Raw genomic sequence first — 56,495 nt, forward strand, 5'->3', positions numbered from 1 at the left:
CCCTGTCGCGGCGCTCACGGTGTTTTGAACAATCATTTGTGTCATGTGCGCCTCTGTTAGTGCAGCGTGGTTTCAGGAGTGGTGTGAAGACAAGGCCGGAACAGCTCGTCCATCATGGATTCTCCGAGCGGTGTCAGGCGGGGTTTCGCTACCAGAATATCGGGCTGCACCATATCGCGGAGCATGGCGCAGGCGATGTCCATACCCAGCTTTGCGCCGTGCTGGCGGACGTAGTAACTTTCGACTTCCTTCGCGATGGTCATTTGCAGTTCATCAAGCGAGTAGCCGGTTTCAACGCCGTAGGCGGTACAGGCATCGAGATAAGCCTGTGCCAGGGCGCGCCGGTAGAGGGCGGTGAGCACTTCAACCGGCAGGCAGGATTGCTGAGTCGTATTCATTCGTAGACATCCTCCATTTGCGTTTTGATGGCGGTCTCGCAGGTGTCTACCACTTTGCCGAGCTGGTCAGTCAGCAGCGCAACAACGGAGGCCATGGAATTCAGCTGATCGCCGCTGGGTACATGCCCGAACGTGTCCTGAGTATCAAGCATGTCGAGGAACATCACGCCGACGTTGTGCGCGTGTTGCAGGCGCAGGAAATCAGCATGCGGGATAGGATAATGGGTGTTGGGGAAATAGAAGGACGCGAGCTTGTTCATGCGGCCTCCTGAGCGGGCAGGCGACCGGCAAAGCACAGCACATAGTTGCGGGCAAACAGGCGACGGGCAGAATGTTCACTGTCGGCGGTGGAGCGCAGCATGCAGACCGGCGCTTTAGGTTCAGCACGGCGAACGGCGGCGAACAGGAACGTAAATTTAGGGTGTGGCGTGGTGAGGGTTGTAGCCATGGTGGCAGCCTCCATTGAGTAATGGTTATTGCTACCACCGAAGTTTCCACGCTTATGGGTGGTAGCCCAGACGGGGGTGGAAATACCGGCCTCAATGAATACCGGCCAGCCCGAAGGCTGCCCCGCCTGAGCTACCATTGTTTGATAAGCACAGCGGTTAAGAAACCACTGTGCAAAAAACAGGTGCGCTGAGGCATCGACATAAAAAAACACGCCAGGCGCGTGTTGTGTCGCCATTGAGTTGCTCGGGTTTCCACGCCCGGCTGCCGATTTTGCGGCAGCACAAAAACTATAGAGCAGGGGCTCGCCAGAGAAAAGCCTTTTTTGAAGCATTAGCCGTTTCTCCTTAGCAATCGGTCAGGACTTGATCGGACTGCTGCGGATTTGATCGGAAGTGTGAATCATCCTCTGAACTAACGCCTTCGGCTGCTACAGATAACACGCCCAGGGTATTGCTGGTAAACGCAGGCAAAGGGTTCTTTCTGCCGCAGGCGGCAGCTATCAGGCCTTCAGCCAGATAGGCCGCCTCTTGTGTATTGAGCTGAATATTATGATGACCGACAGAAAGTGAAATCATTGCATGGTCTCCTGAGTGCGTGCGGCGATGCGGTCATTCATCCAGCCCTCAATCTCCGAGGCCAGCCAGGCCACGTTCTTGCCGCCGAGAGAAATCTGGGCGGGAAATTGCTGACGGCTGATTAAGTCGTAAAGGGTGGAGCGGGAAAGGCCAGTGGTGTGGATCACTTCCGGCAGTCGCATAAAGCGATCGCGCGGGTAAGCCGGTGGCATAACAAGGGCAGAAGAAGGGGGCGTATTTTGAGCGGTGGAGAGCATGGTGCTACCTCATATTTGTATCCGGCTGGACGCGACCAGTACCGGCTGTTTCGTTAAGGAGCCCCCTATTGTGAGAATATTTTTGCGTTTAGCAACAAGCGGTTGCCGCTAAAACTTTTAGAAGAGAGTGCTTGTTTTTTCCTGGTGACATCAGGTGACACCAGACGAAATGCCAACTAATGCCAATAGATGCCATTGTTGCCAGGTTGGTTGTTTAATGAACACAAATCAAGCTATTTTAACGATTGGTTATGTGCTTATTAATAGGAAAAAAGATTAATTTATTTTTGGCTAGCCAGAAAAAGGGCTTTTGTAGAAGTGAACACTAGTGAACAGTGGGTGAATACCTATATGTTAGGTGTTCACTGTTTAACTTAATGATTTTACTATTTTTTATTTTAGAGTGAACAGTAGTGAATAGTATTTATAGAAATATAAACTCTCTTTACTTTCCTGCTTCACCTTCCCGCCCGTTGTACCAGCCCTGAGCAAACGCCATCGAATAGAAATGTTGTGCCAGCCTCCCCACAATACCCTCACATTGACAACACATATCTGAGGTATGCCATGAAATCTGACTCAACCAAAACCGTCGCCACGGTTATCAACGACGTATTAGAAGTTAAAACCGGCCAGGGAGAAAAAGAAACATCAGGAAGCGTCGGTAGCAATATCATCCAGCTCTTCACTGAGAAAAAGTCTAAGTACGAGCAGAAGAAAATTGTTCTTGATGAGGTTGAAAGCTCAATCAGTCGCTGTTTGCAGGAAAAAGAAAATGCGACGAAAGAAATCAAGGAGAACGAGGAAAGCTGGCGATCACGTTTTCGTAAATCACGCGGGGCAATGACTGATGAGCTGAAGAACGCTCACAGCCAGCGGTTAATTCAGGAAGGGCTTGCCAGAGAGTTTGATGATCTGATTGAAGAACTGGAGCTTGAAAAGCAATCGGCAATGTTGGGCTGTGCCAGCGCGGGACAAGCGTTGATTAGCGCACACCGCATCGCCTTGAATACCTATGCTGACAATCAGTTGCAACTTGCGATGAAAAATCTCAGTCCCACCATCGTGCGGGCGGTGAAATTAAAGCTCCTGGCGTTATCCACCGTCAGCGTGCAGGAAATGCAATCGGCTTATTACAGCGAACCGGATAAAGTTGTCAGCGTAGAAATTGGCAATGCGCTTGTTGGTGCCGCGCACTCAGCTCAGTTCAATATGAAGATTGAACCCGTTCTTGAGGAAATCGGGATTTATCCTCCAAAGTTGAACGGCGTGGACATGGCACTGGTACAGAGCCCTGCCAGAAGACATGTTCTTGCACAGAAACTCAAAAAAATAACTGCTTCAAATAAGGAATAATGACAAATGATGCGCTGCCCGCTTTGCAGCTCTGTCTCTCATATTCGTACAAGCCGTTATATCACCGAGCAGACAAAGGAGTCCTATTATCAGTGCACCAGACTGGAATGTTCATGCGCATTTAAAACAAATGAAAGCGTCAGTAAAATCGTTAAAAGAGAAAATCTAAAACAGAAGATATAAATTTCAGAACGTTTCAATTCCACAAAAAATAATCTCAAGTGCCGCTTTCGAATAAGGCGGCATTTTTTATGAATGCGGTGCAAAACCATCCCTCCTGACAGCCTTTTCTCTGGCTAGCCTGTCCTTGTAAGCTCTGCATGCATAGGGCGCATGGTTTTGCATGCAATTGGGAGTGCTCAAAATGGCTCAAAACCCTTGCTACACTGGCTTTCAGGGGCATTTCTTAATGCATTAAAACCACTGAGCTAAGTCAGCAGCGGGCAGGCGGGGAGAATTGCGCGCGCGGGGCTTGATTCTGATTCATTGCAATTTATCCAGTGTACTGTTGTAAATCCAATGATTAATTTTTATTTTAAATAAGGAAAATCGTATAATATATTCCCAATCATAATTAATATTGCTGTTTTTAGTAATTAAATTATCAATGAGAGTATCATAAGCTTGAACAGATATTTGGTTAGAGTTGTGAAGGGTTTTATATAATCTCAATTGCTTCGCATTTCTCCAAAATGAATTACTTATCATTTCTTGATGTAACAATCCTATTCTTATTTTTTTTAAGTGGAAATTAATATGTTTTCTTACAATGCTGGTCAGTTTGTTGTTAGCAATGACGACGAAACTCATATCAACATTTGGAAATGGATTTTCTTTAAATATGATTACTATCGGTGGTTCATCTGGTAATAATGAGTCATAATTATCATAATAAGGGTTGATGATTCTTTTCCATTTTCCAAAAGATTTTTTAATGCCCTTGTCCTTATTGCAATCACCACAGCAAGGTATAAGGTTCGCAGGTAAAAAAGAGAATTGAGGTAATAGAGCTTTATTATAATAATGGTCTAATGTTCTACAGGGTGATACGCCGCAATAAGGACATAAGATTCCGTTATTAACATAACAATCTCTTATTTTTTTTATAAAATCTGTCTTTCTTCTAACGCTTGGGTTATTGTATATCCACTCGAGTTGTACTTTAAATTTAGAAAAGTCAACTCTTCCATTATGAGATAGCCGCTTGTTTTGTGACATTTCATTGTGGTAATTTATAATTTCGTCTAACCACTCTTGTTTTCTTGTACTAAGAGCTGATATCCCAATAGGTTCAATTAGTGAAGTTATTTCATCTATGGTTAATATTAAATCTATGCTTTGTTCAATTTCTTCTAATTCAGCTGGTTTAGTAAGAGTTCTCACTTTGATTTAACCTCCATTATTATTTTGTTGATTAACTCAGAAGGTAGGTGTGAATAATTATTTAGTATCTCATTAATACTCTTATTCTCTGCTATTTTAGAAATCTCTTCTCGGAAAATAGCATTTGAATGAAGGTCTCCAAAGATATCAATCATTATTTGATGAGTATCTGCTCCAAATGTTTCTATATTTGGTTTTTTAAATTTAGTAACATTTCCGTTTCTATTCAAAATTGTCACTTGCGTTGAAGGTATTTCTCTCAAAACTAGTGCCGAATGGGTAGAAATGATGGCGACAGAATTTGCATCTCTTAATATATTAATGATTGAATTTATGAAGTGAGTCAAGAGACTAGGGTGCAAGTAATTCTCTGGTTCTTCTATAATAACGAGGCTATTGGACTCAATAATTGAAATTAATGAAAACATACAAGACATAAATGCTATCTGGCCGGAACTTAATTCAAAAATATCATTATTTTTATAAAATACAATCTCTCCAAGAGGTAAAATATATTCTATTTCAGATCCAGTAATTAAGTCTAAATTACCATTCAGATTTACAAGTTTGTAACGATCAATTAAGTTTGAGAAACTTGATGATTTTATTTCCGCGAGGTTGGTTTTAATGCCTATTGAGAAGCCTGGGATAATTGTTTGAGTTACACGATCTAATAATTCACTTTGCTTAAAAAAACCTTCCTTTGTTAAGTCTCTATCTTTAATTATTTCCATAAGAGATTGTAAGGTTAACTTTTTCCCGCGAGAAAATAAGTTATTGAAGTATTTTTTAGAAGTAAGTGATACAAAATGATAGTTATTTGTTTTGGACTTATCCCTTGATATTTTCTGTGGGCGATAGCATTCATCATTTATCGTATTGGACAGTGTTATTATTCTGCTAAATACCTCATCTCTACTATATACTTCATGACCAAAAGTTAAGTAATCTTTTACTATTCTTCGTAATAAGTATGTTTTACCGCTGCCGTTTTTACCTATAAACACGTGGAGAGGTATTTTTATATCCTCTGGATTTGAAAAATTTAACTTATATTTTTTATTCTCAGAGTTTAATATTGTCAAATGTTCTGGAGATTGCATTTGAAATATTACCCCATCGTCGTGTTTTAATTGTTTATATCCGTGTTCAAATGCGTAATGGCTTGAGGTATTATGCATTAGTAGTTTAAAGAGGAGCTTGTCCGAATATTTTTTTATAACTCGAGTTGATTTTTTTAGATTATAAATAGTTCCCATGTCTTTTATTAATGATAAGAAAGTTAAGGACGTATCGCTACTCATGTTTGTATTTATATAGCGGTATGATTCTTCATCATTAATTTGACTTAAATGATCATAGTTCATTTTGGAACTTAAATCCCGCAAAGAGAAATTCCCTGAGCTAAGAATTTCTAATATTTTATACTCTGTATTGTCATCACCGATCAAAAGCATTGTGAGAATGTTTTTATTTTTCTCTTTTTGATAAGTCATATTTCTTTGTGCAATGAAGTTGAAACTCATAAATATCTTAAGGACGAAAATATTTTTTTTGTTGAAAGTGTTTTTTGCTTTGGTTACATCAAGCACTTCTAAGTATATTTTTCTATTGTTATTGACAAATGTAGGCTCTGACCCAAAAATGATATCTTCAAGTACAATCATTTAACTATCCTTTTATCTGAATAAACATACTCTCCCCACCAATCCATTAAATCAACTCTTTGTTTTAGATAGATTGAACGGTTGTAGGCTTTCCTAACTTCATTTTTATCACTATGAGCTAAAGCAGCTTCAATCACATCTGCATTAAAACCTGCCTCATTCATTGCTGTGCTGGCTATAGAACGCAGGCCATGAGCAACAAGCTTCCCACCATATCCAATACGCTTCAAAGCGGCATTTGCTGTTTGACTATTCATCGGCTTTCTTGGGTCATTTCGACTAGGGAAAACGTACTGACGATTACCACTAATTAGACGCATGATCTCTAATAATTCTAAAGCTTGCTCTGAGAGCGGGACGATATGATCACGCTTTGCCTTCATGCGTTCTGCCGGAATACACCATTGCTTATTCTCTATATCAATCTCTGACCAGGCTGTTGCCGATGCTTCTGCAGGGCGTATTAGCGTCAGTAACTGCCATTCAAGCAGGCAGCGGGTTGGTATTGATAAATTGCTCATAGAAATCGTGCGCATTAGCTTAGGCAGTTCTTCGGGGCGTATTGTGGGCATGTGTTGCTTCTTCGGGCGCTCGAAAGCATTACCAATACCTGAAGCTGGGTTTGCCTCAATCAGTCCAACATTCACCGCATAAATCATTATCTCGTTGATGCGCTGAACCAACCGCCTGACCGTCTCTAATGCTCCGCGTGCTTTGATTGGTTCCAACACTTGGATCAAAGTGCGTGCTTTCAGCTCCTGAACAGGAACATTTTCAATACTGGGCAGGATGTCTTTCTCAATGGAACGCCAGATATCTTTAGCGTGGTCTGCGCTAACGTGACTTTGCTTCAGCTCGAACCATTTACGGGCAACATTTACGAAAATGCTTTCCTGAGCGATTTGCAGCTTCTCAGCTTCTTCGCCAGCTCTTGCTTGTGGGTCTATTCCTTTGACTAACATCGCAAGCTTCTCTGCACGCACTTCTCTGGCATCAGCCAGTGAAAGTGCAGGATAAGCGCCAAAGCTGATCATTGTGCGTTTTGAAGTGTTAGGAACCTGGTAGCGAAAGCGCCAAATTTTTTTGCCGGTAGTTTTGACCAGGAGAAAGAGTCCGTCACCGTCATGCAAGGTGAGGTCTTTATCGGTGGCTTTGGCTTTTTGTACTTCGGTGTGGGTGAGGGGGCGTGTAGTCCGCGCCATGCAAGGATCTTCCCTAATTGGTATACGTTTATTGGTATATATCTTAGCGTATACCAATTCGTATACCAATAGACGCCGGTTTCAGGCGGATCTTCTCGGACTTCTACAGACACAAAAAAGCCCGCAAACCTAGAAGGGATGCGGGCTTTCAGGACTTCTCCGGACTTATCTGGTAATAACCGGATCATTATTTGGTGGAGCTGGGGGGATTTGAACCCCCGTCCGAAATTACTACACCGTCGGCACTACATGCTTAGTCCAATCTTTACATTCGCCGGTTAGCTGCGGATGGACACGCCACTAACAAACTATCCTGATTGGGTTTAACGCTTTCACCCCAGGCAAGGTGTCCACGCGATCTCTTTTGGGTTTGACCTCTCTTGATCCCCGTCCTAAGAGCGGAGGCTAGGGAGAGAGGGCTCTAAGCAGGGTATTAAGCTGCTAGGGCGTAGTTTTCGTCGTTTGCGACTATTTTTTTGCGGCTTTTTACGAGGCAAACCGCCCCTCGGCATGCTCCTTGGGCTTCGCAAATCCCGTCGAATCCAGAATCAGCCCCAAGTACTGTTACGCAGTATACCAGAAAAAGAACACGCTAAGCCAGAGACTTAGCGGTTTGAGTTCTTCATGATACGTGCTTTGTCTACTTTCCATTCACGATCTTTAATGTCATCGCGCTTGTCGTGCTCTTTCTTACCTTTAGCCAGGCCGATCTTCACTTTTGACCAGGCATTTTTCCAGTACAAAGACAGCGCCACGACGGTGTAACCATCACGACTGACTTTTCCGAAAAGCGTTTCTAACTCCCGCTTCTTCAGCAGTAATTTTCTTGTACGGGTTGGGTCGCAGACGATATGACTCGACGCCACGTTAAGAGGTTGAATGGTTGCGCCGAATAAAAAGGCTTCACCGTCGCGGAATGTGACATAGCTGTCAGAGATGTTTGCTTTACCAGCACGCATCGATTTGACTTCCCATCCCTGCAAAGCAAGCCCCGCCTCGATTTCATCTTCAATGAAATATTCATGGCGAGCGCGTTTGTTCATCGCGATAGTCGCGGAACCGGGTTTATGTGCTTTTTTCTTTGTCATAGTGATACTTATTATACTGTAAGCGATGCCGATTGAAATCCCCACGCTGTCAGAGTGGGGTGTTTTTCCTGTTTGTGGCGACCTGTGCTTCGTAGTTTTCATTACCGCGCGGATAAATGGTATTATCTGTACGTTTTATGACACCTGGAAAATGATATGCCACAGATAAGTCGTTCTGCGCTTGTACCCTTCAGCGTGGAGCAGATGTACACCCTGGTTAATGATGTCGATGCCTATCCGCAGTTTCTGCCCGGTTGTACCGGCAGCCGCATTTTAGAAAACAGCGATACGTCCATGACCGCCGCCGTTGATGTTTCGAAAGCGGGGATCAGTAAGACTTTTACAACCAAAAATACGTTAATCAGCAATAAGCGCATTGATATGCAGCTGGTTGATGGTCCTTTCCGCAAACTGACCGGAGGCTGGGATTTCATCGAACTCAGCCCGGAAGCTTGCAAAGTTCAGCTTAGCCTCGATTTCGAATTTACCAATAAACTGATTGAGTTAGCATTCGGGAAAATCTTTAAAGAACTGGCAGGGAGTATGGTTCAGGCGTTCACGCTGCGCGCAAAAGAGGTCTACAGTGTCTGAGATCTGCGTTGAAGTGGTTTATGCACTGCCGGAGCGTCAGTATCTGCGCACGGTAAAACTGCAAGAAGGGAGCAGCGTGGAGCAGGCAGTTAAGGCTTCCGGTTTGCTTGAGTTACGCAGTGATATCGATTTAAAACAGAATAAGTTGGGTATCTACAGCCGGCCGGTGAAACTTGCCGATACGGTGAATGACGGAGATCGTGTCGAGATTTACCGGCCATTAATTGCTGACCCGAAAGAGTTGCGGCGGATACGCGCCGAACGTTCTAAAAAATAAGGCGCCTCAGGCGCCTTATTTTTTTACCCTGAAAGATGATTTTTGGTGTTCACCAGAGACCATCACACCGGGGCGATTTACTTTTGATCGCTCAACTTCGGTTTGTTGTCGATATTTGTCAGTTCACCCGCCTGGTTGAAGGTCAGCGTCAATGTTTGCTGTGTTATACCTTCGTGGCCTGGCTCCTGACGGAACACGTAATACCAAACATCACTGCCAAACGGGTCGTGCAGCATCGGCGTGCCAAGAACATAAGCAACTTGTTGTTTAGTCATACCGGTATGAATTTTTTGAACATCCGCAGGAGATAAGTAATTCCCCTGGTTGATATCAGGCCGATAAACCACCTTTTCCAGAGTGGAACAGCCCGCAGTAAGCATTACAAGAGCTACAGCGGCGGCAGTTAGCGTTTTACAGCGCATAGTCATTACATTCCTTTAGGGCATAAGATGCCGATGATAATAGACCTTTCATCAGTTTGAAACCTTTGCGGGGCACCTGTATGACCGCTTAAATGTAAAAAAGTTGAGCTTTTTACGCAGCGAGCAGCTCTTTTGCATTGGCCAGCGTGTTTCGGGTGACTTCACTTCCGCCCAGCAGACGCGCCAGTTCCTGCAAACGCGCCTTTTTATCAAGCCGGTTCATTTGCGTTTCTGTCACTTCGCCGTCGGTTTCTTTGCTGACAAAATAATGCTGATGTCCGCAACCTGCAACCTGAGGTAGGTGAGTAACGCACATAACTTGCGTTGATTCACCCAACTGGCGCAGCAACCGGCCAACAATGGCTGCAGTTGGGCCGCTGATGCCGACGTCAACTTCATCGAAGATAAGCGCCGGAGTTTCCATTTTTTGCGCCGTAATCACCTGTATTGCCAGCGCAATTCGGGATAGCTCACCACCGGAGGCCACTTTGGCCAGTGCCTGAAGCGGTTGTCCCGGGTTGGTGGTGACCTGGAATTCAAGACGATCAGCCCCTTCCATGTTCAGATGTTCCGGTTCGAACTGCACCTGAATATTGAATTTACCGTGCGGCATGGAAAGTGCCTGCATGCTTTGGGTGATCAGGTGTGTGAGTTCATCGGCGAAGTACTGACGTTTTTCGTGCAGCTGTTCAGCAATAGTTACGGCTTGCTGATAATGACGCTGTACCGCTTCGCTCAGTTCTGCCTGATTGGTTTCCTGATCATCCAGTGCCTGTTGTTCTTCAAGCAGCTGGCGATGCAATTCTGGCAGCTCTTCTGCGCTGACATGATGCTTGCGCGCAAGATTCATCTGGCGGGACAGGCGCTGTTCCAGCTCGTATAAGCGGTTTGGATCCATATCCAGACGTTCACTGTAGTGGCGCAGTTCATCGCTGGCTTCGCTGACCTGAATGGAGGCATCGTCGAGCATGACGATCAGATCGTTCATTCTGCTGTCGAGCTCAGCAAGTTCAGTCAGCTGATTACGTGCGGTATAAAGCAAACTTACGATGTTTTGCTCTTCGCCATCGGCCAGAAGATACAGCGCGCTTTGGCTTAGTGAAAGCAGTTGCCCGCTGTTTGCCAGACGTTTGTATTCTTCATCGATTTGTTCGTACTCACCTGCCTGAGGAGCGAATTCGTTCAGTTCTTTCAACTGATACTGCAACAACTGGCGGCGCGACTCGCGCTCGCTGACTTGCTGCTGATATTGCGCCAGCTGCCGGCAGCTCTGATGCCAGTTTTGGTAAGCTTTACGCATTTCAGCCAACAGCAAGGGCTGATCAGAATAAGCATCGAGCAGATCTTTCTGATGCTCAGGTTTGAGCAGAAGCTGATGGGCGTGTTGTCCATGTATTTGGATCAGGTGCTGACCCAGTTCACGAAGCTGTGAAAGCGGAACGGGTGTACCGTTGATAAACCCGCGGGAACGGCCATCGCTGCTGATAGTGCGACGCAGGAGACAATCCAGCCCTTCGTCAAGCTGGTTTTCCGCCAGCCAGTGTTTTGCGGAAGGTGTATCAGCCAGCGTGAAACGCGCACAGATATCTGCACGACTGGCCCCCAGACGCACCATGCTGCCGTCTGCGCGACTGCCAAGGCAAAGCCCGAGCGCATCGATAGCGATGGACTTACCGGCACCGGTTTCACCGGTGATTGCCGTCATACCGGCATGAAAATCGATTTCTAATTCGCGGACAATGGCAAAGTTACTGATGGTTAATTGCGCCAGCATGATCACCTTCCTGTACATAACAACAGACCTGTAATTACATACAGTATAAACTGGTTTTATATACAGTAAAGGGGCTGGCGAATTATTTTTATCAGATTAGAACAGTTTTTTGGACCACCCGAGTTTTGTGCTTAATGTATTGAAATAACTGTAGTCTTTCGGATGGATCAGATTCAGATGGAAGTCGCTGCGGCGGATAACCACTTCTTCACCCGGCTGGATCGGCAGGGCAATCTGGCTGTCACAGCTGATTTCCAGGTCATTACTCATGTGTGAGAACCGCAAACAAATCGTACTGCTGCTGTTAATGACCAGCGGGCGCGCAGAAAGTGTGTGCGGGAACATCGGCACCAGCGCGATAGCTTCTAATGTCGGCGTCAGGATTGGACCGCCGCCAGATAACGAATACGCGGTTGAGCCGGTTGGTGTCGAAATAATCAGACCGTCGGAACGCTGGGAGAAAGCGAATTTGTCGTCAATATAGACTTCAAATTCAATCATGTGCGCGACTTTCCCCGGATGAAGGACGACTTCATTGATGGCGGTGCTTACACGACATTGCTGGTCTTTGCAGCGTACCATCGCCTCCAGCAGGAAACGTTGTTCGCTGATGTATTCGCCTTGCAGAACGTCATCGAGTTGCTGCAAAGCGTTATCAGGATCCAGATCGGTCAGAAAACCGAGGTTGCCACGGTTGATGCCGATGACTTTGATGTCATAGCGTGCCAGAACGCGTGCGGCGCCCAGCATGTTACCGTCGCCGCCGACAACAACGGCCAAATCAGCCAGTTTGCCGATTTCTGCCAGACTGCCTGTGGTGGCATCTTCCAGTGCTAAATCTTGCGCCACCTGTCGCTCAACAATAACCTGATAACCTTTTGAGATTAACCAGTGGTAAAGCATTTCATGGGTGGCAAGTGCCGAAGGATGGCGAGGGTGTCCGACAATCCCAATGCACTCAAATTTTTTATTCATCGCTGTGGTTATCCTCAGCAGGTTGTGATGACTCCTGCATTATGACCGGTTTCATTAAAAACCAAACCTTGAAACCCCGGTTTTGATCCCCATAATAAGCCAAGTAGCAAGATTAATGCTAAAACGCGGAGAGATTCATGAGTAGTAAAGAACATAAGACACCTGACGAGCAAGTCTCTGAAGAACTGAATCAGGAACAAGAGCTGCAAGCGGAAGCGGAAACCCAGGCGGCAGATGTCGTTGACCCGCGCGATGAACGTATTGCTGAATTGGAAGCACAGCTGAAAGAACTCCAGCAGCGTGAGCGTGACAGCCTGTTGCGTGCGAAAGCGGAAGTGGAAAACATCCGTCGTCGTACCGAACTGGATATCGAGAAAGCACATAAATTCGCTCTGGAGAAATTCTCCGGTGAGCTGCTGCCTGTTATCGATAATCTGGAACGTGCTTTGGATCTGGCTGATAAATCCAATTCAGAACTGGCAGGTTTGATTGAAGGCGTCGAGCTGACCCTGAAATCTCTGCTGGATGCCGTGCGTAAGTTCGGTATGGAAGTCGTGGGCGACATCCACGTGCCTTTCAATCCGGAACTGCACCAGGCGATGACGATGATGGAATCCGAAGAGCTGGAACCTAATCACGTGATGATGGTGATGCAGAAAGGTTATACGCTGAATGGCCGTCTGTTACGCCCGGCAATGGTTGCGGTTTCCAAAGCCAAAGCCTAATTCTGTTTTTAGCAGACTGATAAAACAAAAGAGGCACCTTCGCGGGTGCCTCTTTTTTATGCCTGTTCGGGTAATACAGGCACCCAGTCAATGGGTGCCAATCCCTGTTGTTCCAGTAAGGCATTCGCCTGCGAGAAGTGTTTACATCCGAGGAAACCGCGATGTGCTGAAAGCGGAGAAGGGTGCGGCGCTGTCAAAACATGATGGCGGTGGCGGTCGATAATATTACCTTTCTTTTGCGCGTGAGAGCCCCACAGCAAAAAGACAATCCCTTCACGATTTTCGTTCAGCGCGGCAATGACTTTGTCGGTAAAGGTTTCCCAGCCCAGTTTGGCATGTGAATGCGCCTGACCGCCTTCGACGGTCAAAACGGTATTCAGCAACAGCACGCCCTGATCAGCCCAGCTCTGCAAATAGCCGTGAGCAGGTCTTTCGAAGCCTGGAATATCAGTAGCCAGTTCTTTATACATGTTCACTAAAGATGGTGGGGCAGGGATCCCCGGGCGTACAGAAAAGGATAATCCGTGAGCCTGATTGGGGCCATGGTAAGGATCCTGCCCGAGGATCACCACTTTGACGTCTGCCAGCTCGGTGGAGCGGAAGGCATTAAACACATCATGCTGCGGAGGATAAATAGTTTTACCGGCCGCGCGTTCTGCCGCGACAAACTTCAATGTATCAACGAAGTAGGGTTGTTCTTTTTCCTGACCAATCACGTCATGCCAGGTGAGAGTAGTGGACATTGACGCTCTCCTTTTGAAGGTAATTTTAAACTGGCAGTAGCTTACCTGCTCATCCTGTTGAGTGAAACCCGCGTGAGCTTTTGCTGAGGCATATCTGCAACTTAACGTTCTATGCAAAATTTGTTGATAATTTACAAAAATAATTTAATCAGGTGCCTTGGAAAAATTGATATAAAACATAAATATGCCGTAGGTCAGAAATACCCACATGGAAAAGATTGATATTTATCAAAGAATGCAGGGTGCTCTGCTGTTATATCTGACAACAGGAAATCAGGTTGTAGTTCGACCTGACATCAATCGATTAACAGTATCGTAGCCAACTTGGAGGCAACATATGATCACCGGGATCCAAATTACTAAAACCGACAACGAAGCGCTGAAAAACTCTTTCTGGCTGCTCGACGATGAAAAAGCAGAAGCTCGCTGTGTGTGTGCAAAAGCGGGTTTTGCGGAAGACCAGATTGTAGCTGTAAGCGATCTTGGCAAGTTTGAATATCGTGAAGTGCCAATGGAAGTTCAGCCTACTGTGCGCGTGGAAGGTGGTCAGCACCTGAACGTTAACGTACTGCGTCGCGAAACGCTGGAAGATGCGGTTAAACATCCTGAAAAATACCCACAGCTGACTATTCGTGTGTCTGGCTATGCGGTACGTTTCAATTCACTGACTGCTGAACAGCAGCGTGATGTGATTACCCGTACTTTCACTGAAAGTCTGTAATCGCTGCCAGGCCTTTCAGGCTCCGCTGATTTACGGATATAAAAAAACCGCCTTTCGGGGCGGTTTTTCTTTGCATCAAATTAGCCAGTGGCTTCTTAAGAAGCGTCTTTTGCCGCGTCAGGTTTAACGCGGCGTTTGCCGACGTTTTTGCTGTCACGATGGCGAACTTTCACTTTCACCTTCGATTTTTCCTGCGCAGCTTTCTGCTTCTCTTTACGTTTCGCCAGTACTTTCTTCGATGGCTTACCGGTCACTTTCTCGCTTGGTGCTTTGGTTTTCGGACGGAATTCGTCCAGCACGCGCGGTTTCAGCGGTTCATTGAGATAACGACCAATTTTACCGAGCAGCAGATGGTCATGTGCTTCCACGAAGGAAATCGCGGTACCTTTGCGGCCAGCACGACCGGTACGGCCGATGCGGTGCAGATAGATATCAGCGGTCAGTGGCAGGTCAAAGTTGAAGACGTGGCTGATGTCGTTGATATCCAGACCGCGCGCGGCGATGTCGGTGGCAACCAGCACGTTAACGCGATCTTCGACCATACGTTTAACCGCTTCGGTACGCTTAACCTGCACCATTTCGCCTTCGAGATAGCAGGAATTAATTCCTGCCTCGCGCAACCAGGCTACCAGCTCATGTACACGCTCGCGCTTACGCACGAAGATCACCGATTTAGTGACGTCTTCCTGCTTCAGCAAATGGATCAGCATCTGGGTCTTATGCGCCAGGTCATCGGCACGGTAATACCATTGCAGGATTTTTTTGCGTTCGCGGCGTGATGGGTCGGCTTCGATTTCTACCGGCTCAGTCAGAATGCGCTCTGCAAATTCACGGATGGCTTCCCCTTCCAGCGTTGCGGAGAACAACAACGTCTGTTTGCGCCAGCGTGCTTCGGCAGAAATTGTTTCGATGTCCTGAGCAAAACCCATATCCAGCATGCGGTCGGCTTCGTCGAGGATCAACGTTTCGATTGCGCGGCAGTCGAAGTTTTCTTCTTTAATGTATTGCAGCAAACGACCCGTTGTCGCGACAACAATATCCTGGTTTTCGCTGAACACTTCGGCATGGTTCATATACGCCACACCGCCGGTGATAGTCGCGATATCCAGTTCGGTATGTTTGGCTAACTCACGCGCCTGTTCAGCAACCTGCATGGCAAGTTCACGGGTTGGCGTGAGGATCAGAATTCGTGGCGGACCAGATTTCTTACGCGGGAAATCCAGCAAATGCTGCAATGCAGGCAGCAGGAATGCCGCTGTTTTGCCGGTGCCGGTAGGAGCCGAACCCAACACATCGCGTCCGTCCATTGCTGGCGGAATGGCCTCTGCCTGAATGACAGTAGGACGGCTATAGCCTTTGTCGCCAAGGGCTTCAATCAGGCGTTCATCGAGTTCGAGTTCGGAAAAAGTGGTTACAGTCATGGTCTACCTCTACTTGGGGCGCCGATTATAGACGTGTTAGACGCGATCTTCACCTATTTAAGCGGATTACGTGGCTTTTACTCTGCTTCTCTTTGCCCTATGCTACGACAGTTTTCGTTCCCGGCCCTGCTGGCTGGCGTTATTACGGTGAAATGAGTGACAAAAGAAGTCAGTTCCGCACAGCCTTTACGGCGTAATGGATTTACCTTTAAACAGTTTTTTGTCGCGCACGACCGTTGCGCGATGAAAGTCGGCACTGACGGTGTTCTGTTGGGTGCGACTGCGCCGGTCAGTCAGGCACGGCGTGTCCTTGATATTGGCTGTGGCAGCGGTCTGATTGCGATGATGCTGGCACAGCGCAGCGAATCTCATACTTTTATCGATGCCGTAGAACTGGAACCAGCGGCTGCCGGACAGGCAGCTGAAAACTTCCGTGAATCTGTCTGGGCGCAAAGATTGTCAGTCCATGCGCAGGATATTAATGAGTACGCGCAAAAACATCCTGCTCAGTATGATCTGATTGTCAGCAATCCGCCTTATTTTGAATCGGCCGTTGCCTGCCGTGATGAAGCCCGTAATGCGGCCCGTTACACAGAAACTCTGACACATGAGGCATTACTGGAATGTGCGCAAAAGCTGATCGCGCCGGAAGGGCTGTTCAGCGTTGTTCTGCCTTATGACATCGGTCTGGCGTTTGAAGCTCTGGCTCACCAGAAAGGTTGGTTCAGTGCGTGGCGAATGGCGGTCCGCGATCGGCCGGGTAAACCGCTTAACCGTTTACTGCTGACATTATCAAGACAATCTGTTGAACGGACAGATGAGGAACTGGCGCTGCGAAAAGCGGAAGGCGTTTACAGTGAAGAATTTTGTGCGCTGATCACTGATTTTTATCTGAACTATTAATGAGGTGAAGCAAACGGAGTGAAGCATTCGAAAAGTGCGATCCTTCGCACTCTCCCGATGCTTTTGCTTCAAATACTCTTGCTACACATTCTATGGCTGCAAAATCGTGGGCTGCGGGTTTTCCTGTAAATCCGGATAATCGAGCGTGAAATGCAGGCCGCGACTTTCTTTGCGCTCCAGCGCGCTGCGAACGATAAGTTCCGCCACCAGTACCAGATTTCTCAATTCCAGCAGATTATTGGAAATACGGAAGTTGGCGTAGTACTCGTCAATTTCCTGTTGCAGCGTCATGATGCGGCGCAGCGCGCGCTCAAGACGTTTCGTTGTGCGCACAATCCCAACGTAGTCCCACATAAACAGGCGCAACTCATGCCAGTTATGCTGAATGACAACCTGCTCATCGGAATTGTCCACCCGGCTTTCATCCCACTGCGGAATGTTTTTCGCCAGTTTGGCATGAGGCAAACGCTTAATAATGTCTTCCGCTGCAGACCAGCCATACACCACGCATTCCAGCAGTGAGTTAGAAGCCAGACGGTTAGCGCCATGCAGACCGGTATAGCTGACTTCGCCTATGGCATACAAACCGTCGAGATCGGTGCGCCCATGCTGATCAACCATCACACCGCCGCAGGTGTAATGCGCAGCCGGCACAATCGGGATGGGTTGTGTGGTCAGATCGATGCCCAGCGATTGCAGCTTTTCATCAATCATCGGAAAATGATGCTTAATGAATTCCGGCGGCCGATGGCTGATATCGAGATACATGCAGTCCGCGCCGAGACGTTTCATTTCATGGTCAATAGCTCGCGCAACGACATCACGCGGAGCCAGTTCGCCTCGTTCATCGAAATCCGGCATAAAGCGGGTGCCATCGGGACGTTTGAGCAGGGCGCCTTCGCCACGCAAGGCTTCGGTCAGCAGGAAGTTACGCGCCTGAGGATGATAAAGGCAGGTCGGGTGGAACTGATTGAATTCCAGATTGGCAACACGACAACCGGCACGCCACGCCATGGCGACGCCATCGCCGGAAGAGATATCCGGGTTGGTGGTGTACTGATACACCTTAGCAGCACCGCCTGTGGCCAGAACCACGGCTTTGGCGCGCAGTGTTTCAACATGCTCTTTATCGCGGTTCCAGACATAGGCGCCAACGACGCGCTGCGTGCCCGGTAATCCGAGTTTGCTTGAGGTAATTAAATCAACGGCATTATAGCGTTCTTTCACGCAAATATTGGCGTGTGCCCTTGCTTTCCCCACCAGCGTAGTCTCTACTTCTTTACCTGTAGCATCAGCAGCATGCAGGATCCTACGGTGGCTGTGACCCCCTTCGCGTGTCAGATGATAACGCTCTTCTGAACTCGCGTTGGTTTCGGTATCAAACAGGACGCCCTGGTCGATCAACCACTGCACACAATGACGTGCGTTACTGGCGATAAATTCAACAGCTTCTTTATCGCATAAGCCTGCGCCGGCAATTAATGTGTCATCAACATGTGAGGCAATGCTGTCTGCTTCGTCGAAAACGGCGGCAATCCCGCCCTGGGCGTAAAATGTAGAGCCTTCGTTGAGAGGGCCTTTACTGAGAACAGTGACGTGACAGTGGTCTGCAAGTCGCAAAGCCAAAGAAAGGCCCGCAGCGCCACTTCCGATTATCAATACATCGCTAACAAATTCAGATGAAGGTTGCATAACGTATGATGTTTGCAGAAGAAGAGGGAAATTCATGTTAGCCTAAACCTCCGTGCAAAAGCCACGGGCTTAAGGCTTCAATAGAAAAAACAATGGCGATGTGGAACTTATGGTTCCATGTGAACTCCAAGCAGTACTTGCTCAGGAATATAATGATGAAAGCTGGCAGTACGATTCTAAGCGCGGAGAAGGTTTTGGGGAGATTTTACCTCGGATGAGCGAGCAGTTAGCCGATCAAGTTCTGGTTGAGCGGGTCCAGAAGGGTGATCAAAAATCGTTCAATTTACTGGTTATTCGTTACCAGCATAAGGTAGCGAGCCTTGTATCCCGCTACGTGCCACAAGGCGATGTGCCTGATGTGGTTCAGGAATCTTTTATCAAAGCGTATCGCGCGCTGGAATCTTTCCGCGGCGACAGTGCTTTTTATACCTGGCTGTATCGTATAGCAGTTAACACAGCCAAAAATTATCTGGTCGCTCAGGGGCGTCGTCCGCCATCCAGTGATGTCGATGCGAACGAAGCCGAGAATTTCGAAAGTGGCGGTGCCCTGAAAGAAATTTCGAACCCTGAGAACTTAATGTTGTCTGAAGAATTACGGCAGATAGTTTTCCGTACTATTGAAGCGCTTCCTGAAGATCTTCGCATGGCGATCACCTTAAGGGAGTTAGATGGATTGAGCTACGAAGAAATAGCCGCCATCATGGATTGTCCGGTGGGTACGGTAAGATCCCGTATATTCCGTGCCCGGGAAGCAATTGATAACAAGGTTCAACCGCTCATCCAGCGTTAGAGATGACGGACACAGGAAGGGTACTTAGGCATGCAGAAAGAAAAGCTTTCCGCTCTGATGGATGGTGAAGCCATTGATTCTGAACTGTTAAGTTCTTTATCAACAGATTCTAAGCTTCAGCAAGACTGGCAGAGTTATCATTTGATCCGCGATACCTTACGCGGTGATATTGGGAATGTGGTGCATCTGGATATCGCAGACCGTGTGGCCGCAGCGCTGGCAAACGAGCCGGTTAAACTGGTGCCGGGTTCTGCAACAGAATCGCAGCCTCAGCCTCATACCTGGCAAAAAATGCCTTTCTGGCAGAAGGTGCGCCCTTGGGCGAGCCAGCTGACTCAGGTTGGTGTGGCTGCTTGCGTATCGCTGGCCGTGATCGTCGGTGTGCAGCACTATAACCAACCTGACGCATCGGGCGCTTCTCCGGAAACGCCGGCATTTAATACCTTGCCAATGATGGGTAAAGCCTCTCCGGTCAGCTTCGGCGTGCCAAATGAAGGCAATACCACCAGCGGGCAACAAAATGTGCAGGAGCAACGTAAGCGTATCAATGCTATGTTGCAGGATTACGAACTGCAACGCCGCTTGCATTCTGAGCAGCTCCAGCTCGAACCTGTTACTCCACAGCAAGCCGCTGTTCAGGTCCCAGGAACTCAGTCTTTAGGAACGCAAACGCAGTAATGAAGCAATTTTGGTTTGCCGCTTGTTTAGTGACGGGCAGCCTGCTTACTCCAAGTATCGCCTCGGCAGATCCCACTTCCGAGGCGTTATTACAAGGGATGGGCAAAGCCAGTCAGTCGCTGAATTATGAAATGGGTTTTATCAACATCACGAAGCAAGGGATTGATTCCTTTCGCTATCGTCATGCTGTTTCTGATCAATCCTCGCTCGCTCAACTGGTACTGATGGATGGTCCGCGCCGTGAAATTGTCCAGCGCGGAAAAGACATCAGCTACTTCGAGACCGGGCTTCAGCCTTTTACTCTGGATGGCGATCATATTGTTGATTCGCTGCCTTCCATTGTATTCAGCGATTTCTCCCTGCTGTCAAAATACTATGATTTCATCGCCGTAGGTCGCGCGCGTGCTGCAGACCGTCTGAGCCAGGTGATCCGCGTGGTTTCGCGTGATGGCACAAGGTTCAGCTATGTTATCTGGGTTGATGAGCAGACGAAGTTACCGATGCGTGTCGACTTATTAGACCGGGACGGTGAAACGCTGGAACAGTTCCGGGTCATCAGTTTTTATGATGGTCAGCAGGTCGTCGACGTTCTTGCTGATCTCGAGAAAGCCAGTTTGCCTCCGGTACTTTCCTTGCCTGCTTCTGAGCAGGTAAAGTTTGGCTGGCAGGTGAAATGGCTTCCGGCGGGCGTAGCTGAAGTCGCGAGCAGTCGCAGAAACTTGCCAAATATGCCAGTCACGATAGAATCCCGGTTGTACACTGATGGATTGTTCAGCTTCTCTGTCAATATCAGTGCAACCACAAATGGTCCTTCTGAACAGTTGATCAGACAAGGGCGCAGAACCGTACAAACGGAAGTTCGTAACGGGAATGAGATTACTGTCGTCGGTGAATTGCCGCCTTCCACCGCAAAACGTATTGCTGACAGTATTGTTTTCTCTGCAAAATGAGTTTTGGCTAAAAAAATCCGGGTGATTTTATGATGAAAGAATGGGCCACTGTGGTGTCGTGGCAAAACGGTATTGCATCACTGCGCTGTGAAACGCAGTCGGGTTGCAGTAGCTGCCATTCACGTTCAGGTTGTGGTGCCCGGGTGCTGAATGAACTTGGACCACAGACTGGCCACAATCTTCAGGTCAGCTTTGCTGAGCCGCTGGAGCCGGGTCAAAAAGTTGAACTGGGAATACCTGAGGGCAGTTTGTTGCGTTCTGCATTTCTGGTCTATATGACACCGCTTTTTGGGGTGATTGCCGGAGGCGGAATACTGCAGGCTCTGTTTAAAGCAGACATGTACGCAGTGATCGGTGCCGTGCTGGGTGGCGGATTGGGCTTTATCATTGCCAAAGCACTGGCCGCAAAAGTCGACGGAAAATCCGGTTATCAGCCGGTGGTTTTGCAAGTGGGATTACCTCCCAATGCATTTCGTTATTCAGCTGATAACGAGCTTCCTTTGTAATATCTGCTTTCGTCACACATCAGATTGATGCAAAAGCGAATTGAATGCCACTGACTCAGCCGGGTCAGTGGCATTTTTAATTTCTGACCGGTATCCGGTTTTGAATCATATGCTCAATCAGGGCGATGAAAAGATCGGCACTTGAGAGTGAAGTATAGGCAACGGAGAACAAAATCCGGCCATGTTTATCGAGCAATCTGATTAATGGGCTGTTACTCCCCCCGCTGATAAACTGAATGTCTTCTACCGGTATTGTTTTCCCTTCATCGGTGGTCAGCATCAGGGCACTCAATCGGATCCTTTTCTCGTTCATTGTCAGAAGGTTAGAGCCGATAAACCGTTTCAGTCCGCAGTGCGAATTTACCATGCAGGTAAAAAGAATGTCTCCGCCCTGTGCCAGGGTATTTAATGCCCAGGGACCACGAAACATCAGTTGCTCATTTTTAATAACATCAATCAGGCGTTCTGAATTAGCAATGTTCGGCGTAATCCGGTGCCATGTTTTGCTATTCTCCTCACGGAACATCATCGTATTTAAAATACGACGAGTATATTTACCCGTTCTGAAACGGTATATATCCGAGATCCTGTCGAACGGAATAAACCGGTTCTTTTTATCGAGCTGGCTTATAACCAAAATACCATTTTCATGAAGCTGATAGACCTGGTTCGGTCGAATCAAACGCCTCAATAAAATAAGTACGACACCGAGCGCGATACTCAGCAGGGCAGATACCACCACACTGTGCAGCCCGTCAGCGGTATGGCCGAAGGCGAGGAAGAAAGCGATTTGCACGGCACCGCCGACCAGTAAAAGCACTGACAGGACCAGAGTGATCCAAGAGTTGGCTTTGGCAAAGCCATGCTGACTGAGCAGCCGCCCTTCATTGATCATATTGATAACCTTGTGACCGGATTGAATTAAAATAAAAAATGAATAAGGAAGAATGAGAATTAAAACTTTGTGGACTGAAATAATGTATTTTCTTTTATAACAATATATTAGGTTCTGGAGGGCAAATTTGTATATGGGGATTTTCCTAAAACCAGCCTGTACCAGAAAACAAAGAGAAAATGTCAGAAAAAGGGAAAGGCGAGGGGGAAAGATCAGTGCGGAAATGAAAACAAATGAAAATGTGGGGATTTACTTCAGAAAAAGCACGCATAATCTGGAGTTAGGATGTACCGAGACTAGGTTTTCACGGTGCTGGCATGTAGAATGCTGCGACTTAGGCGAAAGACAGCCAACCTACAAACCGTCGCTGTATGTTCATGGCGAATGATTCAGAAATACCAAGGTAGAAAAACTTTTATAATGAAGCATATACGAAATTTCTCCATTATTGCCCACATTGACCACGGTAAGTCGACGCTGTCAGACCGTATTATTCAAATTTGCGGCGGCTTGTCCGATCGTGAAATGGAAGCGCAGGTTCTCGATTCTATGGATCTTGAGCGTGAGCGCGGTATCACCATCAAAGCGCAGAGCGTGACGCTCGATTACAAAGCGAAAGATGGGCAGGTTTACCACCTGAACTTTATCGATACCCCCGGACATGTCGACTTCTCCTACGAAGTTTCCCGCTCACTGGCCGCCTGTGAAGGCGCATTGCTGGTTGTGGATGCGGGGCAGGGCGTAGAAGCGCAGACGCTGGCGAACTGCTACACCGCGATGGAAATGGATCTGGAAGTAGTTCCGGTTCTGAACAAAATCGATTTGCCTGCCGCTGATCCTGATCGCGCAGCACAAGAAATCGAAGACATCGTGGGCATTGATGCCACGGATGCTGTCCGTTGTTCAGCAAAAACCGGTGTGGGTGTGCCTGAAGTTCTGGAGCGTCTGGTGCGTGATGTTCCGCCACCGGAAGGTGATCCCGATGCGCCATTGCAGGCCTTGATCATCGACTCCTGGTTCGACAACTATCTTGGCGTGGTTTCTCTGGTTCGTATCAAAAACGGCACCATGAGAAAGGGCGACAAAATCAAAGTAATGAGTACCGGACAGGTGTATAACGCCGATCGTCTGGGTATCTTCACGCCTAAACGTGTTGATAAAGACATTTTAAACTGCGGCGAAGTAGGCTGGCTGGTATGTGCTATCAAAGACATCCTCGGCGCACCCGTGGGCGATACCCTGACACTGGCACGTCAGCCAGCAGAAAAGGCTTTGCCTGGTTTCAAAAAAGTGAAACCTCAGGTATATGCCGGTCTTTTCCCTGTCAGTTCCGATGACTATGAAAACTTCCGTGATGCGTTAGGCAAACTGAGCCTCAACGATGCTTCCTTGTTCTATGAACCGGAAAGCTCCACCGCGCTGGGCTTTGGTTTCCGCTGTGGCTTCCTCGGTCTGTTGCACATGGAAATCATTCAGGAACGTCTGGAGCGTGAATACGATCTGGATTTGATCACCACGGCACCGACCGTTGTGTACGAAGTTCTGACCACCGGCAACGAAACCATTTATGTCGACAGCCCGTCTAAACTTCCGGCGCTGAATAACATTCTGGAATTGCGCGAGCCAATCGCTGAGTGTCACATGCTGATGCCACAGGAATACCTGGGCAGCGTGATCACCCTGTGTATTGAGAAACGTGGTGTGCAGACCAATATGGTCTATCACGGCAATCAGGTTGCGCTGACGTATGAAATCCCGATGGCTGAAGTGGTGCTCGATTTCTTCGACCGTCTGAAGTCAACGTCGCGTGGCTATGCGTCCCTCGATTACAATTTCAAACGTTTTCAGGCTTCTGACATGGTACGTGTTGATGTTCTAATCAACGGCGACCGTGTGGATGCACTGGCGCTGATTACTCACCGTGGCAATTCACAGTTCCGTGGACGCCAGTTGGTTGAGAAGATGCAGGAACTGATCCCGCGTCAGCAGTTCGACATTGCTATTCAGGCGGCAATTGGTGCTCACATCATTGCCCGTTCCACCGTGAAGCAATTACGTAAAAACGTTCTCGCCAAATGTTATGGCGGTGACGTCAGCCGTAAGAAGAAACTTCTGCAGAAGCAGAAAGACGGTAAGAAACGCATGAAACAAGTGGGTAACGTTGAGTTACCACAGGAAGCGTTCCTGGCCATTCTTCACGTGGGTAAAGAAAGCAAATAAATCCTCATTGAGTTGTAGGGAGTATGCATGGCTAACATGTTTGCCCTGATCCTGGCGGTTGCAACGCTGGTTTCAGGGATTATCTGGTGCCTTGATCGTTTTAAGCTGGCACCTGCACGCCGGGCTAAAATTGCGAAAATTAAGGCTGAAACGGGCGGGGCGGTTGATGATACAACGCTGAGCAAAGTCGCGAAGCAGCCAGGCTGGGTGGAAACCTGTGCGTCTGTATTCCCGGTATTGTTAGTGGTGTTTGTGGTGCGTTCATTTATTTATGAACCGTTCCAGATCCCATCCGGCTCAATGATGCCAACGTTGCTTATTGGCGATTTCATTGTGGTTGAGAAATATGCCTATGGTCTGAAGGATCCTATTACCCAGACTAAGCTTATCCCGACCGGTGAACCAAAACGCGGCGATGTGGTGGTATTTAAATACCCGCTCAATCCAAGCGTGGACTATATCAAACGTCTGGTCGGTTTGCCGGGCGACCGCGTGACGTACGATCCGTTCAGCAAGCAGGTGACAGTTCAGCCAGCCTGCGAAAGCGGCAAAAATTGTAACACGGCTCTGGCGGTGACTTATGACACCGGCGTTGCCAGCGATTTTGTGCAGACATTTGGTCAGTCTTCTGGTGGCGAAGCCAGCAGTGGTTTCTTTGAGACGCCACCGACAGGTAATGTTCCGCAGGACGGTGTTCGTCTGGTTCAGCGCAACGAAACGCTCGGCAATGTGACGCATCGTATTCTGACTGTGCCGGGTGCGCGTGACCAACTGGGTGCGTATTATCAGCAACCGGGTCAGCCGCTGGGGACATGGGTCGTTCCTGCTGGTCATTATTTCATGATGGGCGATAACCGTGATAACAGCGCTGACAGCCGTTATTGGGGTTTTGTACCTGAAAAGAATTTAGTGGGTAAAGCGTCTGCAATTTGGATGAGCTTTAAAAAACAGGAAGGTGAATGGCCTACCGGTGTTCGTTTAAGCCGTATCGGTGGAATTCATTAATTAATGGTGCCCGTTAGCGCAGCATTATATTTCCACTCGTTGTAGAATATCCTTTCGGGCGATAAAAGTTGGCTCCCCTGATTTTACGTTTTTATTTAAAACGAACAGGAGGAGCCACTGCAAACGAAACAGCTTTGGATTGGCTTAGGGCGAAGCAGGCCTGTTCCGTATGCTGAAGTTTTTGACGCATTCTTGATCTATTGGTAACTCATGAATCCCATCGTAATAAACAGGCTTCAGCGGAAGCTGGGCTACACTTTTCAACAGCAGGAGCTTTTATTGCAGGCACTGACTCACCGCAGCGCAAGCAGTAAACACAATGAGCGTTTAGAGTTCCTGGGTGACTCAATTCTTAGTTATGTAATAGCTAACGCGCTGTACCATCGCTTTCCTCGTGTAGACGAGGGCGATATGAGTCGTATGCGTGCCACGCTGGTACGTGGAAATACGTTAGCTGAAATGGCACGTGAATTCGATCTCGGCGAATGCTTACGCTTAGGGCCGGGCGAATTGAAAAGTGGTGGTTTCCGCCGCGAGTCGATTCTTGCGGATACGGTGGAGGCACTCATTGGCGGCGTGTTCCTGGACAGTGATATCCAGACCGTCGAAAAGCTGATTCTCGATTGGTACCGTAGTCGTTTAGACGAAATCAGTCCCGGTGATAAGCAGAAAGACCCAAAAACCCGTTTACAGGAGTTTTTGCAAGGTCGTCATCTGCCGTTGCCTTCTTATCTGGTTGTGCAGGTTCGCGGTGAAGCGCACGATCAGGAGTTTACCATCCACTGCCAGGTCAGTGGCTTGAGCCAGCCGGTTGTAGGAACCGGTTCAAGCCGCCGTAAAGCCGAGCAGGCGGCAGCGGAACAAGCGCTGATACAGCTGGAGCTTGAATGAGCGAAGAAAAGAATTACTGTGGTTTTGTTGCAATCGTAGGCCGTCCTAACGTCGGTAAATCTACCTTGCTGAATGAATTATTGGGGCAGAAAATCTCCATTACTTCCCGCAAACCGCAAACCACGCGTCACCGCATCATGGGTATTCACACTGAAGGGCCATATCAGGCTATCTACGTGGACACCCCTGGGCTGCACATCGAAGAAAAGCGTGCCATTAACCGTCTGATGAACCGTGCTGCAAGCAGCTCGATTGGTGATGTGGAACTGGTGATCTTCGTGGTGGAAGGCACTCACTGGACACCCGATGACGAAATGGTGGTCAACAAACTGCGTGATTTGAAATCACCGGTTCTGCTGGCAATCAACAAGATTGATAACGTCACCGATAAGTCCAAATTGCTGCCACATTTGCAATTCCTGAGCGAGCAGATGAACTTCGTCGATATCGTACCTATCTCAGCTGAGAAGGGAATGAACGTAGATACCATCGCGGCTCTGGTGCGTAAACGTCTCCCGGAAGCGGTTCACCACTTCCCGGAAGATTACATTACTGACCGTTCACAGCGCTTTATGGCCTCTGAAATCATCCGTGAAAAACTGATGCGTTTCCTGGGCGAAGAGCTGCCGTATTCCGTGACCGTTGAAATAGAACGCTTCGTCAGCAATGAACGTGGTGGTTACGACATCAATGGCCTGATTCTGGTAGAACGTGAAGGCCAGAAGAAAATGGTTATCGGCAATAAAGGCTCTAAAATCAAGACGATTGGCATTGAAGCCCGCCAGGACATGGAAAACATGTTTGAAGCGAAAGTTCATCTTGAATTGTGGGTTAAGGTCAAATCCGGCTGGGCAGATGACGAACGTGCGCTGCGCAGTCTGGGTTATGTAGACGACTTATAAGGTCCGCGCCTATGGAAGGCTGGCAACGCGCATTTGTTTTGCATGGGCGACCTTACAGTGAAACCAGTCTCATGCTGGATTTATTCACTGAGGGACAAGGGCGGGTACGCATACTGGCTAAAGGTGCGCGTGGCCGCCGGTCCAATCTAAAAGGCTGCTTGCAGCCTTTTACGCCTCTGCTGGTTCGCTGGAGCGGGCGGGGAGAAGTCAAAACCCTGCGCAATGCCGAGCCGGTTTCACTGGCACTTCCCCTTTCCGGTCTGATGCTTTACAGCGGCCTGTACGTCAACGAGCTTGTTTCCCGCGTGCTTGAGCAGGAAGCGAATTACTCTTCGTTATTCTTCGACTATCTTAATTGTCTGCAAAATCTTGCCAGCGCCAGCGGTTCACCTGAGTACGCTTTGCGTCAGTTCGAACTCTCACTGTTACACCATCTGGGCTACGGCGTCGATTTCCTGCATTGCGCGGGCAGTGGGGAAGAAGTTAGCGACACCATGACCTACCGCTATCGTGAAGAAAAAGGCTTCATCGCCAGTCTGGTGATTGATAATTCCAGCTTCACCGGGCGTGATTTGAAAGCGCTGGCCAGCCGTGATTTCCCGGATGCTTCCACTCTGCGCGCTGCAAAACGTTTTACCCGCATGGCACTGAAACCCTATCTTGGCGGCAAGCCCCTGAAAAGTCGTGAGCTGTTCCGCCAGTTTCAGGTCAAAAAGCCTGTTTCACTTTCTGACAATTCTTCCAGCTAATTCGGATTCCGGGCTACACGTCGTCACTCTCAAGGGTGTAAACTGCAGAAATTAGCTTTTCTGATCCACTCATAAATCAATTCATTCTCAAATCTGGAGCTGTTATGGCTGAGTTGCTGTTGGGCGTTAACATTGATCACATCGCGACACTGCGTAATGCACGCGGTACGGCTTACCCTGATCCGGTTCAGGCGGCATTCATCGCTGAACAGGCTGGTGCTGATGGGATCACCGTCCACCTGCGCGAAGATCGCCGTCATATTACCGACCGCGACGTGCGCCTTCTGCGTCAGACAATCCAAACCCGCATGAATCTCGAAATGGCAGTCACCGATGAAATGGTCGGTATTGCCTGCGAAGTTCTGCCGCATTTCTGCTGCCTGGTGCCGGAAAAACGCGAGGAAGTCACTACCGAAGGCGGTCTGGATGTCGCCGGTCAGATAGATAAAATGACCGTAGCGGTTTCCCGTTTGAGCGAAGCCGGCATTTTGGTTTCCCTGTTCATCGACCCGGATCTGCGCCAGATTGACGCTGCGGTCGCGGTCGGGGCACCTTACATCGAAATTCATACCGGGGCGTATGCGGAAGCGAAAACTGATCTTGAACGTCTGGCTGAGCTGGAACGCATCAAGCAAGGGGCGGCTTACGCAGCAGGCAAAGGTTTGAAAGTGAACGCCGGTCACGGGCTGACTTACCATAATGTTCAGCCGATCGCTGCACTGCCGGAAATGCATGAGCTGAACATCGGCCACGCCATTATCGGTCAGGCGGTTATCGACGGCTTATCCGGTGCAGTGCGTGAAATGAAAAATCTGATGAGAGAAGCCCGCCGGTAATGAGCATTTTAGGTTTAGGTACGGACATTGTTGAGATTTCCCGTATCGAAGCAGTGATTGAACGTAGCGGCGACCGGCTGGCGAGGCGTATTTTATGCGCCAATGAATGGGCTGTTTATCAGCAACATCAGCAGCCGGTTCGTTTTCTGGCAAAGCGGTTTGCCGTTAAGGAAGCCGCGGCAAAAGCGCTGGGAACCGGCATTCGCAACGGTCTGGCGTTTGAGCAGTTTGAAGTGGTCAATGATGTGCTGGGCAAGCCGGGGCTGGTTTTTCATGCCCGCGCGGCAGAGATGGCAGCGGAAATGGGCGTGAAGTCGGTACATGTTACATTGGCCGATGAGCGCCGTTATGCCTGCGCCACAGTCATCATCGAAAATTAATACTACTTATTTTTGGCATTGCATCACGGCGTGATTACAGCGTGTGATGCAAGACCACAAACTTATCCCAAAGCTGTTCGTTGGTTTCGGTGTGTTGCGGATTGATGATGATGGTATTGTCGATCGGACAGACGCTCTGACAGGTCGGTTTGTCATAATGCCCGACACATTCCGTGCAACGATCGCTGTCAATTTCGTAAATATCATTGCCCATCGAGATCGCCTGATTCGGGCACTCCGGTTCGCACATATCGCAATTAATGCATTTGTGTGTGATCAGCAGGGCCATGGCGTTTTCTCGTATCGTTCAGTCATCAGGGCGCGCAGTATAGCAGAATTGCGCTGGCACAGGATCCACGTCAGTGCCTTTCCGCTCCTCAAATGATCCTGATCAAACCAGCTTTTTGACCAGTTCTTCGCTGTGGCGGATCCGCTCCGGTGCATGTTCGGTATCCTGCTGAACCAGCGCTACAAACAGCAGATCGGTCAGTGAATACTGTGCGGTTGTGGCCGATAGCGCGGCTCCGCGTGTGGTCGGTAATTCAGCGACGGTATACAAACAGTGATCGGCCTGTTGCTGCAAGGTATTCGGTGAAAATCCGGTGATCGCCAGCACCTTAGCGCCACTTTCCCGGGCAACCCGTGCCGCCAGATTGATTTCGCTGCGTTCACCGCTGAACGAAATCGCCAGCAATAAATCTTCCTTTGAAAGCGCCTGAGCTGTAGCAATCAGCACATGTGTATCCGACTCCGCGATGGCCGTGATACCAATTTTTAATAGCTTATACGCCAGATCCTTAGCCACCAGTCCGGACGCTCCGATGCCCGTCAGAATGATTTTCCGCGCGTTGCCCAGCATCGACAATGCAATTTGCAAACGGGGCTCGCTGTTGATATCGAGCGTCGCGCGCAAAGCTGATTGTTTTTCTGTCAGCAGTTTCTCACCCACAACGTGCAGACTGTCGGTGCTCAGGATCTGATTATGTACGGTGACAGGTTCGCTGTTTTTGGGTGATGCCAGGGATTCGCTCATGGCGAGTTTCAGCGCAGGAAAGCCTTTATAACCCAGTTTCTGGGCGAATTTCACCACGCCTGACTGGCTGACTCCCGCCATTTCGGCCAGTTTTTGTGAGCTCATATGACGCGCTTTTTCCGGCTGAGCCAGTAAAAAATCAGCCAGTTTACGGTCATTTTGTGCCAGTGTCGGATACAACTGGCGGATACGGATCATACAACTCATGGTGGCTTATCCCGGCTTCTCAGAATACGTAGGTCACGTTTTGCGGATTATGTTATCTAAAATAGCAAATATTCCTCGCATTGATGAATTAAATATTCAAGTATTATGCAATAAATTTGAATTAAAAATTCAGGAGAGAAACATGAACAGTCCCCTTAACTTAGGCGCACTCGTTTCCGAGAGCCGTAATCCGGATACGATCAATTTAGATGAGATGTCTTCGCTGGAATTAGCCACCTGTTTCAATCAGGAAGATCGCAAAGTTCCTGAGGCCATCAATAAAGTTCTGCCGCAAATTGCGCAAGCTATTGATAAAGCTGCTGCCTCATTTAAAGCCGGCGGTCGTCTGATTTATCTCGGTGCCGGAACCAGCGGGCGTCTGGGCATTCTTGACGCATCGGAATGCCCGCCAACCTTTGGCGTGCCGCACGGTATGGTTGTCGGCCTGATTGCCGGTGGTCCCGGCGCGTTACTCAAAGCGGTGGAAGGGGCCGAAGACAGCGAAACTCTGGGCGTTGAAGATTTAAAGAGTCTGGATCTGAGCGCGGATGACACCGTTGTCGGATTAGCGGCGAGCGGCCGCACACCTTACGTGATCGGCGCATTGCGTTACGCCACAGAACTGGGGTGTGCCACTGTGGCCATTTCCTGTAATCCGGATTCACCGATTGCGCAGGAAGCGACGATCGCCATTTCTCCCGTTGTCGGACCAGAGGCACTTACCGGGTCCACCCGTCTGAAATCCGGTACTGCGCAGAAACTGGTACTGAACATGATTTCTACCGGCGCGATGGTGAAAACCGGCAAGGTCTATCAGAACCTGATGGTCGACGTGAAAGCGACTAACGTCAAACTGGTTGATCGTGCCTGCCGTATTGTTGTGGAAGCCACCGGCGCGGCGCGCAGTGATGCTGAGCTGGCGCTTTCTCAGACTGATTTCGAAGTGAAACCGGCCATTCTCATGTTACTGACTGGCATTGATGCAACACAGGCAAAAGCTCGCCTGGAGCAACATAACGGCTTCCTGCGCGCCGCGCTGGCGAGCTAAATCGGGAGAAAAGCATGGCGACAGCAATGGATAAAACTCACCTGCTGGCTTCTAAAATATTGCAGGGTGTGGGCGGCGAAGGGAATATCAGCAAGCTGGAAAACTGCATGACCCGTGTGCGCGTGGAAGTTTATGACGATGCGCGTCTGGATCTGACCAGCCTGAAAATGCTGGAGGGGATCAAAGGTTATCTTAAGCAGGGCGAGCAGCATCAGTTTATCGTCGGGCCGGGGGCGGCAGCGAAAGTCGTGGACGCCATGCGTCTGTTGCTGAGCCCCGCGACTACAGCGAGTGCGGCGGGTGAGAGTGATATAGCCCGCAATAAAGCCAGTGCCAAAGCCAAATACTCTGCGCCGATGAGTGGCGCGCTGCGCAAGCTCGCGGATGTTTTCATTCCGCTGATCCCGGCATTTATCGCCTCAGGTCTGATTATGGGCATTATTAACTTGCTCAAGCGGCCTGATATTGCCGGTTCCATTGCGACTGAATATCCCAATATCCTCGGCCTGCTGGCGATTTTCGGCGGTGCCGTATTTGCCATCATGAATATTCTGGTCGGTGTGAATGCTGCGCGGGTGTTTGGCGGTTCCCAGGCCATGGGCGGCGTGATGGCGGGGATCCTTTCAAGCCCTGCGCTGGCGCAAATTACGCTATTTGGCGAAACATTACAGCCGGGGCGTGGCGGGGTGATAGCCGTCTTGCTGGTCGTCGCGCTGATGTGCTGGCTCGAAAAACGGCTGCGTCAGTGGCTGCCGGAATCTGTCGAACTGATCCTCAATCCGCTGATCACCACGCTTATTACTGCAACGCTGGCGATTGTGATCCTGCAGCCGATCGGTGGCTATATCTCAGATGGCATCGCCCATGGAGTCAATATTGCGATTGATAAAGGCGGATTACTGGTTGGCGCGGTACTGGCCGGAGCCTTTCTGCCGCTGGTGCTTTCCGGGCTTCATCAGGGGCTGGTGCCTATCCACGTGGAGCTGATTCAGGCGCACGGTTCCAATCCGTTGCTGCCTATCTTAGCCATGGCCGGTGTCGGGCAGGTCGGTGCGGCGATTGCGGTTTACATGAAAACGCGTAACGCACGGCTGAAAAAAGTGATTAAAGGTGCGCTGCCGGTGGGAATACTGGGCATCGGCGAACCGTTGATTTTCGGGGTGACGCTGCCGCTTGGCCGGCCATTTATTGGCGCCTGTCTGGGCGGAGCCGTGGGCGGTGCGCTGATCTGTTACTGGAAAGTCGCTACGGTCATCACCTTTGGTATTTCCGGGTTGCCGCTGGCGCTGACCATTATTTCTGGCAAAGTGATGTTGTATCTGGCCGGTTTAGTCATTACGGTATTAGCTGGTTTTATTTTTACCTGGCTGATGGGGTTTAACGATCCCGAGGAGTAATGGATTGAGTACGAAGCCTGATCGACGGGTGGTCTTTTTTGACCTGGATGGAACGCTGCATCAGCAGGACATGTTCGGAACCTTCCTGCGTTTTTTGCTAAAAAAAATGCCGCAGAACCTGATTCTGGTGGTGCCTTTATTGCCGCTGATTGGCGCAGGACTATTCTTTCAGGGGCGCGCAACACGCTGGCCGATGAGCCTGTTGCTGTGGGCCATTACTTTTGGTCATAGCGAGGCACGCCTGAAAGCGCTGGAGCTGCAATTTGTGACTGCGTTTCGCGAAAAAGTGGTGGAGTTTCCGGTGGTACAACGCCGGCTACGCGAATATCTCGACAGCGACGATACCGAAGTGTGGCTGATCACCGGCTCTCCTGAGAACCTGGTGCAGCAGGTTTATAACGCATCGCTGTTTTTACCGCAGGTACGTCTGGTGGGCAGCCGTATCGCGCGGGGTAAAGGCGGCTGGGTGCTGCCTCTGCGCTGTCTCGGGGAAGAAAAAGTCGTACAGCTTGAAAGCCGGATTGGTTCACCGCTTAAACTTTACAGTGGTTACAGCGACAGCAAGCAGGACAACCCGCTGTTGTTCTTTTGCGAGCACCGTTTTCGTGTCAGCAAGCAGGGCGAATTGCAGCAACTGGAATAAATACCGCGGTATGTTGCAGACAAAAAAACAGGCCATTTCTGGCCTGTTTTTATTTGGGCATATTCTTTAGTAATCAGAACGCGGCTTTGAAAATCCCTACCACGTCTGCATGAGTACCCTGAATCGGGTTAGTCATGGCGCAGGCATCTTTCAGGGCATTGGTCGCCAGCGTATTAAAATCTTCTTCTTTCACGTTCAGGTCGCGTAATCCGGCAGGGATATCGACATCACGCGCCAGCTGACGGATAGCATCAATACAGGCTTTTGCACCCTGCGCATCTGTCATCGCTGAAACATCAATGTGCATCGCGGCGGCGACATCTTTCAGACGCGGGCTGGCAACGCGGGCGTTATATTCCTGAACAAACGGCAGCAGGACGGCATTACAGACGCCGTGCGGCAGGTTATAGAAACCGCCGAGCTGGTGCGCCATGGCGTGTACATAACCCAGCGACGCATTGTTAAAGGCCATCCCGGCGAGAAACTGTGCGTAAGCCATGTCTTCGCGGGCCTGCATGTTTTTGCCGTCTTTCACCGCCGTGCGCAGCGAGTCGATAATCATGGTAATCGCTTTCAGCGCACAGGCATCTGTAATCGGGTTGGCCGCGCTCGACACGTAGGCTTCGATAGCGTGGGTCAGCGCATCCATCCCGGTGGCAGCAGTCAGCCCTTTTGGCATGCCGACCATCAGATGAGGGTCATTGACTGACATCAGCGGTGTCACGTTTTTATCCACAATGGCCATTTTGATATGGCGTTCTTCATCGGTGATGATGCAAAAACGTGTCATTTCTGAAGCCGTACCGGCGGTAGTGTTGATCGAAATCAGCGGCAGCTGGGGTTTCGCAGAGCGATCAACGCCTTCGTAATCTTTGATGTCGCCGCCGTTGGTGGCCAGTAACGCGATCCCTTTAGCGCAGTCATGCGGTGAACCGCCACCGAGTGAAATCACGCAATCACAGCCATTTTTTTTCAGGATCTCCAGCCCTTCACGCACATTGCGGGTGGTTGGGTTAGGGTGCGTTCCATGATAAACGCTGCTTTGCACGTCGCTGTTTGCCAGTAATTCCTGAACCTGTTTAACCACGCCGATATCGAATAACACTTTATCCGTGACGATCAGTGCGTGGCGAAAACCATGCTGTGCGATAGCGGTTGCCGCATCATTCAGCGCGCCAGAACCAATAACGTTAACGGACGGGATAAAGAAAGTTGCAGTAGCCATAATTGTTTTCCTTCTTGTCAGCTCTTGGTAGGTACAAGGAAACCTTAATATTGTTACCGGTAACATCTTTTGATCTGGCGCAAGAATTCACAGATTAACCAGGCAAATTTCCAGACCTAATCACTATGAAAGATAAGGTTATTATCTGTTGGTATAAGCTATTTCGGCTATCAGGGTGTCTGGTTCTAATCATTAAGTAATGTTTCCTGTTACCGCCGGTGAACTGTACGCAGGGTACCGATTATGGCCCGTGGGCGCGCGGCGCGAACAAAGGTATAATGCCCACGGAATAAAATGGCTGAGGTTGAAGTGGCAGTGACAGAATTAGCAGAAATGAACGACGACGAACGCTGGATGGAATACGCTATGACTCTGGCGCTGAAGGCGCAGGAGGAGGGCGAAGTACCGGTGGGCGCCGTGCTGGTTTTAGACAATCAGGTGATTGGCGAAGGCTGGAACCGTTCTATCGGACATCATGATCCGACGGCGCACGCGGAAATCATGGCGTTACGTCAGGGCGGCAGCGCTGTGCAAAACTACCGTCTGCTGGATGCCATACTGTATGTCACGCTTGAGCCTTGCGTGATGTGTGCCGGCGCAATGATCCACAGCCGGATCCGTCGTGTGGTATATGGCGCAGCCGATGCTAAAACCGGTGCAGCGGGTTCCCTGATGGACGTTCTGCGCCATCCCGGCATGAATCATCAGATCGAAATTACCTCGGGCGTTCTCGCTGATGCCTGTTCAGAGCAACTCAGTGCGTTCTTTCGCTTACGCCGCAGCCAGAAGAAAGCGCTGCGGCTGGCAGAGCGCGCGGCGCAGGCCGGTGATATCACGGCGGGTAATCCAAAATCATAAGGCTGTTCAGGCCTTATTTCCCCAGCGCTTCCTGTGCATCCACCGCCGGATATCCCTGACCCAGTTGAGCCTGCAGCGCGGCTTTCTGCGCCTGCTGTTTCTCTTTTTCCATCAGATACCCCACCAGACTGAGCTGATAGCGGCGGATATTCTCCACGTAATTATACGCCTGCGTGCCGCGTGCATAACCGTAAGTCGTCCGGCTGAAGAAGCGTTTCTGATTGAGCATCGGCAGCCGCTGCTTCACATCCGCCCAGCTGTCCGGATTCCCTTTTTGTTGTGCGGTCAGTTTACGGGCGTCCAGCATATGGCCGTAACCCATGTTATACGCTGCCAGTGCAAACCAGATCCGTTCATCCTGCGGAATAGATCCCGGCATTTTATCCATCAGATGCGACAGATACTGCGCCCCGCCCCGGATGCTTTGCTCGGCATCTGTCCGGTCATCGACATTCAGCCCGCCAGCCGTTGCGCGGGTCAGCATCATCACGCCACGCACACCGGTCGGTGATTTCGCCAGCGGATCCCAGTGGGATTCCTGATAAGCGATGGCGGCCAGCAAACGCCAGTCGATATTCTGAGCATATTTTTCAAACAGCGGCTGTAAATCCGGCAGTGTACTGTCTATGGCTTTCAGGAAAGTACGCGTATCGACATAATCGAAATCACCCACGTGTCCGAGGTATTTTTCCTCCAGCTTTTCCAGGGTACCGTCCTCTGAAATCTGACTGAAGAAATCCAGCATAGCGGCAGCGAGGCTGTCGTCATCAGGTTGTTTGCGGTAATACCAGGTGACTGGTTCGTCGTCGGTGGCATCGAAAGCCACCGCAAGGCGGGGATAGACGCGCTGCATCAGGGCGATAGTGACCGAATCCCCGAGCGTATAATCGAGTTTGCCGTTTTCAACCTGTTGCAACAGATCGCGGGGTGACAATTTATCGGTGGTGGACCAGGTGAGGTCTGGATATTTTGTGCTGGCCGCTTCCAGCGTGGCGATATGCGCACTGCCGGCAGACACCACCAGCGAACCTTTGATATCGGCGAAACTTTTCGGGCGCACGGCACCCTGCCGGTAAACCAGCTGCTGTGATACGGAATAGTATTCCGGGCCGGCGCGGTAGTTTTTCAGGCGCTCATTGTTGTACACCAGACCGGAAGCCAGCATGTCGGTTTTACCATGATCAAGATCGTCGAACATGCTCTCGATGGTGGTGTGCTGAGAAATCACCAGCTTCACGCCCAGATAATCTGCGAAGCGTTTAGCCAGTTCATAATCAAAGCCCAGATTGCCTTCCGGGGAGTCCATAAAAGTCAGTGGAGAATTGAGCGTGCTGACGCGCAATTCTCCACGGGATTTTATTTGATCCAGCTGGTCACCTTCACCCCTGTGCCACGGCACGGCAGGCCACAAGGCCAGTGCCAGTAACAGGGCGGCGATCCCCATCAGAACATAATTAATTTTTAGTCGCGTCAAATAGTTATCTCGCTGCGGCGCTCTTGTTTTTATACGCTATGCTGTGCAGTTAGTATGGTTATATCCCCAGTGCTGACGCATTTTGCTCAACAAAACGGCAGTCTGCAACTTTATTCATAATAGCCATGATAACGACATGGCTATAAAGGAATATGAAGTTTCCCGACGCAAACGGTTTCGTCGGACGCCAGCTTTCTTTATAATAGCCCGCGTTTTCCCCCTGTTGCGCCCAATGAAGCACTGTGGTCAGTGTCTTCGAAGACGAGAGATCTGTAATTATGGAAATACTGCGTGGTTCGCCCGCTTTGTCGGCTTTTCGCATTAACAAATTATTGTCCCGTTGTCAGGAAGCGCGCCTTCCGGTCAGCGATATTTACGCCGAATATGTACACTTTGCCGACGTCAGCGCACCGCTGAATTCGGACGAACAAACCAAGTTACAACGCCTCCTGAAATACGGTCCTTCTCTCGCTGAACACGCTCCTTCTGGCCGTTTATTGCTGGTCACCCCGCGTCCGGGCACCATTTCTCCCTGGTCTTCCAAAGCTACCGACATCGCACGCAACTGTGGTTTGTCACAGGTTCTGCGTCTTGAGCGTGGTCTGGCATTTTATGTTCAGGCACCGCAACTGACCGAAGCGCAGTGGAACGAACTGGGCGCATTGCTGCATGACCGTATGATGGAAACCGTCTTTACCCGTCTGGAAGACGCCAGCGCGCTGTTCGCGCAGCATCAGCCAGCCCCGGTGCAGCATGTGGATATCCTTGGCGTTGGCCGTGTCGCACTGGAAGCCGCCAACACCAAATTAGGTCTGGCGCTGGCGCAGGATGAAATTGATTATCTGATGGAAGCCTTTACGTCGTTGGGGCGCAACCCGACAGACATCGAACTGTATATGTTCGCACAGGCCAACTCAGAACACTGCCGCCACAAAATCTTCAACGCTGACTGGATTATCGACGGCGAAACTCAGCCGAAATCCCTGTTCAAGATGATTAAGAACACGTTCGAACAGACCCCTGACCATGTGCTGTCTGCGTATAAAGATAACGCCGCCGTGATGGAAGGTTCGCAGGTCGGTCGTTTCTACGCCGATGCCAAAGACGGTCTGTACGATTTCCATCAGGAGCAGGCGCATATCCTGATGAAAGTTGAAACTCATAACCACCCGACGGCGATCTCTCCGTGGCCGGGTGCGGCAACCGGTTCAGGCGGTGAAATCCGTGACGAAGGCGCAACAGGTCGCGGCGCAAAACCGAAAGCCGGTCTGGTCGGTTTCTCCGTTTCCAACCTGCGTATTCCAGGCTTTGAACAGCCGTGGGAAGAAGATTTCGGTAAGCCGGATCGTATCGTTACCGCGCTGGATATCATGACCGACGGCCCGCTGGGCGGCGCAGCCTTTAACAATGAATTTGGTCGTCCGGCGCTGCTGGGCTATTTCCGTACTTACGAAGAAAACGTCAACAGCCATAACGGCCCTGAATTACGCGGTTATCACAAGCCGATCATGCTGGCCGGTGGTATCGGCAACATCCGTGCGGATCACGTGCAGAAAGGTGAAATCACCGTTGGCGCAAAACTGATTGTGCTGGGCGGTCCGGCGATGAATATCGGTCTGGGCGGCGGCGCGGCTTCTTCCATGGCATCTGGTCAGTCTGACGCGGATCTCGATTTTGCTTCCGTACAGCGCGACAACCCGGAAATGGAACGCCGTTGTCAGGAAGTGATCGACCGTTGCTGGCAACTGGGCGAAGCCAATCCGATCCTGTTTATCCATGACGTCGGGGCTGGTGGTTTATCCAACGCCATGCCGGAACTGGTGAGCGATGGCAACCGTGGCGGGCGTTTCCAGCTGCGCGACATCCTGAACGATGAACCGGGGATGAGCCCGCTGGAAGTCTGGTGTAACGAATCGCAGGAACGTTACGTGCTGGCGGTTTCGCCTGCACAGCTGGAACAGTTTGATGCTATCTGCCAGCGTGAGCGCGCACCTTACGCCGTGATTGGTGAAGCCACTGAAGAAATGCATCTTTCTCTGGAAGACAGCCATTTCGACAACCAGCCCATTGATATGCCGCTGGACGTTTTACTGGGGAAAACCCCGAAAATGATCCGGGATGTCACCACGCTGAAAGCGAAAGGCGACGACCTGAATGCGGAAAATATTCAGATTGCTGAAGCGGTAAAACGCGTTCTGCATCTGCCAGCCGTGGCGGAAAAAACCTTCCTGATCACCATCGGTGACCGCACGGTGACCGGTATGGTTGCGCGTGACCAGATGGTCGGTCCGTGGCAGATCCCGGTCGCTGACTGTGCGGTCACCACCGCCAGCCTCGACAGCTATCATGGTGAAGCCATGTCACTGGGCGAGCGCGCACCGGTGGCGTTGCTCGACTTCGCCGCTTCTGGCCGCATGGCCGTTGGCGAAGCGCTGACTAACATTGCAGCAGTTGAAATCGGCAGCCTGAAACGCGTGAAGCTTTCTGCTAACTGGATGTCTGCAGCCGGTCACCCGGGCGAAGATGCGGGTCTGTATGCCGCAGTAAAAGCAGTGGGTGAAGAACTTTGTCCGGCACTGGGTATCACCATTCCGGTGGGCAAAGACTCCATGTCGATGAAAACCCGCTGGCAGGAAGGTAATGAACAACGCGAGATGACGTCGCCCCTGTCGCTGGTTATCACCGCGTTTGCCCGTGTCGAAGATGTGCGCCACACCGTGACGCCGCAATTGCGCACCGATAAAGGTGACACTGCGTTGCTGCTGGTCGATTTAGGTGCCGGTCATAACGCACTGGGCGCGACGGCGCTGGCACAGGTTTACCGTCAGCTCGGCAATACGCCAGCGGATGTGCGCAGTGCTGAGCATCTGGGTGGATTCTTCAACGCCATGCAGGCGCTGGTGTCTGAGCAGAAATTACTGGCTTATCATGACCGTTCCGACGGTGGTCTGCTGGTCACGCTGGCTGAAATGGCCTTCGCGGGACATTGCGGCCTGACCGCAGATATCGCGGCGCTGGGCACTGATTCGCTGGCGGCATTGTTCAACGAAGAACTGGGCGCGGTTATTCAGGTTCGCGCATCAGACCGTGAAGCGGTTGAGAAAACGCTGGCTGATTTTGGTCTGGCGGATTGCACGCATTACCTCGGCAGTGTTGAGACCGGTGACCGCTTCATCATTTCTTCTGGTGACAAGCCGGTGTACAGCGAAAGCCGTACCACGCTGCGTACCTGGTGGGCCGAAACGACCTGGCAGATGCAGCGTCTGCGCGATAACCCTGAATGTGCCGATCAGGAACATCAGGCGAAAACCCATGATCTCGATCCGGGCCTGAACGTCAAACTGACGTTTGCTCCTGACGAAGACGTGGCTGCTCCTTACATCGCGAAGGGCGCGCGTCCGAAAGTTGCCGTGCTGCGCGAGCAGGGCGTTAACTCCCATGTTGAAATGGCTGCAGCCTTCCATCGCGCCGGTTTCGATGCGGTTGATGTCCACATGAGTGATTTGCTGGCCGGTCGCCGTAATTTACAGGATTTCCATACGCTGGTAGCGTGCGGCGGATTCTCTTACGGTGATGTGCTGGGCGCGGGTGAAGGCTGGGCGAAATCAGTTCTGTTCAACGACCGCGTACGTGAAGAGTTTGAAGAATTCTTCCACCGTCCGCAAACGCTGGCGCTGGGCGTGTGTAATGGCTGTCAGATGATGTCGAACCTGAAAGAGCTGATCCCGGGCGCAGAACATTGGCCACGCTTCGTGCGTAACCTGTCTGACCGTTTTGAAGCGCGTTTCAGCCTGGTTGAAGTGACCGCCAGCCCGTCGATGTTCATGCAGGGGATGGCCGGTTCACGTATGCCCATCGCTGTTTCCCACGGCGAAGGCCATGTGGAAGTGCGTGATGCGGCGCATCTGGCGCAAATCGAACACAGCAATCTGGTGGCGCTGCGCTTTGTGGATAATAACGGTCAGGCCACCGAAGCCTATCCGGCGAACCCGAACGGCTCTCCGAATGGGATCACCGCTGTGACCAACCTGTCAGGCCGCGTAACGGTGATGATGCCGCATCCGGAACGTGTTTTCCGTACAGTCAGCAACTCCTGGCATCCGGAAGAATGGGGCGAAGACAGCCCGTGGATGCGCATGTTCCGTAATGCGCGTAAACAGCTTGGCTGATGCGTAATAAGCCTCAGTAATAAAAATCCGCAGTGCGAAAGCCTGCGGATTTTTTTGTCTGACTCACGGAAAATAAAATAAAAACTAACTCTATGTTTTTAAAAGGTTATAGCATCTTATATTCATTAAACTGATCACTGCTTAATTAATCATTAACTTTTTATATGTAACCATCGTCATATAATGCCCCGGTCAACTCAACAGGGCTTTTATGCCAATGAAAAATATCATTTTCGCGAATATTCGCGCTGCACTCGCTTGCCCAATTTTCATGCTCTCATTATTAATATCCCTTAATGCACAGGCACAGGATAACGAGATTAAATCTGCGCAGGAGAATGTTTCCCCGCAGGAAAACAATGAAGGTTTATGGAATTCATTCGTCAATAATATTGCGCAAACGTGGGATGCTCCGCAGCAGCAAGATCTCTTTCTTCCTGTATTAACACGCCATAACCGGCATACACACAGCAAAAAACAAATTGAAGGATATAACGAACATCCGTGGGGAGGAGGTTACGGTATTTCACGTTATGATGAGAAAGGAAACTGGCACGGCATTTATGCGATGGCCTTTAAAGACTCCTTTAATAAATGGGAGCCTGTTGCCGGTTATGCTTATGAAAAAATATGGCAGCCTTTAGATGATAAAGAATTCCGCTTAGGTGCAGGTTACATCACCGCCATTTCTGCTCGTGACAATTATGATTACATTCCTTTTCCCATGGTGCTGCCGCTGGTATCAGCAGGCTATTCAAGGCTGACGTTCCAGACCACCTACGTGCCGGGAACCAACAGTAAAGGGAATGTCCTGTTTGGCTGGTTCCGTTTTCAGTTTTAATTTCCTTATAAACAGACGGGGTATTATTAAGAAAATTCCAGTCGTATTTTTCGTCTTATTCTTATTGGTGGGTTTTTAAATTAAATTAACCGCCTAAACGAAGTCTAAATATTTTAGAGATAATTCTGATAAGGATAAATGGAAAGACTTTAAATTCATGAAATTGAAAAAACCGACGTTTTTTGTTACTTCTTTGTTTAGTTTATAAAGTTGTTGTTTGTTTATGATACTCCCCTGACGCAGGGAGCTATAACAGATATGATGATCAAGAAAGTAATCGGTTGTGCAGGTACACTATTAACACTGGGTATGAGTTCATCCGTGTGGGCGAATAATAGCGGTACTAATCCGGTCAGCGATCCGGATACCATCCACTATAAATCGCTGGCGGCGAACGTATGGTCAGACTTTACAGATAAAGTCTCAACGACCTGGAATGATTCAGATTCACAGGATCTGTATCTGCCGGTGATCACCTGGCATAACCGTCTGACTTACGATAAAGAGAAAACTGACCGTTATAATGAGCGTCCGTGGGGCGGGGGTTACGGTATTTCCCGCTACGATGACAAAGGAAACTGGAACGGCATTTATTTTATGGCGTTTAAAGACTCGCATAATAAATGGGAACCGATCGGCGGTTATGGCTGGGAAAAAATATGGACACCTGCGGAAGATAAAAACTTTCGTCTGGGGTTAGGGTATACCGCGGCGGTGACGGCGCGTGACGACTATAAATATATTCCTATTCCGATCGTTTTACCGCTGGCTTCCATCGGCTATAACAAACTGACCTTTCAGGCAACGTATATTCCGGGAACCTACAATAACGGCAATGTTTTCTTTGCCTGGCTGCGGTATCAGTTCTGAAGCACTTTCTTTGTGAATGAGTTTTGTGACTGAACAAAGTCCGGGCGCAGGTTGTGAACCTGATCCCTCAATTTTGATGAATATTCCACTATGCTGAAAATTCACCGCAAGAATCAATCTGTTGGTTTTTGCGGTGATTTTTTGTTTTCAGGGAATCTGTAAAATACTTCATCAAGAGGATCACTCGTGAAAATAGCATCCCGTTATCTTGCGTTGTCTGCACTTGCCTGCGTATTACCGCTCTCGCTTCCAGCCGCTCAGGCGGCTCAGTCCGATAATTTAGAACTCCAGCAAGTCCTGGTGCTCAGCCGCCACGGTATCCGCGCGCCACTGGTCAATTACGGTGACGTGCTCGCCGAATCCACGACGCACACCTGGCCGGTGTGGAAAACCGAAGGGGGATTACTGACGCCTAAAGGCGGCCAGAATTCTGAACATATGGGCAAGTACTTCCGCGCATGGCTGGCGAAGGATAAATTGCTGCCCGCTACCGGCTGCCCGGAAAGTGCGCAGGTCTTTACTTATGCCAACAGCTTGCCGCGCACCATTGATACCGCGAAGCATTTCTCCAGCGGCGCTTTCCCCGGCTGCGACGTTTCAGTGATTAATCGCGTAGAAATCGGCAAAATGGATCCGGTGTTTAATCCGATTATCACCGCTGAAGTGAATGATACCTTCAAAACCAATGCGCTGAATTCTGTTAACCAGCATGCAGGCGAGGGCGGTCTGGCAGGGCTCAATCAGCGCCTCAAACCGAACTATCAACTGCTGGAAAGTATCCTGGATTATAAAAACAGTAAAACCTGCAAAGAAAAACAGCAGTGCGATCTGTCTTCGCAGCCTTCTGATGTCGTGCTGACGCAGGGTAAAGAACCGGGTATTACAGGGCCGCTGCGTATGGCGACCGGCGCGGCTGACGCGTTTATGCTGCAATACTACGAAGGTTACCCGATGAAAGACGTGGCGTGGGGGAAAATTAATACGCCAGAGCAGTGGAAGAAACTGGAGGATATCAAAAACCTTTATCACGAAACGCTGTTCGGCTCGCCGGCCATTGCAGCCAACGCGGCTAAACCGTTGCTGACCTTTATTGCCGGTGCGCTCGATCCAAAACTGGCAACGACCGCAGATCAGAAAGCCGCGCAGCAGGCAAAACTGGCGGTGCTGGTCGGGCATGATTCCAATATCGCGTCACTGCTTGCGGCGTTGAAAACCAAAGATTACCAGTTGCCGGGTCAGTACGAACGTACGCCAATCAACGGAACCGTGGTTTTCCAGCGCTGGCACGATATAAAGACCGATAAAGATCTGATGAAGATTGAGTATGTTTATCCGACGGCCCGTCAGTTGCGTAACGATGTGGCGCTGAGTCTGAAAAATCCACCGGAACGCGTCACGTTGCAGATCGAAGGTTGTACCGTTGATAAGCAAGGTTTCTGCCCGATGGAGCAATTTAATCAGGCGCTGCAAAAGGATTTACAGGGCTGATTTCTTAAGCCGCTAACTGGCAATAGATAGCGTTTTAAGTTAGTTAGCGGCCGCTTTCCTCTGCCAGATAATGTGCCAAAGGTTTCTCACTCTGGCACATTATGGCGTCCTCTTCGTTTTACCTCAGCGCCCGTCAGCGGGCAGACATTGCTTCCCGCTCCGCCCGTTTCTGGTGGCGGCTTGAAATCCCTACCTGGACACTGATCGCCACGGTTTACAGCGGCTGGTTTGCGCTGGTGTATTTCTGGCAAGATCTCGGTCCGTGGATTGCCACGCCTGCGCTTATCTGGTTCACGACCTGGTATATGTCGCTGCAACACGAACTCATTCACGGGCATCCGACCCGTAAACCCTGGCTGAATCAGCTGTTCGGCACGCTGCCGCTGGCGGTCTGGTATCCGTATGGTTTGTACCGTGACTCGCATTTACAGCATCATCGCAATGAACATCTGACGTTGCCGGGCGACGATCCTGAGGCTTATTATTTCAGCCGTGCCAGCTGGGAAAGTCTGTCGCCGGCGATGAAGGCGATTGTTCGTTTGCGTAATACATTGCCTGGACGGATGTTAATCGGGCCGCTGCTGGATATTTCCGCCACGCTGACCGGCGCGCTGACGGCGTTATTACGCGGTGAATGGCGCACGGTCGGCATGTGGGGTTTCCACGGGGTTTTGCTGGCAGGTTTGTTGTTCTGGATGTCTCTTCACGGCCTGTCAGCCGGTTATTTCATTCTGGCGGTGAGCTATCCGGCGCTGAGTCTGACCAAAGTCCGTTCCTTTTATGAACATCGCGCCGAACATTCCCCACAGGCACGCTCAACGCTGAATGAAGCCGGTTTTATCTGGCGGATCCTTTTTCTCAATCTCAATTATCACCTGGTACATCACGATTTACCGGGCGTACCCTGGTTTTCACTGCGGCGGGTGTATTTTGCTGAACGCGAGGCCTATATTGCGCGCAGTGAGGGTTTTGTGGTGAAAGGTTACCGCCAGTGGTTCAGGCAGCACACGCAGAAACCGGTCAGTGTGGAAGCGCATCCGTTTGCCAGCATTCATGAGCCTGTGCAAACCGCGCGCAGCGACTATAATTATCAGCAGGAAACCCCCTGACGGAGTGGCCGGATGATGCTGATGTCTTTGCCGATGTATGCTGTTTCTGTCCTGGACGTGGAAGCTTTTGCCGGTGTTCTGCGGGAAAAACTGAAGCGATCTGGCCTGACGTCCACGCCGCAAGCGCTGAGCTGGCCGCAGGATTTGTTCACTCACTGGCAGCAGGCGGATCTGCTGCTTAGCCAGACCTGTGGTTTTCCGCTGGTGGAGAGTCTGCCGGATGTTCAGCTGGTGGGCACTTTCAGTTACCGGGCGCCGGGCTGCGACGGTTATCGATACCGCAGTTTTTTGCTGGCACGTAATGAAGATGCAAAACTGCATTTGTCTGATTTCCGTCACCGGCGTCTGGCGTTTAACAGCACCGATTCGCAGTCCGGATATAACAGTCTCAGGGCGCTGGTTGCGCCGCTTGCGGAAGACGGGAAATTTTTCTCTCAGGCCACCGCGACAGGCAGCCACCGTGAATCCCTGCATTATGTGCAGCAGAACCGGGCAGATCTGGCAGCGATTGACTGCGTAACGCTGGAGCTTTTGTACCGCAACGAGCCGTCTGCGCTCAGCGGTCTGGTGGTTATCGGCCAGACGGCGGCTGTGCCGGGTTTACCGCTGATCACTTCGTCACAAACGTCTGCGGAACATCTGGCCATTATGCGCCAGGCATTGCATGAAATTGCGCACGAACCGGTCAGTAAACCGCTGCTGATTGAAGAGTTCAGTGAAGTGCCGCGTCAGGCGTATGGCGTGATTACATTGATGAAAAAAATTGCTCAGGAGTTAGGCGTCCGCGAACTGACGACGTCATGAACCCGCGAAATATCGCATAAAATAACCGGGCCTGAGGCCCGGTAGTGATTTCTGAGTAGTGATAAAATCAGTGCGTTTCGATAGGGAAATCTTCGTTCACATCGCCCCATTCGGCCCATGAACCGTCATAAAGCTGCACATCCTTAACGCCCAGAGAATCCAGTCCGAATGCCAGCGCCGCCGCCGTAACACCGGAACCACAGCTGGTGATCACCGGTTTATTCAGATCAACGCCCAGCCTTTCAAACGTGGCCTTCAGCTCAGCGGGTGATTTCAGGTGCCCGTCCTGGGTGAGCTCGGTAAACGGAACACTCAGGCTGCCGGGAATATGGCCGCCATGCAGCCCCGGACGCGGTTCCGGTGCTTCGGCTTTAAAACGCGCCAGCGAACGGGCGTCGATAATCTGCACCTTGCCGAGCGCGTCTTTTACCTGTTCTGCGCTGACGACCACCGGGCGCACCAGTTTCGCGTTGAACGTCGAAGGAACGCGGGTGTGCTCACCGCTTTGTGTCGGTTTGCCTTCTGCAATCCACGCATTAAGACCGCCATCCAGCACGCGTACGCTTTTCGCGCCGAAGCTGGTCAGCATCCACCACACACGCGGCGCGGAGAACAGATCCCCCTCATCATATAGCACGATGGTTTGCGTATCAGCGACGCCCAAACGGCTCATGGAGGCAGCGAATTCCTCTGCGGTTGGCATCATATGCGGCAACCCGGTTGTGCAGTCTGAAATGCTGTCGACTTCCACATAAATCGCGTTAGGAATGTGCGCTTCAAGGTATTTGCCGTGAAAATCAATGGGCGGCGTGATGCCCGGCTTAGATTTACGACAATCGATAATGACGACATCCGGTGAGTTCAGATTTTTTGCCAGCCATTGTGTAGAAACGGTATGGGTAGAAAAAGTCATGTTCTGTTGCCTTATCTTTTTTGTGGAGCCAGCCTCAGAGATCGCCCGGGATCAAAGAATACATCCAGGCATCACGCGGCTGACCGTGATAATAAAGCCGGTTACGGTGCAGACCTTCGGACGTTGCGCCCGCTTTTTCTGCCACCCTGCGGCTGCGCTCATTGCCGTCCATCACCACGATTTCCAGACGGGTCAGCTCCAGTTCGGTAAACGCAAAACGAGCTGCGGCTCTGACCGCCAGCGTTGCCAGTCCCCGGCCGGTATAACCGGTGCGGATCCAATAGCCAAGGTTGGCAAACTTATATTCCTGTACGATGCGGTTGATGCCCACGCTGCCAATCAGATTACCGCCGGAACGTTCAAAAACACAGAAATTGAATTCTGCCCCCCGATGACGCTTTTGCTCACTGTCGGTGAGGTATTTGCGGCTGTCATCAGGGGAATATTTATCGGTACACCAGCTTTCCCATGCGCCAATTTCAGCCACCGAAGCCTGAACGGCGGCAAAGTGTGTGATGGCTTCCAGCTCCGTAGCAACGCGGATTTCTATTTCTTCATCCTGATAAATCTGGCGTGTCAGCATGGGTATCGTCCTGTCATTGAGGAAACCAGCGATTCAGAAAACCGATAGTTCAGGAAACCAAAAAGTCAGCCTCACATATCAGGCATCAATCTGTCAATTGGCGAAAATCCCCGTTTAGCCAGAAAAAACAGCAGGCTGTCAGCTAACCGCTTCCGGCTTCCGGCAGCAACATCACCAGTTTACATTCGGCATATCCCGCCGGAAAAAACGTCTGCTGCCGGTAGCGGATTTCACCGCTAAGGGGATGGTTAAAGCGGCGTTCGCCCCCTTCGCGCGCCAGCACTTCCTGTTGCGTCCACCACTGGCTGAATTCGGCGCTGCGTTCCCGTAACCGCTGCACCGCCTGGCGGACCGCTTCGGAATGAGGGTAATGGCTGGTTTCAGCCCGAAACTCTGCCACCACGCGCTTGGCGCGCTCCGGCCAGTTTGTCACCAGCTGGCGCGCCAGCGGATGCAGAAACATAAAATCCAGCAAGTTAGGATTTTCATCCACGCCCAGCCAGCCGCTGAATAACGTGCCAGCCTGCGGGTTCCACGCCAGCACATTCCAGCAACTGTCGAGCAGATAACCGGGGCAGGTCAGCTGATTGACGTACTCTTTCAGGCCTGCGTCCGGTGCGGCGGAAGAGGGCAACGCCTCAGGGTCTTTCACCGACGCGAGGCTGAATAAATACTCGCGTGCTGCAGGCTCCATGCGCAGCGATTTCGCCAGCCGGTCAAGCGTGGCGGCTGAAATCGACACATCGCGTCCCTGTTCAATCCACGTGTACCACGTGGCGCTGATACCACTGATTTGTGCCAGCTCCTCACGCCTCAGCCCGCTGGTTCTGCGACGTGGTGAGCCCGGCAAGCCCACCATTTCCGGCGTCACCCGTTCGCGGTGGGTGCGTAAAAAGGTGCCCAGCGCCTTCGGGCCACTGAGCGACTCTGCGATATCAATCATGGCGACCTCTTAAATTGGGAGCTCTTAAACAGTTAACGCGTAAACAGGCACTCATTTATACCAGTATAAATGCTCATATTGTACCCGTATAAAACAATGCCTATAGTGATTTTGAGGTCATTTGAAACCCGCGTTCTTCCCCCAAAATCAATTAAAAACAAGACAGACAGGAGCAATGATGAACATGAAAAACACCCATAGTCAGGCCGTCGATAAGCAGTTTGGTTCGCAGGCAAAAGATTATCTGACCAGCGCCGTTCATTCACAGGGCGCGGATCTGCAACGTCTGGCGACGCTGCTGGCACCTTTTGCGGATGCACAGGTGATTGATCTGGGATGTGGCGCGGGGCACGCCAGCTTTGTTGCTGCCAGGGTCGTCAAAAATGTGATTGCCTACGATTTGTCGGCGCAGATGCTGGAAGTGGTTGAGCAGGCGGCAAAAGATAAAGAGCTGAATAACATTACGATACAGCAGGGCGTGGCGGAGTCACTGCCGTTTGACGACCAAAGCGCTGATATCATTATCAGCCGCTATTCTGCACACCACTGGCATGATGTCGGGCAGGCGTTGCGTGAAGTGGCGCGTGTGCTGAAACCGGGCGGAAAGTTCATCATGATGGATGTGGTATCGCCGGGGCACCCGTTGCTGGATATTTATCTGCAGACGATTGAAGTGCTGCGCGACACTTCTCATGTGCGCAACTATTCGCCGGGCGAATGGCTGAACATGGCGTCAGACGCCGGCCTGATTGCCCGTGAAGTCACTACTGACCGTCTGCCGCTGGAATTCACCAGCTGGATAGCGCGTATGCGTACGCCGGAACATTTCGCTGTCGCTATCCGCGAGCTGCAAAAAGTGATGTCTGAGGAAGTGGTAAAACACTTTGAGATCCAGACTGACGGCTCATTTACCAGCGATATTATGATGCTGGTGGCGTCGAAAAACTAAAGAATTGCGGCGTGATGGCGCCCTCCGGCGAACGGAGGGCGTGAACTCATCTTCTTTACTTCTTACCGAACAGCTTCTTCCCAGTCAGTACCAGCACCAGTACGGCGGCACCGACCACCAGACCGACGACCAAATCGGTCGCGCCGGTAATCAGCGTGTTCACCCAACTTTCATGCCCGTGTGTCAGTGGTTCAATCAGGCTGTGCATGAATGGCAAACCGTGGCTGATAATACTACCGCCGACCAGGAACATCGCGATAGTGCCGACGATCGACAGTATCTTCATCAGCCAGGGGGCGAGATTCACAATGCCCCGTCCAAAGGCGCGTATGGCATTCATCATGCTGCTTTCACCGCTGAGCTTGCTCAGGTACAAACCGGCGTCGTCAATTTTCACAATAGCCCCGACCAGGCCATAAACACCGATGGTCATTGCCACCGCAATCAGCACCATCACCGTGACCTGATTAAGGAAAGGCGCTGATGACACGATACCCAGTGAGATCACGATGATCTCTGCTGAGAGAATAAAGTCAGTACGAACGGCACCTTTGACCTTTTCTTTTTCCTGCTTTTTAGCATCGGCGTCATTTTTCACCTCAGCCGATGCGGGTTTCTCTTCTTCGTGAGGGGCGCCGGGCATGAATTTATGGGCGACTTTTTCGAAACCCTCGTAACACAGATAGGCACCGCCAATCATCAGTAAAGGCGTGATGGCCCAGGGAATAAAGGCGCTGATCAGTAATGCCAGCGGGACCAGAATCGCTTTGTTGATCATGGATCCTTTTGCGACAGCCCAGACGATCGGTAATTCCCTGTCAGCTTTCACTCCGGTAACCTGCTGCGCGTTCAGCGCCAGATCGTCGCCCAACACGCTGGCTGTCTTTTTAGCAGCGACTTTACTCATCGCCGCAACGTCATCAAGAATCGATGCAATATCATCGATCAAAGCCAGAAGGCTTCCACCCGCCATAAATACTCCCTTTTAACATTATGCAAAGGATTTCCGCACACGCGGAGCCCGAACCCTGCTGTTCTGACCTTGCATCAGATCACAGCAACAGAAAATTCATAAAAAATAATCATATCAGTGATTGCATAGCGGCGTCGATTTGTGCGAATGTTGTCCCGTTCTTAAATAACTTTGAAATCTCTCCATACTTTCTCCATTAAATATCCTCGTTTTTCCATCGCTTACACCCGCTGAAATATTTACTTGCATTCTCTCCTTATTTTTACCACAAAGGTTAAATTTCTTTACGTTGGATTACGTCGCCTTTCATTGGTTCGCTGATAATTAACTCAACGGATGACTTCCGCTCCATTAATTAACGAAACAAACAAAAGAAAGGTGCGTAATATGAAACTCTTACCTGCAATTACAGCTGTCGCTATTACCGTTGCTTCATTCTCTGCTCTTGCTGCCACGCCAATTTCTGAAATGCAGGCGCAAAGTGGTAATTTCCAGTCCCTGGGTGTTGTTTCAGTGAGCGCACCTAATACTGTCCCGGGTAGCATGCGTGATGAACTGAATCAGGTAGCGAGCGACAAAGGTGCAACACACTACCGTGTCATCGGTCAGGGTACGCCGGGCGATTCAAGCCTGAACCGTGCAAGCGTTGAATTGTATAAATAAAAATCATCTTTTATAGTAAGCCTTTTTTATAAAATCTGTTGATGATATTTCCTGTAGCAAAGAAGGCCAATGCCACCCGACATTGGCCTTCTTTATTTTCTTCACTCCGGACTTCTTTTGAGAATCATCCCATGTGTTTTAATTAATTTCCCTCTTTCTGACGATTATCTCCCTTATTAATCATTTCTTAAGAATTTTTGCGTTATATAAGGGTCTATGTCCTCAGGAGGAAGTTAATATGCTGAATGCCGCAAGAATGACAATTAAGAACACTGGGGTTTCGATTCAGAATCAATTTTTCTATTTACAGAATTTTATTACTTCACCAAGGACGATGGGGACACTGATGCCGTCATCGCCGTGGTTGTGCCACGCGATGCTTAGCCAGATAGACTGGGCGACGTCACTGGATATTGCTGAACTGGGTGCCGCCGACGGGGTGCTGACCCGTCGCATTCTCAGCCGGATGCGCGCCGATGCAAAACTTGAAGCGTTTGAAATACAGCCTGCGTTTGTCCGCAAGCTGAACCAGATGGATGATCCCCGTTTGCAGGTGATGGCGCATTCCGCTGAACACATGAGCACGCAGTATGACGCCGTATTTTCCTGTTTGCCGCTACTGTCGATGCCAGTGCGAACCAGCATCCGGATTTTGCAGGCCACCCGGCAGCAGCTGAAAGAAAAAGACGGGGTGCTTGTCCTGTTCCAGTACAGCCATCTCTCGGAGAAACTGCTGTCCCGCTATTTCACCTGGAAAAAAATCCGCGTGGTGAAGAATTTTCCACCGGCGCTGGTGTATATCTGTAAACCTCGCTGATACAGCGACTTATGGAAGCTGGATCGCAAAGCTGCCCGCAGGCCTTTGCGGGGCAAGGTTTTTTCAGTATGATGAGCACCATAGCGTAAATAAAACGCTACAGAAGCTTCACCGGCAGGTGATAAAAATCTGCCAGTGAGGCTTTTTTGTTGTACTATCTGACGAGTACAGCTTCAGGCCAGTACAATGACCACTTTTGATGTTTACACTTCATATTGATGATGGATTTTCATCAGGCGGGCTAACGGTTCCCGGGGAATAAAGGATAGCGGTAATGACACAACCCATTTTCATGGTAGGCGCGCGCGGTGCGGGTAAAACGACGGTGGGCAGCGCTCTGGCAAAAGCACTGGGCTATAAATTTGTCGATACCGATCTGACATTGCTGCGCACATCTGGCCTGAGCGTGGCGGACATCGTTGAGCGTGAAGGCTGGGAAGGTTTCCGCCGCCGTGAAACTGAGACGCTGAAGGCAATCTGCGCGCCATTCACAGTGATCGCGACCGGTGGCGGCGTGGTGCTGGCGCAGGAAAACCGCGATTTCATGCGTGATGCGGGAACGGTTATCTATCTGCGTTCGCCAGCTTCGACACTGGCCAATCGTCTGGAAGATGCTCCGCTGGAAGATCAGCGACCTACGCTGACGGGTAAACCGATTACCGAAGAAATGAAGGAAGTCCTGAATGAGCGCGAAGCCCTTTATCAGCAGGCTGCGCATCATGTGGTAGACGGTACGCTGGATCCCGCGGGTGTGGTGAATTCAATTCTTGATGCCCTGGCATTGCCGGTCGCGCGTTAAAAAACCGTCAACCGCCACATCTGAAAACGAGCTCCGGAGGCTCGTTTTTTTATGTCCCAAAATCCTGCAGCAGCGGAAAGTGTAAATTAAACGGGCCATTTTTGTGATGAATGTCACGGGTGTTTAAGTATTGTACACAGTGATGTGCAGGCGTAAAGTAATCACTCAGGTTATTAATTTTACGTCCACCTCTGCCACGGAACCCCTGATGAAAATCCTGAGACAATTCTTCAGCCAGCATGCGAAAGCGATGCCCGCGATATGGTCAGTGACGATCATTCTTGTTGAAGCCTCTATCGCTCTCTATATTTTGCGTAATATTTAATCAAAATTATCTGCTGAGTTTTATGCCCGTCACCTCATTATTACTCGGCATTAAACCCCTCTTTCTGTGAATTGAATGGCTTTAGGAATTTCTTTAAGCATATTCATTTACCTGTCTTCTCCTGATTGAAAAACAAACGGCTTGACGCTGACTCGTATCAGCTTTAGTTTTTATTTAACTTAACAGGAACCCTGTTCCATATATCGGAACTATCTCCTTATGACCACTTTAGAAAATGCGGCAGCAGTGCTGAAGTTATTTTCCAGAAAGGATATCCGTCAGGGGCATCCCGGTTTGTCATTCAGTGATGTCGTCGAAAATTTAAAATTACCGAAAAGCACGGTTTCGCGTTTGCTGATGACCATGGAAACGCAAGGGTTGCTGGAACGTGATCCGGACAGCCGTCTTTATCAGATTGGGAAGTTATTACTGGCCGTCTCAAGCCATTATTTATCGGCGCCGCTGGTAGATTTAGCGTCGCCCTATATGACGCAGCTCAGTCAGCTCACACAATGCACCGGTTACATCTCGATGCTGGAAGGGCGTGACATTATGGTGATGCGCATGTTCCCCGGTAGAACCTATTTGCAAGTGGTCACTCCGGCGGGAAGCCTTTTGCCAGCGCATGAAACGGCCATTGGCCGTGCCATTTTGTCGCGTTATACCGATGAAGAAGTCCGTCAGCGTTTTAGAGGCAAGTACCACGCACATTCTGTGAATGCACCGGAAAGTCTGAACATTTTGTTGTCTCGTCTGGCTGAAGTGCGGCTTACCGGGGTGTCTTTTGCCAATAACGAAACACTGCTTGGAATAAGTACCTTAGCTACCAGTATTTTTAATAAGCATCGCAATGAAATCATGGGGCTGTGTTTATCATTTCCTTCCCCCGCACAGGGAAAAGAAATTCCGGAAGGAATTAGAGAGGGGCTGATTGCCGTGACGCGGCAGCTCGCCGAAAAATTGGGTGATGAGTATTGGCATTTACCAGAACGGTAATAAACCGCAAAGGTAATGACTAATAACGGACCCGGAAAATCGCTGTTTTCAATATTTGCCAACACCAGGGGCCTTATGTCAGATCAACCTGCTAAAAATAATAAGGAAAATCCGCTAAAGGATATTGGCACTCTCATCGTGATGATCCTGCTGTCCGTTTTGGGCGCAATTATCGGGGTTCAGCTGATTACCACATTGGGCGTTACGCCTAACACGTCGATTATCGGCGCGTTGTTTGCCATGTTACTGGCGCGTATCCCGATGCAGGCTTTTCAGCGCTACCGTTCTGTCCATACCCAAAATCTGGCGCAAACCGTGATTTCCTCCGCGACCTTTGGTGCGGCAAACAGTTTGCTGATGCCGATCGCGATCCCTTATGTCATGGGCCAGCCGCAACTGATTATGCCGATGTTTACCGGCGTAGCGGTGGCGATGTTGCTCGATGCCTATCTGCTTTACCGTCTGTTTGATACCAAAGTATTCCCGGCCAGCAATGCATGGCCGCCGGGCGTTGCTGCTGCTGAAGCGATTAAAGCCGGTGATAACGGCGGGCGTCAGGCGTGGTTACTGGTCGCCGGTGTGGTGGTCGGGCTGGCGGGCGCGATGCTTAAGATTCCGATGGCGGCCTTCGGTACGGCGTTTATCGGCAATATCTGGGCGCTGAGTATGTTCGGCATCGGTTTGCTTATCCGCGCTTATGCCCAGCCGGTTGCCGGTTTAGATCTTAATGCGATGTATATTCCGCACGGCATGATGGTCGGTGCCGGGCTGGTATCGCTGCTGCAGGTGATTCAGGTGGTGCGTGCTAAAAACGCCGACGCCAAAACTACCTTTACCCAACCGGCAAAAGAAGTGCGTACCGCACTCGGACTGGGCGCATTCGGTTATATCGCCATTGCCGCGCTGCTGGCGCTGGCCAGTGGCCTTTACAGTGAAATGTCGGTGGGGATGCTGATTGCGTTTGTGATTTACGCTGCGTTTGCCGCGTTCTTCCACGAACTGATTGTCGGGATTGCCGCGATGCACTCCGGCTGGTTCCCGGCATTTGCCGTGGCGCTGATTACGCTGATTATCGGCATTCTGATTGGCTTCCCGCCGCTGGCGCTGTGTGTGCTGACCGGCTTTACCGCCGCGACCGGCCCGGCGTTTGCCGATATGGGGTTTGATCTGAAAGCCGGCTTCATTCTGCGCGGCTACGGCAAAGATTTGCGTGCCGAACTTTATGGCCGCCGCATCCAGTTATTCGCCGCCTTGCTGGCCTTTATTATCGCGATTCCGGTGGTCTGGTATGCCCATTACGGCTACTTCGCACAGGATTTAGTGCCGCCGGTGGCGAGGGTATATGCCAAAACTATTCAGGCCGGTGCGCAGCCGGGCATTGCACACAGTCTGCTGATCTGGGCCATTCCGGGGGCGTTAATCCAGCTGATTGGCGGTCCGAAACGCCAGCTCGGCGTACTGCTCGCCACCGGTTTGCTGATCAACAGTGTGATGGCCGGATGGGCAGTGGTTTGCGGCATTGTGTTGCGCATTATCATTATCCGGATCTGGGGTGAAAAAGGGCGTACGCCAATGGAAGTGCTGGCGGCAGGATTTATTGCCGGTGATGCACTTTACAGCTTCTTCACCTCGGTTTTCAGCGCCAAAAAGTAGTGAGTACCGCACCAACACCAGGGCTGATTCTTAGCCAGCATGACACACCGACTGTTCCCCGATGAACAGCGCCCGCGACCGTTTTGCCACTGCGCTTTATACGCCGGTTGTGGGGTTTTAAGAGGATTTTGTGATGAGTTTGCAACAGACATTAACGGTATTCGAACTGATTGACAGTGCGCATGTCAGCGGTCAGGACATTGTGGACTTATTCGCCCGTTATCCGGGGATCACCGCCAGCACACACCGCGCGGAAGGCCCGAAAGGCGGCACCGATTTTGTCCGCATTACCG

General features: G+C 50.3%; 60 protein-coding genes and 1 other RNA gene (2 of these 61 running past the window's edge). 35 read left to right on the forward strand and 26 right to left on the reverse strand.

What is annotated here, in order from left to right:
• The 6 genes in view from J1778_RS08350 to J1778_RS08375 are tightly spaced (at most 13 nt apart) and all read right to left on the reverse strand, a layout consistent with a single transcriptional unit that may run on beyond the window.
• A protein-coding gene (locus J1778_RS08350) for a primase-helicase zinc-binding domain-containing protein (RefSeq protein WP_217172776.1) crosses the window boundary here: on the reverse strand, window positions 1-45 show its beginning. The gene continues 2,286 nt to the left of window position 1, outside the view; 45 of the gene's 2,331 nt are visible here — the first part of the coding sequence; its start codon is at window positions 43-45; the stop codon falls past the left edge of the window.
• Between the two features lie 11 nt (window positions 46-56).
• Entirely contained in the window at window positions 57-398 is a 342-nt protein-coding gene (locus tag J1778_RS08355; RefSeq protein WP_217172777.1) for a DUF5375 family protein, read from the reverse strand.
• Complete coding sequence (locus J1778_RS08360; protein ID WP_120160895.1) at window positions 395-658, reverse strand: hypothetical protein; 264 nt, start codon at window positions 656-658, stop codon at window positions 395-397. The genes J1778_RS08355 and J1778_RS08360 overlap by 4 nt, the downstream gene beginning before the upstream one ends.
• Window positions 655-1,179, reverse strand: a complete 525-nt coding sequence (locus J1778_RS08365) for a host cell division inhibitor Icd-like protein (protein ID WP_217172778.1) — start codon at window positions 1,177-1,179, stop codon at window positions 655-657. Before J1778_RS08365 ends, J1778_RS08360 begins: the two co-directional genes overlap by 4 nt.
• 13 nt (window positions 1,180-1,192) lie before the next feature.
• On the reverse strand, window positions 1,193-1,423 hold the full coding sequence (locus tag J1778_RS08370) for a hypothetical protein (protein WP_217172779.1): 231 nt from the start codon (window positions 1,421-1,423) through the stop codon (window positions 1,193-1,195).
• A complete protein-coding gene (locus J1778_RS08375; RefSeq protein WP_217172780.1) occupies window positions 1,420-1,680 on the reverse strand; it encodes a helix-turn-helix transcriptional regulator in 261 nt (86 codons plus the stop codon). The genes J1778_RS08370 and J1778_RS08375 overlap by 4 nt, the downstream gene beginning before the upstream one ends.
• A gap of 567 nt (window positions 1,681-2,247) precedes the next feature.
• Between J1778_RS08375 and J1778_RS08380 the strand changes: the two genes are divergently transcribed.
• Window positions 2,248-3,036: a capsid protein gene (locus J1778_RS08380; protein ID WP_217172781.1), complete on the forward strand. Its 789-nt coding sequence runs from the start codon at window positions 2,248-2,250 to the stop codon at window positions 3,034-3,036.
• A 9-nt stretch (window positions 3,037-3,045) separates the two neighbouring features.
• Entirely contained in the window at window positions 3,046-3,219 is a 174-nt protein-coding gene (locus tag J1778_RS08385; RefSeq protein ID WP_238484635.1) for an ogr/Delta-like zinc finger family protein, read from the forward strand.
• Between the two features lie 300 nt (window positions 3,220-3,519).
• On the opposite strand, the gene J1778_RS08390 is transcribed toward J1778_RS08385, so the two are convergent.
• From J1778_RS08390 to smpB, 5 genes are all read right to left on the reverse strand, one after another.
• A complete protein-coding gene (locus J1778_RS08390) occupies window positions 3,520-4,419 on the reverse strand; it encodes a hypothetical protein (protein WP_217172782.1) in 900 nt (299 codons plus the stop codon).
• Window positions 4,416-6,086, reverse strand: coding sequence for an AAA family ATPase (locus J1778_RS08395; RefSeq protein WP_217172783.1), 1,671 nt, complete (start codon window positions 6,084-6,086; stop codon window positions 4,416-4,418). The genes J1778_RS08390 and J1778_RS08395 overlap by 4 nt, the downstream gene beginning before the upstream one ends.
• Entirely contained in the window at window positions 6,083-7,288 is a 1,206-nt protein-coding gene (locus J1778_RS08400; protein ID WP_217172784.1) for an integrase domain-containing protein, read from the reverse strand. Before J1778_RS08400 ends, J1778_RS08395 begins: the two co-directional genes overlap by 4 nt.
• 192 nt (window positions 7,289-7,480) lie before the next feature.
• Window positions 7,481-7,844, reverse strand: a transfer-messenger RNA (tmRNA) gene (ssrA, locus tag J1778_RS08405).
• Window positions 7,845-7,893: 49 nt separating this feature from the next.
• Entirely contained in the window at window positions 7,894-8,376 is a 483-nt protein-coding gene (gene smpB / locus J1778_RS08410) for an SsrA-binding protein SmpB (RefSeq protein WP_217172785.1), read from the reverse strand.
• A gap of 156 nt (window positions 8,377-8,532) precedes the next feature.
• Here smpB and J1778_RS08415 point away from each other — a divergent pair, with 156 nt between their 5' ends.
• Window positions 8,533-8,967 carry a type II toxin-antitoxin system RatA family toxin gene (locus J1778_RS08415; protein ID WP_195823690.1) on the forward strand — a complete coding sequence of 145 codons (435 nt, stop codon included), beginning with the start codon at window positions 8,533-8,535 and terminating at the stop codon, window positions 8,965-8,967.
• Window positions 8,960-9,244: an RnfH family protein gene (locus J1778_RS08420; RefSeq protein WP_217172786.1), complete on the forward strand. Its 285-nt coding sequence runs from the start codon at window positions 8,960-8,962 to the stop codon at window positions 9,242-9,244. Before J1778_RS08415 ends, J1778_RS08420 begins: the two co-directional genes overlap by 8 nt.
• 77 nt (window positions 9,245-9,321) lie before the next feature.
• On the opposite strand, the gene bamE is transcribed toward J1778_RS08420, so the two are convergent.
• The 3 genes from bamE to nadK all read right to left on the reverse strand — a co-directional run bounded on the left by bamE (window position 9,322) and on the right by nadK (window position 12,415).
• Window positions 9,322-9,666 (reverse strand): outer membrane protein assembly factor BamE, encoded by a 345-nt coding sequence (gene bamE / locus J1778_RS08425; protein ID WP_120135278.1) that lies wholly within the window; start codon window positions 9,664-9,666, stop codon window positions 9,322-9,324.
• A 112-nt stretch (window positions 9,667-9,778) separates the two neighbouring features.
• Window positions 9,779-11,440: a DNA repair protein RecN gene (gene recN, locus J1778_RS08430; protein WP_217172787.1), complete on the reverse strand. Its 1,662-nt coding sequence runs from the start codon at window positions 11,438-11,440 to the stop codon at window positions 9,779-9,781.
• Between the two features lie 96 nt (window positions 11,441-11,536).
• Window positions 11,537-12,415: an NAD(+) kinase gene (gene nadK, locus J1778_RS08435; protein WP_217172788.1), complete on the reverse strand. Its 879-nt coding sequence runs from the start codon at window positions 12,413-12,415 to the stop codon at window positions 11,537-11,539.
• Between the two features lie 137 nt (window positions 12,416-12,552).
• Between nadK and grpE the strand changes: the two genes are divergently transcribed.
• The gene (gene grpE, locus J1778_RS08440) at window positions 12,553-13,140 is read left to right on the forward strand and encodes a nucleotide exchange factor GrpE (protein WP_217172789.1); all 588 of its coding nucleotides are present in this window, start codon (window positions 12,553-12,555) and stop codon (window positions 13,138-13,140) included.
• A gap of 56 nt (window positions 13,141-13,196) precedes the next feature.
• Here grpE and ung read toward each other — a convergent pair whose 3' ends face one another.
• Window positions 13,197-13,883, reverse strand: coding sequence for a uracil-DNA glycosylase (gene ung, locus J1778_RS08445; RefSeq protein ID WP_217172790.1), 687 nt, complete (start codon window positions 13,881-13,883; stop codon window positions 13,197-13,199).
• Between the two features lie 337 nt (window positions 13,884-14,220).
• Between ung and grcA the strand changes: the two genes are divergently transcribed.
• A complete protein-coding gene (grcA, locus tag J1778_RS08450; protein WP_112288177.1) occupies window positions 14,221-14,604 on the forward strand; it encodes an autonomous glycyl radical cofactor GrcA in 384 nt (127 codons plus the stop codon).
• Between the two features lie 95 nt (window positions 14,605-14,699).
• On the opposite strand, the gene srmB is transcribed toward grcA, so the two are convergent.
• A complete protein-coding gene (srmB, locus tag J1778_RS08455) occupies window positions 14,700-16,025 on the reverse strand; it encodes an ATP-dependent RNA helicase SrmB (RefSeq protein WP_217172791.1) in 1,326 nt (441 codons plus the stop codon).
• A 156-nt stretch (window positions 16,026-16,181) separates the two neighbouring features.
• On the opposite strand from srmB, the gene trmN reads away from it, so the two are divergent.
• Window positions 16,182-16,928 (forward strand): tRNA(1)(Val) (adenine(37)-N(6))-methyltransferase TrmN, encoded by a 747-nt coding sequence (gene trmN / locus J1778_RS08460; protein ID WP_420804070.1) that lies wholly within the window; start codon window positions 16,182-16,184, stop codon window positions 16,926-16,928.
• 90 nt (window positions 16,929-17,018) lie between these two features.
• On the opposite strand, the gene nadB is transcribed toward trmN, so the two are convergent.
• The gene (nadB, locus tag J1778_RS08465; RefSeq protein WP_217172792.1) at window positions 17,019-18,620 is read right to left on the reverse strand and encodes an L-aspartate oxidase; all 1,602 of its coding nucleotides are present in this window, start codon (window positions 18,618-18,620) and stop codon (window positions 17,019-17,021) included.
• Between the two features lie 214 nt (window positions 18,621-18,834).
• On the opposite strand from nadB, the gene rpoE reads away from it, so the two are divergent.
• Genes rpoE through rseC form a run of 4 tightly spaced genes read left to right on the forward strand, consistent with a single transcriptional unit; the run spans window position 18,835 to window position 21,544 of the window.
• Window positions 18,835-19,410 (forward strand): RNA polymerase sigma factor RpoE, encoded by a 576-nt coding sequence (rpoE, locus tag J1778_RS08470; RefSeq protein WP_037040184.1) that lies wholly within the window; start codon window positions 18,835-18,837, stop codon window positions 19,408-19,410.
• Window positions 19,411-19,440: 30 nt separating this feature from the next.
• The gene (rseA, locus tag J1778_RS08475) at window positions 19,441-20,088 is read left to right on the forward strand and encodes an anti-sigma-E factor RseA (RefSeq protein WP_112288182.1); all 648 of its coding nucleotides are present in this window, start codon (window positions 19,441-19,443) and stop codon (window positions 20,086-20,088) included.
• A complete protein-coding gene (gene rseB, locus J1778_RS08480; protein WP_217172793.1) occupies window positions 20,088-21,038 on the forward strand; it encodes a sigma-E factor regulatory protein RseB in 951 nt (316 codons plus the stop codon). Before rseA ends, rseB begins: the two co-directional genes overlap by 1 nt.
• A 29-nt stretch (window positions 21,039-21,067) precedes the next feature.
• The gene (gene rseC, locus J1778_RS08485) at window positions 21,068-21,544 is read left to right on the forward strand and encodes a SoxR-reducing system protein RseC (RefSeq protein WP_217172794.1); all 477 of its coding nucleotides are present in this window, start codon (window positions 21,068-21,070) and stop codon (window positions 21,542-21,544) included.
• A 76-nt stretch (window positions 21,545-21,620) separates the two neighbouring features.
• On the opposite strand, the gene J1778_RS08490 is transcribed toward rseC, so the two are convergent.
• On the reverse strand, window positions 21,621-22,439 hold the full coding sequence (locus tag J1778_RS08490) for a DUF6585 family protein (protein ID WP_217172795.1): 819 nt from the start codon (window positions 22,437-22,439) through the stop codon (window positions 21,621-21,623).
• 420 nt (window positions 22,440-22,859) lie between these two features.
• On the opposite strand from J1778_RS08490, the gene lepA reads away from it, so the two are divergent.
• The 7 genes from lepA to acpS all read left to right on the forward strand — a co-directional run bounded on the left by lepA (window position 22,860) and on the right by acpS (window position 29,422).
• On the forward strand, window positions 22,860-24,659 hold the full coding sequence (lepA, locus tag J1778_RS08495) for a translation elongation factor 4 (protein WP_112288186.1): 1,800 nt from the start codon (window positions 22,860-22,862) through the stop codon (window positions 24,657-24,659).
• Window positions 24,660-24,686: 27 nt separating this feature from the next.
• On the forward strand, window positions 24,687-25,664 hold the full coding sequence (gene lepB / locus J1778_RS08500; RefSeq protein ID WP_217172796.1) for a signal peptidase I: 978 nt from the start codon (window positions 24,687-24,689) through the stop codon (window positions 25,662-25,664).
• Window positions 25,665-25,874: 210 nt separating this feature from the next.
• Window positions 25,875-26,555, forward strand: a complete 681-nt coding sequence (rnc, locus tag J1778_RS08505) for a ribonuclease III (RefSeq protein ID WP_015698392.1) — start codon at window positions 25,875-25,877, stop codon at window positions 26,553-26,555.
• The gene (gene era, locus J1778_RS08510) at window positions 26,552-27,457 is read left to right on the forward strand and encodes a GTPase Era (protein WP_217172797.1); all 906 of its coding nucleotides are present in this window, start codon (window positions 26,552-26,554) and stop codon (window positions 27,455-27,457) included. Before rnc ends, era begins: the two co-directional genes overlap by 4 nt.
• An 11-nt stretch (window positions 27,458-27,468) precedes the next feature.
• Window positions 27,469-28,206: a DNA repair protein RecO gene (recO, locus tag J1778_RS08515; protein ID WP_217172798.1), complete on the forward strand. Its 738-nt coding sequence runs from the start codon at window positions 27,469-27,471 to the stop codon at window positions 28,204-28,206.
• 104 nt (window positions 28,207-28,310) lie between these two features.
• A complete protein-coding gene (gene pdxJ, locus J1778_RS08520; RefSeq protein WP_217172799.1) occupies window positions 28,311-29,042 on the forward strand; it encodes a pyridoxine 5'-phosphate synthase in 732 nt (243 codons plus the stop codon).
• On the forward strand, window positions 29,042-29,422 hold the full coding sequence (gene acpS, locus J1778_RS08525) for a holo-ACP synthase (RefSeq protein WP_217172800.1): 381 nt from the start codon (window positions 29,042-29,044) through the stop codon (window positions 29,420-29,422). Before pdxJ ends, acpS begins: the two co-directional genes overlap by 1 nt.
• A gap of 34 nt (window positions 29,423-29,456) precedes the next feature.
• On the opposite strand, the gene J1778_RS08530 is transcribed toward acpS, so the two are convergent.
• Entirely contained in the window at window positions 29,457-29,711 is a 255-nt protein-coding gene (locus J1778_RS08530) for a YfhL family 4Fe-4S dicluster ferredoxin (protein WP_217172801.1), read from the reverse strand.
• A gap of 102 nt (window positions 29,712-29,813) precedes the next feature.
• A complete protein-coding gene (locus J1778_RS08535; RefSeq protein WP_217172802.1) occupies window positions 29,814-30,662 on the reverse strand; it encodes a MurR/RpiR family transcriptional regulator in 849 nt (282 codons plus the stop codon).
• 142 nt (window positions 30,663-30,804) lie between these two features.
• Here J1778_RS08535 and murQ point away from each other — a divergent pair, with 142 nt between their 5' ends.
• Genes murQ through yfhb form a run of 3 tightly spaced genes read left to right on the forward strand, consistent with a single transcriptional unit; the run spans window position 30,805 to window position 33,750 of the window.
• Window positions 30,805-31,710, forward strand: a complete 906-nt coding sequence (gene murQ, locus J1778_RS08540; protein WP_217172803.1) for an N-acetylmuramic acid 6-phosphate etherase — start codon at window positions 30,805-30,807, stop codon at window positions 31,708-31,710.
• Between the two features lie 26 nt (window positions 31,711-31,736).
• Window positions 31,737-33,107 carry a PTS transporter subunit EIIC gene (locus J1778_RS08545; RefSeq protein ID WP_217172838.1) on the forward strand — a complete coding sequence of 457 codons (1,371 nt, stop codon included), beginning with the start codon at window positions 31,737-31,739 and terminating at the stop codon, window positions 33,105-33,107.
• 4 nt (window positions 33,108-33,111) lie between these two features.
• The gene (yfhb, locus tag J1778_RS08550) at window positions 33,112-33,750 is read left to right on the forward strand and encodes a phosphatidylglycerophosphatase C (RefSeq protein WP_217172804.1); all 639 of its coding nucleotides are present in this window, start codon (window positions 33,112-33,114) and stop codon (window positions 33,748-33,750) included.
• A gap of 73 nt (window positions 33,751-33,823) precedes the next feature.
• On the opposite strand, the gene yiaY is transcribed toward yfhb, so the two are convergent.
• Window positions 33,824-34,975, reverse strand: coding sequence for an L-threonine dehydrogenase (gene yiaY / locus J1778_RS08555; protein ID WP_217172805.1), 1,152 nt, complete (start codon window positions 34,973-34,975; stop codon window positions 33,824-33,826).
• Between the two features lie 294 nt (window positions 34,976-35,269).
• Here yiaY and tadA point away from each other — a divergent pair, with 294 nt between their 5' ends.
• Window positions 35,270-35,833: a tRNA adenosine(34) deaminase TadA gene (tadA, locus tag J1778_RS08560; RefSeq protein ID WP_420804071.1), complete on the forward strand. Its 564-nt coding sequence runs from the start codon at window positions 35,270-35,272 to the stop codon at window positions 35,831-35,833.
• 13 nt (window positions 35,834-35,846) lie between these two features.
• On the opposite strand, the gene mltF is transcribed toward tadA, so the two are convergent.
• Entirely contained in the window at window positions 35,847-37,307 is a 1,461-nt protein-coding gene (mltF, locus tag J1778_RS08565; protein ID WP_217172806.1) for a membrane-bound lytic murein transglycosylase MltF, read from the reverse strand.
• 275 nt (window positions 37,308-37,582) lie between these two features.
• Between mltF and purL the strand changes: the two genes are divergently transcribed.
• The 6 genes from purL to J1778_RS08595 all read left to right on the forward strand — a co-directional run bounded on the left by purL (window position 37,583) and on the right by J1778_RS08595 (window position 46,588).
• On the forward strand, window positions 37,583-41,476 hold the full coding sequence (gene purL, locus J1778_RS08570) for a phosphoribosylformylglycinamidine synthase (protein ID WP_217172840.1): 3,894 nt from the start codon (window positions 37,583-37,585) through the stop codon (window positions 41,474-41,476).
• Window positions 41,477-41,693: 217 nt separating this feature from the next.
• The gene (gene pagP, locus J1778_RS08575) at window positions 41,694-42,317 is read left to right on the forward strand and encodes a lipid IV(A) palmitoyltransferase PagP (RefSeq protein WP_217172807.1); all 624 of its coding nucleotides are present in this window, start codon (window positions 41,694-41,696) and stop codon (window positions 42,315-42,317) included.
• Between the two features lie 258 nt (window positions 42,318-42,575).
• The gene (gene pagP / locus J1778_RS08580; RefSeq protein WP_217172808.1) at window positions 42,576-43,187 is read left to right on the forward strand and encodes a lipid IV(A) palmitoyltransferase PagP; all 612 of its coding nucleotides are present in this window, start codon (window positions 42,576-42,578) and stop codon (window positions 43,185-43,187) included.
• A 186-nt stretch (window positions 43,188-43,373) separates the two neighbouring features.
• Window positions 43,374-44,675: a bifunctional glucose-1-phosphatase/inositol phosphatase gene (gene agp, locus J1778_RS08585; protein ID WP_217172809.1), complete on the forward strand. Its 1,302-nt coding sequence runs from the start codon at window positions 43,374-43,376 to the stop codon at window positions 44,673-44,675.
• A 101-nt stretch (window positions 44,676-44,776) separates the two neighbouring features.
• Window positions 44,777-45,784, forward strand: a complete 1,008-nt coding sequence (locus J1778_RS08590) for a fatty acid desaturase (RefSeq protein ID WP_217172810.1) — start codon at window positions 44,777-44,779, stop codon at window positions 45,782-45,784.
• 12 nt (window positions 45,785-45,796) lie between these two features.
• Window positions 45,797-46,588, forward strand: coding sequence for a phosphate/phosphite/phosphonate ABC transporter substrate-binding protein (locus tag J1778_RS08595; RefSeq protein ID WP_217172811.1), 792 nt, complete (start codon window positions 45,797-45,799; stop codon window positions 46,586-46,588).
• A gap of 67 nt (window positions 46,589-46,655) precedes the next feature.
• Here J1778_RS08595 and sseA read toward each other — a convergent pair whose 3' ends face one another.
• The 3 genes from sseA to J1778_RS08610 form a co-directional block, all read right to left on the reverse strand.
• Complete coding sequence (sseA, locus tag J1778_RS08600; RefSeq protein WP_217172812.1) at window positions 46,656-47,501, reverse strand: 3-mercaptopyruvate sulfurtransferase; 846 nt, start codon at window positions 47,499-47,501, stop codon at window positions 46,656-46,658.
• Between the two features lie 34 nt (window positions 47,502-47,535).
• The gene (locus J1778_RS08605) at window positions 47,536-48,084 is read right to left on the reverse strand and encodes a GNAT family N-acetyltransferase (protein WP_217172813.1); all 549 of its coding nucleotides are present in this window, start codon (window positions 48,082-48,084) and stop codon (window positions 47,536-47,538) included.
• A gap of 142 nt (window positions 48,085-48,226) precedes the next feature.
• A complete protein-coding gene (locus J1778_RS08610) occupies window positions 48,227-49,027 on the reverse strand; it encodes a helix-turn-helix transcriptional regulator (RefSeq protein WP_217172814.1) in 801 nt (266 codons plus the stop codon).
• Between the two features lie 178 nt (window positions 49,028-49,205).
• Between J1778_RS08610 and J1778_RS08615 the strand changes: the two genes are divergently transcribed.
• Window positions 49,206-49,976 carry a class I SAM-dependent methyltransferase gene (locus J1778_RS08615; RefSeq protein WP_217172815.1) on the forward strand — a complete coding sequence of 257 codons (771 nt, stop codon included), beginning with the start codon at window positions 49,206-49,208 and terminating at the stop codon, window positions 49,974-49,976.
• 55 nt (window positions 49,977-50,031) lie between these two features.
• Here the strand turns inward: J1778_RS08615 and J1778_RS08620 are convergent, their stop codons facing one another.
• Entirely contained in the window at window positions 50,032-50,949 is a 918-nt protein-coding gene (locus tag J1778_RS08620) for a DUF808 domain-containing protein (protein WP_217172816.1), read from the reverse strand.
• Between the two features lie 387 nt (window positions 50,950-51,336).
• Between J1778_RS08620 and J1778_RS08625 the strand changes: the two genes are divergently transcribed.
• The 6 genes from J1778_RS08625 to J1778_RS08650 all read left to right on the forward strand — a co-directional run.
• Window positions 51,337-51,612, forward strand: coding sequence for a YdgH/BhsA/McbA family protein (locus tag J1778_RS08625; RefSeq protein WP_217172817.1), 276 nt, complete (start codon window positions 51,337-51,339; stop codon window positions 51,610-51,612).
• Between the two features lie 238 nt (window positions 51,613-51,850).
• Window positions 51,851-52,429, forward strand: coding sequence for a class I SAM-dependent methyltransferase (locus tag J1778_RS08630; RefSeq protein WP_217172818.1), 579 nt, complete (start codon window positions 51,851-51,853; stop codon window positions 52,427-52,429).
• Window positions 52,430-52,703: 274 nt separating this feature from the next.
• Window positions 52,704-53,228 (forward strand): shikimate kinase AroL, encoded by a 525-nt coding sequence (aroL, locus tag J1778_RS08635; protein ID WP_217172819.1) that lies wholly within the window; start codon window positions 52,704-52,706, stop codon window positions 53,226-53,228.
• A gap of 544 nt (window positions 53,229-53,772) precedes the next feature.
• Window positions 53,773-54,549, forward strand: coding sequence for an IclR family transcriptional regulator (locus J1778_RS08640; RefSeq protein WP_217172820.1), 777 nt, complete (start codon window positions 53,773-53,775; stop codon window positions 54,547-54,549).
• 75 nt (window positions 54,550-54,624) lie between these two features.
• On the forward strand, window positions 54,625-56,202 hold the full coding sequence (locus J1778_RS08645) for an OPT/YSL family transporter (RefSeq protein WP_217172821.1): 1,578 nt from the start codon (window positions 54,625-54,627) through the stop codon (window positions 56,200-56,202).
• A gap of 133 nt (window positions 56,203-56,335) precedes the next feature.
• Window positions 56,336-56,495 carry the 5' portion of a DUF1177 domain-containing protein gene (locus J1778_RS08650; protein ID WP_217172822.1) on the forward strand. The gene runs 770 nt beyond the window's last position, so only the first 160 of its 930 coding nucleotides appear in the window; the start codon lies at window positions 56,336-56,338; the stop codon falls past the right edge of the window.

The organism is Rahnella bonaserana (assembly GCF_019049675.1).
GTDB classification, from domain to species: Bacteria; Pseudomonadota; Gammaproteobacteria; order Enterobacterales; family Enterobacteriaceae; genus Rahnella; species Rahnella bonaserana.

Coding starts and splice junctions, on each gene's coding strand:
- J1778_RS08355 (WP_217172777.1), bottom strand. CDS start 398: ATGAATACGACTCAGCAATCCTGCCTGCCGGTTGAAGTGCTCACCGCC.
- J1778_RS08360 (WP_120160895.1), bottom strand. CDS start 658: ATGAACAAGCTCGCGTCCTTCTATTTCCCCAACACCCATTATCCTATC.
- J1778_RS08365 (WP_217172778.1), bottom strand. CDS start 1,179: ATGCTTCAAAAAAGGCTTTTCTCTGGCGAGCCCCTGCTCTATAGTTTT.
- J1778_RS08370 (WP_217172779.1), bottom strand. CDS start 1,423: ATGATTTCACTTTCTGTCGGTCATCATAATATTCAGCTCAATACACAA.
- J1778_RS08375 (WP_217172780.1), bottom strand. CDS start 1,680: ATGCTCTCCACCGCTCAAAATACGCCCCCTTCTTCTGCCCTTGTTATG.
- J1778_RS08380 (WP_217172781.1), top strand. CDS start 2,248: ATGAAATCTGACTCAACCAAAACCGTCGCCACGGTTATCAACGACGTA.
- J1778_RS08385 (WP_238484635.1), top strand. CDS start 3,046: ATGCGCTGCCCGCTTTGCAGCTCTGTCTCTCATATTCGTACAAGCCGT.
- J1778_RS08395 (WP_217172783.1), bottom strand. CDS start 6,086: ATGATTGTACTTGAAGATATCATTTTTGGGTCAGAGCCTACATTTGTC.
- J1778_RS08400 (WP_217172784.1), bottom strand. CDS start 7,288: ATGGCGCGGACTACACGCCCCCTCACCCACACCGAAGTACAAAAAGCC.
- smpB (WP_217172785.1), bottom strand. CDS start 8,376: ATGACAAAGAAAAAAGCACATAAACCCGGTTCCGCGACTATCGCGATG.
- J1778_RS08415 (WP_195823690.1), top strand. CDS start 8,533: ATGCCACAGATAAGTCGTTCTGCGCTTGTACCCTTCAGCGTGGAGCAG.
- bamE (WP_120135278.1), bottom strand. CDS start 9,666: ATGCGCTGTAAAACGCTAACTGCCGCCGCTGTAGCTCTTGTAATGCTT.
- recN (WP_217172787.1), bottom strand. CDS start 11,440: ATGCTGGCGCAATTAACCATCAGTAACTTTGCCATTGTCCGCGAATTA.
- nadK (WP_217172788.1), bottom strand. CDS start 12,415: ATGAATAAAAAATTTGAGTGCATTGGGATTGTCGGACACCCTCGCCAT.
- grpE (WP_217172789.1), top strand. CDS start 12,553: ATGAGTAGTAAAGAACATAAGACACCTGACGAGCAAGTCTCTGAAGAA.
- ung (WP_217172790.1), bottom strand. CDS start 13,883: ATGTCCACTACTCTCACCTGGCATGACGTGATTGGTCAGGAAAAAGAA.
- grcA (WP_112288177.1), top strand. CDS start 14,221: ATGATCACCGGGATCCAAATTACTAAAACCGACAACGAAGCGCTGAAA.
- srmB (WP_217172791.1), bottom strand. CDS start 16,025: ATGACTGTAACCACTTTTTCCGAACTCGAACTCGATGAACGCCTGATT.
- nadB (WP_217172792.1), bottom strand. CDS start 18,620: ATGCAACCTTCATCTGAATTTGTTAGCGATGTATTGATAATCGGAAGT.
- rpoE (WP_037040184.1), top strand. CDS start 18,835: ATGAGCGAGCAGTTAGCCGATCAAGTTCTGGTTGAGCGGGTCCAGAAG.
- rseA (WP_112288182.1), top strand. CDS start 19,441: ATGCAGAAAGAAAAGCTTTCCGCTCTGATGGATGGTGAAGCCATTGAT.
- rseB (WP_217172793.1), top strand. CDS start 20,088: ATGAAGCAATTTTGGTTTGCCGCTTGTTTAGTGACGGGCAGCCTGCTT.
- rseC (WP_217172794.1), top strand. CDS start 21,068: ATGATGAAAGAATGGGCCACTGTGGTGTCGTGGCAAAACGGTATTGCA.
- J1778_RS08490 (WP_217172795.1), bottom strand. CDS start 22,439: ATGATCAATGAAGGGCGGCTGCTCAGTCAGCATGGCTTTGCCAAAGCC.
- lepA (WP_112288186.1), top strand. CDS start 22,860: ATGAAGCATATACGAAATTTCTCCATTATTGCCCACATTGACCACGGT.
- lepB (WP_217172796.1), top strand. CDS start 24,687: ATGGCTAACATGTTTGCCCTGATCCTGGCGGTTGCAACGCTGGTTTCA.
- rnc (WP_015698392.1), top strand. CDS start 25,875: ATGAATCCCATCGTAATAAACAGGCTTCAGCGGAAGCTGGGCTACACT.
- era (WP_217172797.1), top strand. CDS start 26,552: ATGAGCGAAGAAAAGAATTACTGTGGTTTTGTTGCAATCGTAGGCCGT.
- recO (WP_217172798.1), top strand. CDS start 27,469: ATGGAAGGCTGGCAACGCGCATTTGTTTTGCATGGGCGACCTTACAGT.
- pdxJ (WP_217172799.1), top strand. CDS start 28,311: ATGGCTGAGTTGCTGTTGGGCGTTAACATTGATCACATCGCGACACTG.
- acpS (WP_217172800.1), top strand. CDS start 29,042: ATGAGCATTTTAGGTTTAGGTACGGACATTGTTGAGATTTCCCGTATC.
- J1778_RS08530 (WP_217172801.1), bottom strand. CDS start 29,711: ATGGCCCTGCTGATCACACACAAATGCATTAATTGCGATATGTGCGAA.
- J1778_RS08535 (WP_217172802.1), bottom strand. CDS start 30,662: ATGAGTTGTATGATCCGTATCCGCCAGTTGTATCCGACACTGGCACAA.
- murQ (WP_217172803.1), top strand. CDS start 30,805: ATGAACAGTCCCCTTAACTTAGGCGCACTCGTTTCCGAGAGCCGTAAT.
- J1778_RS08545 (WP_217172838.1), top strand. CDS start 31,737: ATGGATAAAACTCACCTGCTGGCTTCTAAAATATTGCAGGGTGTGGGC.
- yiaY (WP_217172805.1), bottom strand. CDS start 34,975: ATGGCTACTGCAACTTTCTTTATCCCGTCCGTTAACGTTATTGGTTCT.
- tadA (WP_420804071.1), top strand. CDS start 35,270: ATGGCTGAGGTTGAAGTGGCAGTGACAGAATTAGCAGAAATGAACGAC.
- pagP (WP_217172807.1), top strand. CDS start 41,694: ATGAAAAATATCATTTTCGCGAATATTCGCGCTGCACTCGCTTGCCCA.
- pagP (WP_217172808.1), top strand. CDS start 42,576: ATGATGATCAAGAAAGTAATCGGTTGTGCAGGTACACTATTAACACTG.
- J1778_RS08590 (WP_217172810.1), top strand. CDS start 44,777: ATGGCGTCCTCTTCGTTTTACCTCAGCGCCCGTCAGCGGGCAGACATT.
- J1778_RS08595 (WP_217172811.1), top strand. CDS start 45,797: ATGATGCTGATGTCTTTGCCGATGTATGCTGTTTCTGTCCTGGACGTG.
- sseA (WP_217172812.1), bottom strand. CDS start 47,501: ATGACTTTTTCTACCCATACCGTTTCTACACAATGGCTGGCAAAAAAT.
- J1778_RS08605 (WP_217172813.1), bottom strand. CDS start 48,084: ATGCTGACACGCCAGATTTATCAGGATGAAGAAATAGAAATCCGCGTT.
- J1778_RS08610 (WP_217172814.1), bottom strand. CDS start 49,027: ATGATTGATATCGCAGAGTCGCTCAGTGGCCCGAAGGCGCTGGGCACC.
- J1778_RS08615 (WP_217172815.1), top strand. CDS start 49,206: ATGAACATGAAAAACACCCATAGTCAGGCCGTCGATAAGCAGTTTGGT.
- J1778_RS08620 (WP_217172816.1), bottom strand. CDS start 50,949: ATGGCGGGTGGAAGCCTTCTGGCTTTGATCGATGATATTGCATCGATT.
- J1778_RS08625 (WP_217172817.1), top strand. CDS start 51,337: ATGAAACTCTTACCTGCAATTACAGCTGTCGCTATTACCGTTGCTTCA.
- J1778_RS08630 (WP_217172818.1), top strand. CDS start 51,851: ATGCTGAATGCCGCAAGAATGACAATTAAGAACACTGGGGTTTCGATT.
- aroL (WP_217172819.1), top strand. CDS start 52,704: ATGACACAACCCATTTTCATGGTAGGCGCGCGCGGTGCGGGTAAAACG.
- J1778_RS08640 (WP_217172820.1), top strand. CDS start 53,773: ATGACCACTTTAGAAAATGCGGCAGCAGTGCTGAAGTTATTTTCCAGA.
- J1778_RS08645 (WP_217172821.1), top strand. CDS start 54,625: ATGTCAGATCAACCTGCTAAAAATAATAAGGAAAATCCGCTAAAGGAT.